The sequence below is a fragment of the Paracoccus sp. R12_2 genome (genome assembly GCF_017744015.1).
Taxonomy (GTDB): Bacteria; Pseudomonadota; Alphaproteobacteria; order Rhodobacterales; family Rhodobacteraceae; genus Paracoccus.
The window spans coordinates 1-55,327 of the sequence record NZ_JAGHRA010000011.1 but is presented as its reverse complement, the minus strand read 5'-3'; the positions used below and the strand labels follow the sequence as shown (position 1 = coordinate 55,327).

Below are 55,327 nucleotides of genomic sequence, written 5' to 3'. Positions count from 1 at the left end.
TTCACGCGGATTGAAGGGTTTGACCACGTAATCGTCGGCCCCGATCCGCAGCGCCTGCAGCTTGTCCAGATCCTCGGCCAATGCGGTGACCATGATCACCGGCGTCTCTCCACGTCGGCGGATCGCGGCCAGCACCTCGAAGCCGTCCTGCCTGGGCAGCTTGATGTCGAGCACCACCAGATCTGGTCGCAGGCTCTGGTGATGCATCAGACCCGTGGTTCCGTCGCGGGCCGAGATCACGCGAAAACCCTCGCGGGCAAAGTAGCTTTCAAGAATTTCTGCAATCTCGGGCTCGTCCTCGACGATCAGGATCAGGGCTTCGGTCATGCGGGAACCTCTTTCAACGCGGGTTGGGCCTTCAGGCGAGTCGGGCGGCTGACGGCGACATAAAGCAAAGGGACGAAGAATACGCCCAACACCGTGGCCGAAACCATGCCCCCGAAGACGCCTGTACCGATCGCGTTCTGGATTTCGGACGCGGCCCCCTTGGCCAGCAGAAGCGGGAGGACTCCGAGGATGAAAGCAAGCGAAGTCATGACGATCGGACGCAGGCGCAGACGCGCGGCCTGCAAGATCGCGCGGTTGAGCCCCATGCCGCCCTCACGCAGGTGACGGGCATATTCGATCATGAGGATCGCGTTCTTGGCCGACAACCCGATAATAGTGATAAGCCCCACCTTGAAGAACACGTCATTATCCGCACCGCGCAGCAGCACCGCCGTCACGGCACCGAGGACACCGAGAGGCACCACCAGCATCACCGCGAAGGGCATCGACCAGCTTTCGTAGAGCGCCGCGAGCACCAGGAACACGATCAGCATCGAGGCGGCGAATAGCATGGGTGCCTGGCTGGCCGATTGCCTTTCCTGCAGCGACTGCCCGGTCCATTCCACGGCGAAACCCTGCGGCAGCGCCTTGGCCAGCCGCTCCATCTCGGCCATGGCGGCGCCGCTGGACACGCCGCTTGCCGCCTCGCCCGAGATGCGCGCCGCCGGGTAACCGTTATAACGGTCGAGCTGCGAGGGTGTGTCTTGCCAGACCGGGGTCACCACTTCGGACAGCGGGACCATGCCGCCCTCGGCATTGCGCACCTCGAGCCGCAGCACGTCCTCGGCATGCATCCGGGCCTCGGCTTCGGCCTGCACGATGACCTGCCGCATCTGTCCCTGGTAGGGAAAGTCGTTCACATAGGTCGAGCCGATGGCGGTGCCGATCGTGTCAGTGATCGCATCGAAGCCGAGCCCGAGCGCCTGCGCCTTTTCCCGGTCGATCTTTAGCGCGATTGCCATGCCGTTCGGCAGGCCCTCGCTCATGACGCCCGAAAGCAGCGGGCTGTCGGCAGCAAGAGCAACGAGCCTGTCCTCGGCCGCCTTCAAGGCCACGGGACCGGCATTGGCATGGTCTTCCAGCCGCAGGGAGAAGCCCGAGGTCGTGCCGAGCGACTCGATAGCGGGTGGTTTCATGATCATGGCCATACCCTCAGGTATGTCAGCCATCGCGGCTTCGGCGGCGGCAATTTCCTCGTCCACGCTGGTCGTGCGCTTATCCCAGTCCTTCAGGCTGGTGAAGGCCTGCGCGGCGTTCGGTCCCGAGCCGGAGAAGCCGAAGCCGAGGATCACTGTGTTCTCGGCGATGTCGGGACGGGTCGCGGTATGCGCCTCGTAGGCGGCGATAACATCGCGCGTGCGTTCGGCCGTGGCGCCCGAGGGAAGCTCGAACATTGCCATGAAGCTGCCCTGATCCTCTTCGGGAACGAAGGAGGTGGGGAGTCGGGTATAGGCGACACCCAGCACCGCGACCAGCGCAAGATAAAGCACGACCATCCGCCCACCGCGGCGCAGGGTCCAGCCGACCCAACCGGTATATCTCCGTGTCAGCGCGTCGAACCCGCGGTTGAACCAGCCGAAGATCCCGCGGGCCGCGCCATGGTCCGTCACCGGGCGCAGGAGCGTCGCGCAGAGTGCGGGTGTTAGCGTCAGCGCAAGCACCGAGGACAGCAGGATCGACACCGCCATGGACAGCGTGAACTGTTTGTAGATCGCCCCGACAGACCCGCTCGCCAGCCCCATCGGGATGAAGACGGCGACGAGGACGAGCGTCGTGCCGACGATCGCTCCGGTGATTTCGCGCATCGCCTGTTGCGTCGCGGCTTTCGCAGACAGGCCCTGACGTGCCATGATCCGCTCGACGGCCTCGACCACGACGATGGCGTCGTCGACGATGATGCCGATGGCCAGCACCATGCCGAACATGGTCAGCACGTTGATCGAAAAGCCCGCCGCCCACATCACCGCAAAAGTGCCAAGGAGAGCGATCGGTGCCACGATGGTCGGGATCAGCGTGTAGCGCAGCTTCTGCAGAAAGAGCAGCATCACCAGGAACACCAGCACCATGGCCTCGATCAGGGTATGGACCACCTTCGAGATCGACACCTTCACGAAGGGTGCGGTATTGTAGGACACCGATACCTCCATGTCGTCCGGCATGGCAAGGCGCAGCTCCTCCAGCCGTTTTTCGATGGCGGCAGAGGTGCGGACGGCGTTGGCGCCCGGCGTCATCTGGACGGCCGCTGCGGCCGCCGCCTTGCCGTTGCTGCTCACGCTGAAGGCGGTGGTCTGCGCCCCCATTTTCACCCTTGCGACATCGCCCAGGACAAGGCGCGCGCCGTCGGCGGTGGCGCGCAGGGGGATCGCGGCGAAGGCTTCGGGCGATGTAAGCTGCCCTTCAATGACCAGCGGAGTGGAGACCTTGATGCCCGGCACGGTCGGACCGTCGCCCACCCGGCCCGGAGCGGCCTGCGCATTCTCGCGCGAGATGGCCGCCGTCACGTCGCTCATGCCGAGCCCGTAGGCCGCAAGCTTCGCCGGATCGACCCAGATCCGCAGCGCACGGTCGGACCCGAAGGACTGCACCCGACCGACACCGGGCACGCGCTTGAGTTCTTCGCCAAGCGTCCGGTTCAGGTATTCGCCAAGGCTCAGCTCATCCGTGGCTCCGGTCTTCGACCTGAGCGTGATCACCATGAGAAAGCCCGATTCCGCCGCCTCCACGCTGACGCCGGCGCGGCGCACGGGTTCGGGAAGCAGGGCTTCGGCGTTCTTCAGCCGGTTCTGCACCTCGATCTGCGCCATCTCGGCATTGGTTCCGGGTTTGAACGTGACCGAGATGTTCGCGCCGCCCGTCGCATCCACGCTCGATTCGTAATAGAGTACATTCTTGACGCTGGAGAGCTCCTTCTCGATGGGCCGGACCACGCTGTTGGAGACGGTCGCGGCGTCAGCCCCTGAATAGCTTGTGAAGATGCTGACACTGGGCGGCGCGATGTCGGGAAAACGCGCGACAGGTAGCTGTGGGATCGCGACGATCCCGGCCAGCGCGATGAAGATCGCGATGACCCAGGCAAAGACCGGGCGCTGGATGAAGAACTGGGCCATTTTATCCGCTTTTCAGGACTGTGTTTCTGGTTTGGGGCTATCTTCCGGGTGCGCTTCGACCGGCATCATCACACCGTCCGGCACGCGGTCCTGGCCACGCACCGCCACGACCTCCCCTGGCTTCAGCCCGGTGGTGACGATGACGCGCGTGGCGACCCGTTCGCCCAGACGGACATCGCGGCGCATGGCGTCACCATCGGTCGAAACGACGACAAGCTGCGCGCCGCCGTCGCCGGTGCGCAGCACGGCCTCCTCCGGGACCAGAAGGGCCCCTTCGACGACCCCGCGCGGCAGGCGCGCACGCACGAACATGCCCGGCAGCAAGGCAAGGTCCGGATTCGCCGCCTCGATACGAACGCCGACATAGCCCGTGCCCTGATCGACGATGACGTCGGAGGATTTCAGCGTGCCGGTCACCGGCCATGCGGCGCCCTGGTGCTTGTAGATCGTGGCCGTGCCCAGCCCTTCCTCGGCGGCCATCAGCACCGCATCGAGATCGGTTTCCGGCAGGCGCAGGTCAATATTGACGGTCTCGAGATCCTGCACGACGGCAAGAGCCGTGTCGCCGCCAACCGTGACTAGGTCGCCGATTTCGGCCAGCCCCGCCGCGACGTAGCCGCCGATCGGCGCATGCAGGGTCGCAAAGTTGAGATCGAGACGCCTGCGCTCCACCACGGCGCGCACTTCGGCAACGCCGGATTTCGCCAGTCGCATGTCGTTGTGGACAGTGTCGTTGCTCTGCTGGCTGACGGCATTCCGCGTGAGCAGGGAATCCGAACGTTCGACGGCTGCCCGGGCATGGGCTTCGGCGATCTCTGCCCGAGCCAGCGCAGCCTCGGCTACGTCAAGGTCGGCTTGCAGCTGCGCCGGGTCGATGCGGAACAGGACGTCCCCCGCCGAGATCCGGGCGCCCTCCTCGACGTGCCTTTCCAGGATCAGTCCACCGACCTGCGGGCGGATTTCGACTCGTCGATGGGCTGAAACGCGGCCAGCATACTCGGACTCGAGCACGATCCGCTCTGGCTGGATCTTGCGCACGGTCAATCGGACCGCTGGTTCCATTGCCTGCTCTTCCGCCGACGCAACATAGAGGCGGTTCTCGAATTGGCCGATGGCCAACGTCCCGGCCATCAGGCCGATGCAGGAGAGGGTCAAGATCTTGCGACGTATCATGGTGCGTCCAGTTGTTTTCACACCGCTGGCAAATGGCATCGAGCCATGGAAGTACCGCCGAGATTTCGTGGAGATTACGTGGATGTAGGATGTTACGCGGTGCGGGAAGGAGCTTCGCCAGTTTCCGGAGGTTATGGGCGGTGGCAGCGAGAAGGAATCCGTTGTTCGCGGTCCCGTAGGTGGTGTCCGCGATCAGGCGTTCGGGATGCAGATCGAACCTGGTCTTCACCCGATCCTGCATGGTCTTGGGCGATGCGACCTCGTTCGCCGAGGGAATCGACTTCGGCGTCGCAGTTGCGGTGTTTCGGGCGGGTCATCAGTTCAGGCTCGGCAGTGGACTAGTCAGAGGGGGACGCGAGCTGCGCGCGGGTAAGCGCCTTCCGGCCCTGATCCACGACCTCTGCCTCGCTGCCGGATGCGTCGATCACGGTCCAGCTGATTTCGCCCGCGCCTCGCGCGATCTGCCGGTCCAGAACCGTCACATCTGCATCCGACGCGTCGCCCCGCCTGTTCAGGATGCGCGAGGCCAGCAGATCGTGCGTCGCAGATAGCCAAATTCCGCTGAAGGGCACGTTGGCCCTTCGCGCTACGTCCTCTGCAGCGGCGCGCATCATGACGTCTGCGAAGGTCGCATCGAGTATCGCCGAATGCCCCGCGTCCAGCGCAACCGTGGCGCGGTCCAGCATGCCCGCATAGACGGCAGCGCGTTGATCGGCGGTATAGGTTCGGGCGTCCAGGTGGGCCTCCGTACTCTGGCACGCCTTGCGCTCGAGGTCCGAGGACAGCATGACGGCTCCGGGCATCACCCCGATCGCGGGCGCAAGCGCTCTGGCCACCACGGTCTTGCCCGAGCCGGAGTATCCGCCGACGGCAACGAGCCGGGCTGGCACCGCCTTCAAGGCGTCGCATGAGAGATCCAGATAGGCACGAACTTCCTGCGCGGGCGCGGCCCGGTGTTGCTGAACCTTATCTGATTGAAGCAGGACCATTGCCCGAATCGCCGCGCGCAGCGAGATGAACAGTGGAAGCGCCGCAAGTCCCGCATCCTCGGTGCCGCGGAAGTCTCGAAGCCAAGCGTCAAGTGTTCGGCAGGCCTGCGGACGCAGGTCCCGGTGTATGAGGTCCATGATCATGAATGACAGGTCGTAAAGAATATCGCAGGTGCCCAAGGTCTCGTCGAACTCCAGCGCGTCGAAGGGGACCGGTCGCTGATCGATCAGGACCATATTCCGCAGGTGCAGGTCGCCATGCCCGCGCCGCACATGACCTGTGTGACCGCGTTGTCGCAGAAGATCCTGCTGTTCGAGAAAGGCTGCATTTGCCGCGACCGTCCACTCTGCCAGCCTCTCTGTTCCCGGGGCAGCCTCGAACTCGCTGAATACCCGGCGCAACTCGGCGAGGATGTCTCGGATCAGGACAGCGCCGTCGTGCTTGCTGACCGGCGCAGTTCGGTGCAGGCAAGCAATTGCCGAACCGATCGCGGTCGCGAGCCTTTCGTCCAGCGCCCCCCGTTCGGCGATCCTCTCCAACTCGTCTTCCGCGGGAAAGCGGTGCATGCGCAGGACCCAATCCACAGGTTCGCCCAAGCCGTCGAGGGATAATGCGGTCCCCGCAAAAGATGTGATCGGAAGGACGTCCCGATAGATTTCGGGCGCGGTCGCACTGTTCAGGGCAAGCTCGCGCAGAAGCATCGCGTGACGCCGCTCGGGTGTGGACAGGTCCATATAGTCGTAGCGCACCTCGCGCTTCAGCTTCAGAGCCTCGTCTCCACAGAGGAACACGTAGGCGCCGTGGGTTTCCACGACCTCGACAGGGGCGGCGGCGGTGAATGCCGCCCCGGACTTCAGAAAAGCGACAACGTTGGCTTGCGTCATATCAGCACCTCATTTCCCTTGGGGCAGAATGACCGTTTCGCGCCGGCGGACATTGGCCTGTGGCAACGGCGGCGCTTAGCGCGGCGCGAGCGCGAGCGCGACGGCCGTTCCGGCCAGTTCTCCCTCTGCAGCGCCGCTGATGCCGGCGGCGTTGGCCTCGTCCGTATCGATATGCATCTCCGTGACCGTTCCGGGCGCGACACGGATCAGCACGCGGTCGAAGACCAAGTCGCGGCCGCTTGCGCCGGTGACGCGGACATGAACGAAGCTGCCATCCGCGAGGCCGATCGCCTCGGCGTCCGCCGGGTTGGTGTGTATGTGGCGCGCGGCGACGATCAGGCCGTCACTGTCAAGTTGCCCTGCAGGGCCGATCAGGCGCACGGTGGGCGTGCCGTCGAGCCGGCCGCTGTCACGCACCGGCGCGTCGAGGCCAAGGGTGAAGCTGTCGGTGCGCGATACCTCGATCTGGGTGCGCGGGCGTAGGGGGCCGAGGATCGCAACTCTCTCCAGCCGCCCTTTCGGACCCTCCAGCAAAATGCGCTCTTGCGCGACCCAGTTGCCGGGCTGTCGCAGCGGCGCGGCCGGTGTCAGGCGGTAGCCCGCGCCGAACAGGGCTTCGACCGCCGCGGCCGACAGGTGGACATGGCGCCCCGACACGGCCACCGGGATGCCGCGCGGAACCGGCGCGGTCCGGACCAGAAGCTGGCGCACCTCGCGCGCGATCATCAGTTGCTCGGCCGTCTCGGTCACGATCACCGCGACGCGGCTGCCCTGTGCCTGGATCTGCGGCGCGGCGCGGCCGGTCAGGTCCGGTGAACGATTCAGGTCCTCGTCCAGAATCAGGCCCAGAAAGCTGAAGCCGTCGCAGATGCGGCGGCGCATCGACGCCGAGTTTTCGCCGATCCCCCCGGTGAAGACGACCGCATCCAGTCCGCCCATGGCGGCCGCGTACGCGCCCAGATACTTGCGGGCCCGGTAGGCGTAGATGTTGATAGCCAATTGCGCGTCGGCATCGCCTGCCGCCGCCCGATCCTCGACATCGCGCATGTCCGGGCTGCCGGTCAACGCCTTGAGGCCACTGCTTTCGTAGAGCGCGGCCTCGATCTGCGGAATGTCCAGCCCCAACTCGCGTTGCAGGAAACCAAAGGCGCCGGGATCGACATCGCCCGAGCGCGTGCCCATTACCAGCCCCTCGAGCGGGGTCATCCCCATCGAACTGTCGATGCTGCGCCCGTATTGCACCGCGCAGGCGCTGGCACCATTGCCAAGGTGGATGCTGACGATCCTTAGCTCTGAGACCCGCTGCCCCAGCGCCTCGGCCGCGCGTGCGGCGACGTATCGGTGCGAGGTGCCGTGAAAGCCGAAGCGCCGCAGCCCGGCCTCGCGCCACGCCTTCGGCACGGCGTAGGTCGTGGCGCGCGCCGGGTTTGTCAGGTGGAAGCTGGTGTCGAAGACCGCGACCTGCGGCAGGTCGGGCCACAGCTGCCGCGCCATCCGCACCGCTTGCAACATTGCCGGATTGTGCAGCGGCGCCAGTGACGTCAGCGCGTCGATGCGGTCGATCACCTTGTCATCGATCCGCACCGGGCCGGTAAACCCGGTCCCGCCATGCGCCAGTCGATGGCCGACGGCGTCGATCACTTGGACTCCGTGACGATCCAGAAGCGCCGGGACGGCGGCGATGGCGGCGGCGAGATCAGGCTGCGGGGCGCGGCTCGACTTGCCGCCGATCTTCAGATCAGAGCCTTCAGGACCGAAGCGGTCGAAGCTGGCCTTGAAGACTTGCTGCTCGCCGTCGAAGACGCCCAGTTTCAGGCTGGAACTGCCGGCATTGAAGACAAGGACCCTCATCCGGTAACCCCTTTGGGCTTGTGTTTCCAGAACGTGGCGGCGCGCTTGTCGAATTCCAGCATCGCCAGAAGCAGGATGACTGCAGCCGCGCAGAACGCAAGTTGCCAAGAGGAAAGTGCAGCCGTGCCGAACACCGCATGAGGCGGCGCAATCTCGAACTGCCCGAAGATTCCGATGGTGAAGAGAATCGACACCAGCATCACGCGCCTGCGAACGAAGCGCGACATGAACGGCGCCGAGGCCGCATGCGGTCCGGGCGCGCGAGTCCGGCTTGGCGACCGATGGCGGCGACGGTGCCGGCGTGATCGCCGGTGATCATCTTGATTGCAATGCCCGTGCGGCGACAGTCGGCCATGGCAATATGCGTGGCGACGATATCTTTCGGCGCAAGGGTGCGCGTCTTGTCCCATCAGATGACGGACACCGTGCCAAACCTCTCGATTGATCGTCCGGCGCGATGCACTGTCCGACCATTCGGAAAAATCCGCGGCAGACATAATGTGTTGCATGGCGTGCCCTTCGCTCTTCGGCATGAGTTACATGAAAACACGACCAATCGGTTCGCTGACTGATCCAGGTCAATCACATGAAACAATACTTCGCTATTCTTCGCCAAACCCCACGAATGGCTTAGGGCCGTGCCGCAGGACCAGTATCATACCGTCAAGGAAGTGGCCGAGCGCCTGAAGGTCGCCGAGGCGACCGTGCGACACCGGATCAAGGGGGGCAGTTCCGTGCGATCGACATCGGCAAGGGCTGGCGCATCGACGATTGCGATCTGGGACAAGGTGCAGGCGGTGAACGTCAAGGGCGTGTTCCTTGGCACCAAGCATGCCATCCGGCACCTTCGCGCAGATGGCAAGGGCGTGATCATCAATCTGTCGTCCATTGCCGGGCTGATCGGCGTCGGCGGCATCGCGCCCTATCATGCCTCCAAGGGTGCTGTGCGGCTGATGTCGAAGAACGACGCCATCACCTATGCGCCCGAGAAGATCCGCGTGAACTCGATCCAGCCGGCCTATATCTGGACGCCGATGGTGGAGAACCATCTGCGCGCCACCGCCCCCGATCTGGAGGCGGCAAAGGCCGCGGCAGGGGCCGCGCATCCCAACGGCACCATAGGTGAGCCGGACGACATCGCCTGGGCGGTGGTCTGGCTGGCATCGGACGAGGCGAAGTTCGTGACCGGGGCGGAAGTCGTCATCGACGGCGGCTACACGGCGTGATGACATGACCCTGATCCACGCCCACGCGACACCCACCGCAGATTGCCTTGCGGCGCTGGACGCTACGCCGGATGGCATGACCTCGTCCGAGGCGGCCGACCGTCTTGCAAGACATGGTCCCAACCGCCTGGCCGAGGTGCGGGGGCAGGGGTCGGTCCTGCGGTTCCTGCTGCAGTTCCACAACGTGCTGATCTATGTCCTCCTTGGCGCGGCGGCGGTGACGGCGGCTTTGCAGCACTGGGTCGATACTGGGGTGATCCTGGCGGTGGTGCTGGCCAACGCGGTGATCGGCTTTGTCCAGGAGGGCAGGGCCGAGACGGCGATGGCCGCGATCCGCAACATGCTGGCCCCAAAGGCCGCGGCCCTGCGCGACGGGCAGCGGGTCACGCTGGACGGGGCTGACCTCGTGCCCGGGGACATCGTTCTGCTGGAGGCCGGCGACAAGGTGCCCGCCGATCTGCGCGTGCTGGAGGCGCGGGGGCTGGCAGTGCAGGAGGCGATCCTGACGGGAGAGGCGGTGCCGGTGGAAAAGGGGACAAGCCCTGTCGCCGCTGATGCCGCACTCGGCGACCGCCGGTCGATGCTGTGGTCGGGCACGCTGGTCACGCAGGGCACGGCGCGCGGGCTGGTGGTGGCGACGGGTGCCGCAACCGAGATCGGGCGCATCGGCGGGCTTCTGGCCGGGGTCGAACAACTGACGACCCCCCTCGTCGCGCAGATGGACCACTTCGCGCGCTGGCTGTCGTTCCTGATCCTCCTTTGCGCCGCACTGCTTTTGGCCTACGGCTACTTCGTCGGCCACATGCCCTTCGCCGACCTGCTCATGGCAGTCGTCGGCGTGGCGGTCTCGGCGATCCCCGAGGGCCTGCCCGTCGTGATGACCATCACACTGGCGATTGGCGCGCAGGCCATGGCGCGCCGCAATGCCGTTATCCGCCGCCTTCCAGCAATCGAGGCGATCGGCTCGGTGTCAGTGATCTGCACGGACAAGACCGGCACCTTGACCCGCAACGAGATGATGGTGGCGGCGGCCGAAACGCTGACTGGCACCTTTACCATCGCGGGCGAAGGCTACGCGCCCGGCGGAGCGATCAGCCCGCCAGGTGACCTTGGGCGACTGGCACTCGCCGCGGCGCTCTGCAACGATGCGCGTCTGCATCGCGAGCACGAAGTCTGGGCGGTTGAAGGCGACCCGATGGAGGGCGCGCTTCTGGCCTTTGCGGGCAAGGCGGGGGCTGATCGGAGCGCCCGGCGCTTGGACGCCATTCCATTCGACAGCCGCCACCGCTTTATGGCGGTGCTGACCGAGGGTTCGTCCGGCAGGCTGGTTCATGTGAAGGGCGCGCCCGAGCGGGTGCTTCGGATGTGCGCGGGGTTGGATCTCGACCATTGGCAAGAACGGGCCGAGGCGTTGGCGAGGCAGGGCTTGCGAGTTCTGGCATTGGCCGAATGTGCCGAGGCAGGCGACCAGATCGACCCGAAGGCGCTGCAGGGCGGGCTGACCTTACTGGGTCTTGTCGGCCTGATCGACCCACCCCGCCCCGAAGCAATCTCGGCCGTCGCCGAATGCCGCGCAGCGGGCATCCGCGTCAAGATGATCACGGGTGACCATGCCGGAACCGCCGCCGCCATCGCGCGCCAGATCGGGCTTGAAATCCCCGACCGCGTGCTGACCGGCCATGACCTCGACATGATGAACGATGCGCAGCTGGCGTTGGAGGTGGTCGAAACCAGCGTCTTTGCCCGCACCAGCCCCGAACACAAGCTGCGGCTTGTGACCGCGCTACAGTCGCACGGCCTGTCTGTCGCGATGACCGGCGACGGGGTCAACGACGCCCCCGCCCTGAAGCGCGCGGATGCCGGGATCGCCATGGGAATGAAGGGGTCCGAGGCCGCCAAGGAGGCCGCCGATCTGGTGCTGGCGGACGACAACTTCGCATCCATCGCTGCCGCCGTGCGTGAAGGTCGGACGGTCTATGACAACCTCAAAAAGGTGATCAGCTGGACCCTGCCCACCAACGCCGGCGAATCCATGGTGATCGTGCTTGCACTGCTCCTAGGTCTCGCCCTGCCGATCACTGCCGTGCAAATACTCTGGCTCAACCTGATCACCGCCATCACACTGGGGCTAGCGCTGGCCTTCGAGCCGACCGAGACGGGCACCATGGCCCGTTCGCCGCGCGACCGCCATGCGCCGATCCTCTCGGCCGGCCTGGTCTGGCATGTGATCCTCGTGGCCATCCTTTTCCTGGCTGCAGTCTTCGGCGTCTTCACCTATGCCATCGACAAGGGCTATCCGCTGGCCCTGGCCCAGACCATGGCGATGAACACGCTGGTGGTGCTGGAGATCTTCCATCTTTTCTTCATCCGCAACATCCACAGTACCTCGCTGACCTGGGCCGCCGCACGCGGGACAAAGGTAGTTTGGATCGTGGTCATTCTGATCACGGCCGCACAATTCGCCGTCACCTATCTTCAGCCCTTCCAGGGTGTTCTGGGCACCATGCAAGTCCCGCTGTTCGACGGCCTTCTGATCGTAGGCATCGGCGCGGTCTTTTTCGCGCTGATCGAAATCGAAAAACAGATAAGACTGGGGTTCAAGACATGACGCGACCAACGAAACGAAAGCCGCCTCCCATTCCTTCTCTTGCCGCAGCGCCATCGCAATTGCCTGCAGTGGTGCCACCCGCGCACCTGCCGCCGCAGGACCAATCGCATGACAGTCTCGACCGGGCGCTGCGCGGCGCCCTGGCGAAGCTGAGCGGCGGGGTGTCACCCCATGCCTTCATCGAGGCCTGGAGCGACTGGGCGCAACACATGGCGCGCTCGCCCGGCCGCCAGATGGAACTGACTGAGCATGCTCGGCAGAACCTCATGAAGGTCCTGGCGCTGGCGACCACCCCGAATGGCCCGCCGCCCTTCGCGCCAAAGCCCTACGACAAGCGCTTTGCCCATCCGGGCTGGCAGGCCTTTCCGTTCAAGATGTGGCAGCAAGGGTTCCTTGCCGTGCAGGACTGGTGGGATCATGCCACCGAACCGATGCGCGGCCTGCGTATCGAAGATGCGGACCGCACCAGGTTTCTGGCTCGCCAGACGCTTGACATGCTGTCGCCCTCGAACCAGCCGCTGCTCAATCCCGAGATCATCCAAGAGACGGTGAAGACCGGTGGCCGAAACCTGACTGAAGGTGCCGCGCATTTCCGGGAGGATGTGACCAAGACTCTGACAAACCGGCACGACTCTCCCCCCGCAGGCTACCGAGTTGGTGAGGATCTGGCCTGTACTCCGGGCCAGGTGGTCTTTCGCAACGACCTGATTGAACTGATCCAGTACGCTCCGCAGACACCGCAGGTTCACGCCCGTCCGATCCTGATCGTCCCCGCCTGGATCATGAAGTATTACATCCTCGACCTCTCGCCCGAAAATTCGATGGTGCGCTATCTGGTCCAGCAAAGCTTCACCGTCTTCATGATCTCGTGGATCAATCCGAAGGCCGAGCGGCGGAACCTGTCGCTGGAGGATTACCGCAAGTGTGGCGTCTTGGCCGCGTTGAACGCTGTGGCGGCGATCGTTCCCGACACGCCAGTGCAGGCCGTAGGCTACTGCCTTGGCGGCACGATCCTTGCGATTGCGGCGGCGACCATGGCGCGTGACCGCGATCGCCGGCTGGCCTCGGTCACGTTGATGGCCGCCCAAGTGGACTTCGCCGAGGCGGGCGAGCTTCTGCTGTTCCTTGACGAAAGCCAGATCGCGTTCCTGGAAGACCTGATGTGGCAACAGGGATACCTGGACCGCCCGCAGATGGCCCGTGCCTTTGCGGCCATCCGCGCCGAAGACCTGATCTGGACCCGCGCCGTCCATCGCTACTTCCTCGGGCATGAGGATGTGCCCACCGACATCGGTGCGTGGCTCTCTGACACGACCCGGATGCCCGCCCGCATGCATTCGCAATACCTGCGCGGGCTGTTTCTTGAAAACCGGCTGACGGCGGGGCGTTTCGCGGTGGAGGGCCGGGTGATCGCGCTGAAGGATCTTTCCGTGCCCCTGTTCGTCGTGGGCACCGAAACGGACCACATCGCGCCATGGCGATCAGTCTACAAGACCCAGCTGTTCACTGACTGCGACCTGACCTTCGTGCTGACCAAGGGCGGACACAACACCGGCATCCTCAGCCAGCCCGGTCACAAGGGCCGGCACTACCGAATCTCGCATCGCCCGGCTGGCGCGCTCTATGTCGGACCCGACGGCTGGCTGGCTCAGACGGAACCCGTGCCGGGATCGTGGTGGCCGGACTGGACGAAATGGCTCGCGACCTATGGCGGTGGACTTGTGGCACCTCCAGGCATAGGGGCGTCGCAGCGCGGTCTTCCTGCGCTCGATCCAGCCCCCGGCGACTATGTCCGGCAGTCCTGAGTCGCGAATTCCCGTGTCGGGATCGTGCGATGCCCGCTGCCGAACATTTCCCTTGCGGGCGTAGGTGGTAACCCCGCCCGCGGCTCTCCGTTCTCGATCAAGCCCTCACGTCCTAAATTATCTGATGTCAGACAACGAGAGGTGAAGCGTGTCGGTCGTCAGAGCGCGGACGAACGAAAACCGCAGACCGTGGCCGAGGTGCTGTGACTGGCCGGCGATATCGAACCCGACCGGCTGCGAACCACGGATGTGGCGCGCGCCATTGGCCTCAGCCAGCCCGCGATCATTCGGCACTTCCCCACCAAGGGTGCGCCCTGGCTGGCGGTTGCCGTAGAAATCGCGGATCGTTTGCGGGATGACTGGACCGCAGCCGAGTCCGTGGCCAGCAACCCGCATGTGCGCCTGAAGCCGCTGATCGGTGCCCGGCCGTCAGCCACATCCGAGACGCACGTCCTGTCGTCGATCCTGTTCTCGCGCAAGTTGCAGGTGGACAATCAAGCGCTTCGCGACGTGTTTCGCGGGCTTCTGGCCTCGTTTCAGGGCCGCGTCGTTGCCGCGATAAGGGATCTTCAGGCGACTGGCGACCTGCAGCGCGACGTCGGCCCGGAAGATGTCGCCATCCTGCTGATGTCTCTTGCGCAGGGCATCGCCATCCGCTGGACGCTCGGCGCGCGGGGCGCTTCGCTCCTGCACGAGGGGTTGCGACTGTTTGAGGTGCAGTCGGCGCTATCGACAGCTCAGGAGGACGGTTTCGATAACGAAGCAATATATACTGCTGCGCGTCGCGGGGGGTGTTGCGAGAGCCTTCGGCCTTTTGACGGTTGTTTCGGGCGAGGCGACGCTTCCTGGCGGGCTTCAGATAGGGGCGAACGTCTCGTTCGTTCTGTGGTTCAACACGCTGGCCGGGCTTGTCTATGTCGTCGCGGACCTTGGCCTGTGGCAGGGGCGGCAATGGTCCTGGCCCCTGTCGCTGGCGATCTTCGCGGCAACGCTGTTGGTCTTTGCGGCGTTTGGTCTGCATGTCGCCCAAGGCGGCGCGTTCGAGGCGCGCACCGTGTTCGCCATGACCCTTCGCAGCACGTTATGGGGCGGCATCGCGCTGGTCGCCCGACAACTGCTGACCGATCAGGCGTTTTCCGGGCGGTAGACGCAATCGGCAAGGGTGCTGCCGTTAAGATCGGCCACGAAGGCCGCCTCGGCATGGGCCAGCCGCGCCTTCAACCGGCATTGCGGGGTCAGGGTGCAGGTGTTGGTGCCGGAGGCAAAGCATTCCACCAGCGCCTGATCGGCTTCCAGCACCGTTACCACATCGCCCAGCCGGATGTCCTCGGGGGCGCGGGCCAGCATCGCACCGCCCCCGCCGCCACGCCGGGTTTCCAGAAGACCTGCCGCGGCAAGCGCGGAAACCACTTTGGCCAGATGGTTGCGCGAGACGCTGAACTCGGCGGCAAGGTCGGCGGCCGTGAAGGCACGATCCGGCGTGCCCGCCATGCGCATCAGCACGCGAAGCCCGTAATCTGTGAAGGACGTGAGGCGCATTGTCGCGCTCCTGATTTGGTATTTGCAATGCGTATTACTGTGGTCTAATCGGTAAATAAAATGCCAATTCATCTTGTTCCGACGATACACCACAGAGGGGATGTGCCATGCACGACGATGCCACCGCCGCAGTGTCGCCGGAAACCGGTGCCATGATCGACCACATCCTGACCAACTATCACCAGATGCACCGGGCTGGCCTGGCCTCGCTCGTGCCCTGGCCACGCTTGCGCACGAGATGGAAGACCACATGACCAAGGAAAAGCTGATCCTGTTCCCGGCCATGCGTGCGGGCGGCGGCGCGGGCATCGAACACCCCATTGCGGTCATGTGCGCCGACCATGACGATCACGCCGAGACCATCGCGCTGATCCGCAAGCTGACAGGTGATCTGACACCGCCAGAGCATGCCTGTGGTTCGTGGCGGTCGATTTATGGCGGCACGGCGACGCTGCTCGACGAACTGGCCGCGCACATCGCGCTGGAGAAAGACGTGCTTTTACCCCGGTTCGAGCCGGCAAGATGACCAAGTGCGGGACATATGCCTCGCCGCCTTGCATGGCGACAGAGGTCGATCCCGCGTATTTCGACCCGCTTGGCGTTGATCCCGGGCAGGTGCGCGATGTGGCGCGCGGGCGCCGGGCGGAACGGAAACGGCTGGCCGGGCTGAGGGAGGGCCTGCGCCAGGCCGGGCGGGCGCAGATATCAGACAGGGTCGCGGGGCATCCGAAGAGGGAGCTGACAGGGCGCGGGGCAAGGCACGGATGCGTCCTGTCCGGCTACTGGCCGATCAAGGGAGAGCCCCACCTGCGCCCGGCCTTGGCCGATCTGCAAAGCGCGGGCGTGACCATCGCCCTGCCGGTGGTCGAAACGCGCGCCGCGCCGCTGGTGTTTCGCCGCTTGACACCGGAGACCAGACTGGTGCGCGGCGACTGGAACATCCCCGTTCCCCCGCCCCATGCCAATATGCTGGTGCCCGATTTCGCGCTCGCGCCCTGCCTGGGGTGGATCGACGACTGTTATCGGTTGGGCTGGGGTAGGGGCTATTTCGATCGGACGCTGGCCGCGCCGACACCACGCCCCATCACCATTGGCATCGCGCTGAACGCCGCCCGCCAGCCGACGATCTTTCCGCAACCCCATGACATCCCGCTCGACCCCTACTGACCGAGGAAGGCGTCGCGGCAACAAGGCCGGACTCAAGGACACATCGATGACCACCACCACCGAACGAATGCGCGCCTGGACCGGACCCGCGATCTTGACCTTCGGGTTCCGCCCGTTCTTTTTCGGCGCGACGGTCTGCGCCGCGCTGGCGATGGCGCTTTGGGTGCCGATGCTGTCGGGGCACGTGGTGCTGCCCACCGCATTCGACCCCGTGTCATGGCACGCGCATGAATTCCTTTTCGGCTATCTGGGCGCCGTTGTCGCGGGTTTCCTGCTGACCGCGGTGCCGAACTGGACGGGGCGCTTGCCGATCGTCGGCTGGCGACTGGGGATGCTTGTGGGCCTGTGGCTGATGGGCCGCGTGGCGGTTGCGGTCTCGGGCAGCGTGCCTGCGCTGCCGGTTGCCATGGTAGATCTGGCGTTTCCGGTGGTCTTTGCGATGCTGATCGCGCGCGAGATCGTGGCGGGCAAGAACTGGCGCAACCTGATCGTGCTGGCGATGCTGGGGGTCTTCATCCTCGGCAACGCGCTGTTCCATTGGGAGGCCGCGAAGGGCGGTTACGCGGCCCAGGGCCACGGCCTGCGGCTGGGCCTTGGCGCGGGCATCATGATGATCGCCGTGATCGGCGGCCGTGTGGTGCCGTCCTTCACCCGCAACTGGCTGGTGAAACGGCGCAGCACCGTCTTGCCCGCGCCGCCGATGCAGTCCTTTGACAAAATGGCGCTGCTGATCCTTCTGATCTCGCTTGGCCTGTGGGTCGTCTTGCCTCTTGGGACGCTGACCGGGCTGGTCCTTGCGCTCGCAGCCGTGTTGCACGCCCTGCGATTGGCCCGTTGGGCGGGGCATCGGACCTTGGCCGAGCCGTTGGTGACGGTGTTGCACGCAGGCTATGCCTTCGTGCCGCTGGGTGCCCTGGCCCTTGCCGCGGAAATCCTGCTGCCGGGGTCCTTCGGGATGGCCGGTGCACAGCATTTCTGGATGGCAGGCGCCATCGGTCTGATGACGCTGGCCGTAATGACCCGCGCGACGCTGGGTCATACCGGGCAGGCGCTGACGGCAGGGGCGGGGACGGTCGCGATCTATCTGGCGCTGATCCTCTCCGTCTTTGCCCGGGTTGCGGGCGGCGTTTGGCCCGAATTCTCCGGCAGGCTGCACATGGCGGCGGGGCTGTTCTGGGTCGCGGCCTTCGGAGGCTTTGCCGTCGTCTACGGTGCGCTCTTGTTGCGCCCGCCCGTGGCCAAGCGGGTCTGAGGCGCGCGCAGATGGGATGGTTCGAGTTCGCCCTGGCTTATGTCGTGTTCTTCCTGTCGCATTCCTTGCCCGTGCGACCGCCGCTGCGGGCCTGGTTTCAGGCGCGGCTTGGAGCTTCCGGTTTCACACTGGCCTATTCCGTCCTGTCCCTTGCTGTCCTGGCCTGGTTGATCGGGGCGGCAGGCCGTGCGCCGCATGTGCCCCTGTGGGGCTGGGCTCCATGGCAGGTCCATGTCCCACTGACGGTCATGGGGCCGGTCTGCCTGATCCTTGCGCTGTCCATCGGGCGGCCCAACCCATTCTCCTTCGGGGGTGCACGCAACGACCAGTTCGACCCGGCACGGCCCGGCATCGTCCGGTGGTCACGTCATCCGCTGCTTGCCGCCCTGGCGCTTTGGGCGGCGGCCCATGTCGTGCCGAACGGTGATCTGGCGCATGTGATCCTGTTCGGAACTTTCGCCGCTTTCGCAGTCCTTGGCGGCCGTCTGATCGACCGGCGCAAGCGCCGCGAGATGGGGTCAGAATGGCAGCGCCTGCGCGCGGCTGAAAAGCGCGCGCCGCTTCTGTTCTTGCGCGCGTCAAGAGGCACCCTGGCGCGGCTGGTGGCCGGCACTGTCCTTTACGCCGCGCTGATCTGGGTGCATCCCGTTCTCTTCGGCGTCAGCCCGCTGCCGTGACCGTCAGTTCTTCGATCCAGGTCTTCGCCGCGACGGCACGGGGCAGGCGAAGCGGAGCGATGGCCAGCATCGCCACCTGCATGATCGCCTCAGCCTCTATCCCGTCCGCCGTGTCATCTGTTCGTTCCTCAGCTTGAAAAGTCATCAATCAGCGGATTTGGTTTCGCAAAGCGCTCAAGGTCCGCCTGATCGCCGATGCTGATGTGGGTGCCGGTCACGGTAACGCCATAGGGCTGCAGGCCCTTGAAGGCGCGGCTGAGATTTTCGGGGGTCATGCCCAGCACGGAGGCCAGCCGCCGCTTTTCGAAATCCAGCTCGAACGCGGCCCCGCCGCCGGCGTGCCTTTGTTGCCTGAGCAGGTAGTTCGCGAGCCGCTCGAGCGAGGTTCTGAGTTTCAGATCCTTCTGCGCCTTAATGACCGAGCGATAGCACTGCGCCAGTTCCGTGACGATCGCACGAGCAAAGTTGCCGTCGGCGTCGAAGATCGCGCGCACGTCCTGACTGGGGATCAGCGCGATCCGGCTTTTCTCCAACGTGCGGGCCGACATCAGATAGGGCGCATCCTTGATGGTCGCGGCAAGAATGAAGGTCGAGATCGGGCGGACGGTCGCCATGCTGGTCTCTCGGCCATTCCAGGTCGAAAACAGATCGACCGAGCCCGAAACGACGATATGAAGAAAATCGCTCGGTTCTCCTTCAGTGATCAATTCGATCTGTGCTGGGAAATTCTGCACATAGGCGCCCCGCATCAAGGATGTGAAATTATCATCCGCCATCTGCGCAAAGAGATCGAGTTTTCGAATATCCCGGTGTTCGGAATCGGGCATGTCGTTCCCCTTGCTTTTGCGCACTTAACAAGTGTCATCAAATGAATTGATAAAAGTCAACCAAGAAGCTGACCTTCGCCGCAACAGTCTTTGATCTACCGCTGCTCGCCGGATGACATATTTACGTAAGCCATTTGTTTCGTTATATTTTCGCCATTTTGTGATCTAGATCAAGTCATCTTCGCCGTTCCGGCATCAGGTCTGGCACTGAACCCCAAGCAGGGGTGAAAGCGCTATTCTTGCCGGAGACCCAACATGCAGACCGTAGCAACAGCCTTGCGCGCCGATCAGACACGCGCCTTGAGCCTGAGCACGATCGCCTTCACCGCCTGTTTTGCGGTCTGGACGATCTTTTCCATCATCGGTGTCGCCATCAAGGCCGAGCTTGGTCTGAATGACACCCAGTTCGGCCTGCTGGTCGCCACGCCGATCCTGACAGGGTCCATCACCCGCCTGTTCCTTGGCGTCTGGACCGAGAAATACGGTGGGCGGCTGGTATTTTCCAGCCAGATGATCCTGACCGCGCTTGCGACCTGGGCGCTGACACTGGCGGACAGCTACATCATGTACCTGATCGCGGCGCTCGGCATTGGCCTCGCGGGTGGGTCGTTCATCATCGGCGTGGCCTATGTCAGCCGGTGGTATGACGCTGGCCACCAGGGTACGGCGCTCGGGATCTTCGGTGCGGGCAACGTCGGCGCGGCGGTCACCAAGTTCGTGGCCCCCTTCGTGATGGTCGCCTATGGCTGGCACGGTGTCGCCTATGTCTGGGCGGCGGGCCTCGCGATCATCGGCGTGCTGTTCTTCCTTCTGGCCAAGGACGACCCCGAACTGGTTGAACGCCGCAGGACGGGCGCCAAGGCCCCGTCGCTGGCGCAGCAGTTCGCGCCGCTGAAGAACCTGCAGGTCTGGCGGTTCTCACTCTACTATTTCTTCGTGTTCGGCGCCTTCGTAGCCCTCGCGCTGTGGATGCCGCATTACCTGATCGACGTCTATGGCATCGACGTGCGCTTCGCGGGCATGGCGGCTGCCTCGTTCAGCCTCTCGGCTTCGCTGTTCCGGGCCTATGGTGGCGTGCTGTCGGACAAGTTCGGCGCGCGTAGGGTCATGTACTGGACCTTCGGCTTTTCCCTGCTGTTCCTGTTCATGCTCAGCTACCCGCCGACGGACTACGTCATCCAGGGCAAGGACGGTGCCATCGCCTTCTCGACCCAGATGGGTCTGTGGCCCTTCATCGTGACGCTGTTCGGCTTGGGTTTCTTCATGAGCCTCGGCAAGGCGGCCGTCTTCAAGCACATTCCTGTCTACTACCCCAAACACGTGGGCGCTGTCGGCGGGCTTGTCGGCATGATCGGGGGCCTTGGCGGGTTCGTCCTGCCGATCGCCTTCGGCGCACTCCTCGATCTCACGGGAATCTATACGTCATGCTTTGCGCTGCTCTTCGGACTGGTCGCCATCGCTCTGACCTGGATGCACCTGTCGATCCGCGCGATGGAGCGTGCGGCGCATGGTGAAGCGCTCGACCAGTTGCCACAGCTACCCGAGATGCATGATATTCACCATCCCGAACGCACCGCCATGCCGCGCGTGCTGGAGGATTGGCGGCCAGAGGACCAACAATTCTGGGCGGAAAAGGGCCGCGCCGTCGCACGCCGCAATCTGTGGATCTCGATCCCGGCGCTTCTGCTGGCCTTCTCGGTCTGGATGGTGTGGTCGGTGGTCGTGGCGCGCCTGCCCGCCATCGGGTTCGACTTCACCCCGGGCCAGTTGTTCTGGCTGGCGGCCCTGCCGGGCCTGTCGGGTGCCACGCTGCGGATCTTTTACAGCTTCATGGTGCCGATCTTCGGCGGGCGGCTCTGGACGACGTTGTCGACCGCCTCGCTGCTCTTGCCCGCGATGGGCATCGGCTACGCAGTGCAGAACCCCGAGACGCCCTATCTGATCTTCCTGGTCCTGGCCCTTCTGTGCGGTTTCGGCGGCGGCAACTTCGCCTCCTCCATGGCCAATATCGGCTACTTCTTCCCGAAGGCCGAAAAGGGCAACGCGCTGGCGCTGAACGCGGGACTGGGCAACCTTGGCGTCTCGGTCATGCAGTTCCTGGTGCCCATCGTCATGACGGCGGGTGTGTTCGGAGCCATCGGCGGCGAGCCTGTGACCCTGTCCGACGGTGGGCAACTCTGGATGCAGAACGCCGGCTTCGTCTGGGTGCCCTTCATCCTTGCCGCGACCGTTGCGGCCTGGCTGGGCATGAACGACATCGCCGACGCCCGCGCCAGCTTCGCCGATCAGGCTGTCATCTTCAGCCGCAAGCAGAACTGGTTGATGTGCATCCTCTATACCGGCACCTTCGGCAGCTTCATCGGGTATTCGGCGGGCTTCCCGCTGCTGACCAAGCTGGCCTTCCCGGAGGTAAACGCCCTGAACTACGTGTTCCTTGGGCCGCTGGTCGGCGCGCTGAGCCGCGCGGCCACCGGCTGGATCTCGGACAAGTTCGGCGGCGGTCGCGTGACCTTCTGGACCTTCGCTGCGATGATCGTGGCCACCTTCGGCGTGATCACTTTCCTCGGGCTTGGATCGTTCATCGGCTTTTTCGTCTGCTTCATGGCGCTGTTCTTCCTGACCGGTGTCGGCAATGCCTCCACCTTCCAGATGATCCCGGTCATCATGGGCCGCGAAGTCCCGCGCCTGATGCCGCAGCTGGGTGTCGACGAGCGCAAGCGGCAGATCGCGATGGAATCCGGGGCCATCGTGGCCTTCACCTCGGCCATCGCAGCTTACGGCGCCTTCTTCATCCCCAAGGCCTACGGGACGTCCATCGCGATGACCGGGTCCGCCGTGGGGGCGCTGTGGGGCTTCCTGATCTTCTACGTGCTCTGCGTCGTCATCACCTGGGCGGTCTACACGCGCCCCGGCGGCCTGCTGCACGACATCGAGCATGGTCGCACACCGCAGGGCACCGCAGCCCAGCCAGCTGAATGATCCAGTTGAATTCCCGGGCGGCGTGGGTCGCCGCCCGCAGCCAGACACCCGAAAGGACAGCCCAATGAGCCATCTGCTCGACAAATTGAACTTCTTCCAGAGCAAGGAACTGGAGCAATTCTCGGACGGTTGGGGTCAGACCACCCGCGAGAACCGCGACTGGGAGGACACCTACAGAAACCGCTGGCGGCACGACAAGATCGTCCGTTCGACCCATGGGGTGAACTGCACCGGGTCCTGTTCGTGGAAGATCTATGTCAAGTCCGGCATCGTCACCTGGGAAACCCAGCAGACCGACTATCCGCGTACCCGCGCGGGCCTGCCCAACCACGAACCGCGCGGCTGCGCGCGGGGAGCGTCCTACAGCTGGTATCTCTATTCCGCGAACCGGGTGAAGAACCCGTTGATCCGGGGCGCCCTGATGCGGACCTGGCGCAAGATGCGCGAGACGATGACGCCCGTGGCCGCCTGGGCCGCGATTCAGAATGACCCGATCCTTCGCGCCAGCTACACCAAGACCCGCGGCAAGGGCGGGTTCGTGCGGGCAAGCTGGGACGAGGCGACCGAGATCGTCGCCGCCGCCAACGCCCATACGGCCAAGGTCTGGGGCCCCGACCGGGTGTTCGGCTTCTCGCCGATCCCGGCCATGTCGATGGTCAGCTACGCCGCAGGCTCGCGCTACCTGTCGCTTCTGGGCGGCACCTGCATGTCGTTCTACGACTGGTATTGCGACCTGCCGCCCGCCAGCCCGCAGACTTGGGGCGAGCAGACCGACGTGCCGGAATCGGCCGACTGGTACAACGCGGGCTTCCTGATGCTTTGGGGGTCGAACGTGCCGCAGACGCGCACGCCGGATGCCCATTTCTACACCGAGGTGCGCTATCGCGGCACCAAGTCCGCAGTGGTCAGCCCCGACTATTCCGAGGCCGCCAAGTTTGGCGATATCTGGCTGAACCCGCAGGCGGGCACCGACGCGGCGCTGGCGATGGCCATGGGCCACGTGATCCTGCGCGAGTTCCACCTGGACCGGCAGGCGGAGTATTTCGAGGACTACGCCCGGAAATACACCGACATGCCGATGCTGGTGCGGCTTGAGGACCGCGACGGACATCTGGTGCCGGGCCGCATGCTGCGCGCCGAGGATTTCGATGGAAAGCTGGACGAGGCCAACAATCCCGACTGGAAGACCGTCGCCTATGACGAGGCTTCTGGCCAGATCGTGGCGCCTAACGGGTCGATCGGTTTCCGCTGGGGCGAAGAGGGCAAGTGGAACCTTGAGCAACGCGCCAAGGGAACGGATGCCCAACTGCGCCTGAGTCAGATCATGGATGGCGACCACGACGAAATTGTGGGCGTCGATTTCCCCTATTTCGGCGGTGCCGCGACGGGCGATTTCGTCAAATGCGACCACCCCGAGGTGCTGATCCGGAACATTCCTGCCCGCCGCGTTGCCTTGGCCGACGGGTCGGAAGCGCTTGTCGCCACGGTGTTCGACCTGTTGTGCGCCAATTACGGTCTGGACCGGGGGCTTGGCGGCGACTGGGTGTCGAAGGATTTCAACGACGACAGCCCCTACACTCCGGCCTGGGCCGAGAAGATCACCGGCGTGGATCGCGAGAAGATCATCGCGGTGGCGCGGGAGTTCGCGGGCAACGCCGAAAAGACCCACGGGAAATCCATGGTCATCCTCGGGGCCGGTCTGAATCACTGGTACCACATGGACATGAACTATCGCGGCATCATCAACATGCTGGTGATGTGCGGCTGCATCGGGCAGGAGGGCGGCGGCTGGTCGCATTACGTGGGGCAGGAGAAGCTGCGCCCGCAGACCGGCTGGCAGCCCCTGGCCTTCGCGCTGGACTGGAACCGCCCGCCGCGGCACATGAATTCGACCTCGTGCTGGTATGCCCATACCGACCAGTGGCGCTACGAAACCCTGCGCGCGGGCGAGATCCTGTCGCCGACCGCGCCCGCGGGCGATTGGGATATTTCCCTGATCGACTACAACATCCGGGCCGAGCGCATGGGCTGGCTGCCCTCGGCACCGCAGTTGAAAACCAACCCGCTCGAAGTCTCCAAAGCCGCCAAGAAGGCCGGTAAGGAGATCAAGGACTACGTCGCCGAACAGCTGAAGTCTGGTGATCTGGAAATGTCGTGTCAGGATCCGGACGCCCCGGAAAACTGGCCGCGAAACCTGTTCGTCTGGCGCTCGAACCTGCTTGGGTCGTCGGGTAAGGGCCACGAATACTTCCTCAAGCACCTTCTGGGCACCGATCACGGTGTGATGGGCAAGGATCTGGGCGAGGAAGGCGGTGTCATGCCGAAAGAGGCGGTCTGGCATGAAGAAGCCCCCAAGGGGAAGCTCGACCTGCTGGTGACCATTGATTTCCGGATGTCCACCACCTGCGTCTATTCCGACATCGTGCTGCCCACGGCCAGCTGGTACGAGAAGGACGACCTGAACACCTCGGACATGCACCCCTTCATCCACCCGCTGCAGGCGGCGGTGGACCCGGCCTACGAAAGCAAGTCGGACTGGGAGATCTTCAAGTCGATCGCGCGGAAGTTCTCCGAGGTTGCGCCCGAGGTGCTGGGGGTCGAGACCGACATCGTCCAGCTTCCGCTGCTGCACGACACCCCCGCCGAGTTGGCGCAGGCCCATGTGAAGGACTGGAAGAGGGGCGAATGCGACCTGATCCCGGGCAAGACCGCGCCGAATTACATCGCGGTCGAGCGGGACTATCCCAACCTCTACATGAAGTTCACCTCGGTCGGTCCGCTGCTGGAGAAACTCGGCAACGGCGGCAAGGGGATCACCTGGGACACCAAGGTCGAGGTCGGTCATCTGCGCGACCTGAACGGTGTGGTTCAAGACGAGGGTGTTTCCAAGGGTCACGCGAAGCTGGAAACCGCCATCGACGCGGCGGAAATGATCCTGATGCTGGCGCCCGAGACCAACGGCGAGGTGGCCGTGAAGGCGTGGGAGGAACTGGAAAAACCCACCGGCCGCCACCACGCCCATCTGGCCGAGGGCGCTCATCACACCAAGATCCGCTTCCGCGATATCGCGGCGCAACCGCGCAAGATCATCTCTAGCCCCACCTGGTCGGGGATCGAGAGCGAGGAAGTCTGCTACAACGCCGGCTACACCAATGTCCACGAGTTGATCCCATGGCGCACCCTGACGGGCCGCCAGCAGCTGTATCAGGATCATCTTTGGATGCGGGCATTCGGCGAGGGCTTCGTCAGCTATCGCCCGCCGGTGGACCTGAAGACCATCACCGCGGCCGTCAACAATGACGCGGCCGAGGGTAGCCCGCACGTAGTGCTGAACTTCATCACGCCGCATCAGAAATGGGGCATCCACAGCACCTATACCGACAACCTCTTGATGCTGACGCTGAACAGGGGCGGACCGGTCGTGTGGATGTCCGAGGTGGACGCGGCAAAGGCGGGTCTTGTCGATAACGACTGGGTCGAGGCCTACAACACCAACGGCGCGCTGACCGCGCGGGTGGTGGTGTCCCAGCGGATCAAGCAGGGCACGCTGTTCATGTATCACGCGCAGGAAAAGATCGTGAACACGCCCGGTTCCGAAAAGACCGGCAATCGCGGCGGCATCCACAATTCGGTGACCCGCGCCACTCTGAAACCCACGCACATGATCGGCGGCTATGCGCAGTTGTCCTACGGCTTCAACTACTACGGCACCGTGGGCAGTAACCGCGACGAGTTCGTCATCGTGCGGAAGATGAAGAAGATCGACTGGCTGGATCAGCCCGCAACCGTCAAACTGGAGGCCGCGGAATGAGAGTTCGCGCACAAATCGGCAAGGTTCTGAACCTCGACAAATGCATCGGGTGTCACACCTGCTCGGTCACCTGCAAGAACGTGTGGACGACGCGCGAAGGTGTCGAATACGCTTGGTTCAACAACGTCGAGACCAAGCCCGGTACCGGTTATCCGACGGACTGGGAAAACCAGAAGCGCTGGAACGGTGGCTGGGCACGGTCGGCCAGCGGCAAGCTGCAACCCAAGCAGGGGTCGAAATGGCGCATTCTGGCGAACATCTTCGCCAATCCGTCGATGCCCGAGATCGACGATTACTACGAGCCGTTCGATTTCGACTATGACCACCTGAAATCGGCGCCCGACATGACCGCGTTCCCGACCGCGCGCCCCCGATCCAAGATCACCGGCGAGCGGATGGAGAAGATCGAGAAGGGTCCGAACTGGGAGGAAATCCTAGGCGGCGAATTCTCCAAGCGGTCTCAGGACTACAACTTCGACCAGGTGCAGAAGGACATCTATGGAGAGTATGAAAATACCTTCATGATGTACCTGCCGCGGCTCTGCGAGCATTGCCTCAACCCCACCTGTTCCGCCTCCTGCCCATCAGGCGCGATATACAAGCGCGAAGAAGACGGCATCGTCCTGATCGACCAGGAGAAGTGTCGCGGCTGGCGGATGTGCATCTCGGGCTGTCCCTACAAGAAGGTGTATTACAACTGGGAATCCGGCAAATCCGAGAAATGCACCTTTTGCTATCCGCGCATCGAATCCGGCCAGCCGACGGTCTGCTCGGAAACCTGCGTGGGGCGTATCCGCTATCTGGGCGTGATCCTTTATGACGCCGACAAGATCGAGGCGGCGGCCAGTGCCGAGCGCGAGACCGATCTCTACCGCGCGCAACTGGATGTCTTTCTTGATCCGAATGACCCCGAGGTGATCGCCGCCGCCCGCCGCGACGGTGTGCCCGAGGATTGGATCGAAGCAGCCAAGATTAGCCCGGTGTGGAAGATGGCAATGGACTGGAAGGTCGCGTTTCCGCTGCATCCCGAATACCGAACGCTGCCGATGGTGTGGTACATCCCGCCGCTGTCGCCGATCCAGAACGCGGCGCAAGCGGGCCAGATCGCCATGAGCGACCAGATGCCCGACGTGCGCAGCTTGCGTATCCCGGTCAAGTACCTCGCCAACATGCTGACGGCGGGCGACGAGGATCCCATCGTTCACGCCCTCGAACGCATGTCCGCGATGCGGCTCTACATGCGGGCGCTCAGTGTCGATGGCGTGCGCGACGAAGGCATCGCCGCCCGTGTCGGCATGTCGGGCCGGGTGATCGAGGACATGTACAAGATCATGGCCATCGCCGATTACGAGGACCGCTTCGCGATCCCCACGGCGCACCGCGAACAGAACGAGCATGGCGCCGACATCCGCGGCGGCTGCGGGTTCACAGACGGCAACGGTTGTTCCACCGGCGAGACGGGCAAGACCAGCCTGTTCGGCGGCAAGAAGAAGTCCTTTGCCCTTCCGTTGGAGTCGTTTTGATGGACCGTACACTCAAGGCGCTGTCGCTGACACTCAGCTATCCTAGCGCAGAACTGCAAGACGCCATGCCCGAGATCGGGGCCGTTCTGGGTGCCGATCGCCGCATCGCGCCCGACACGCGTGCGGCGTTGCAGGCGCTTGCCGATGAGTTGGGGCAGGGCGATCTGTTCGATATTCAGGAAAACTACGTCATGCTCTTCGACCGCTCGCGCACCCTGTCGCTGAACCTGTTCGAACATGTCCACGGCGAAAGCCGGGACCGGGGCGGCGCGATGGTCAGCCTGATCGAGACCTACAGGGGCGGCGGGTTCGAGCCCGCCACCTCGGAACTGCCGGACCACCTGCCGGTGCTGCTGGAATTCCTGTCGACGCGTCCTTCGCCCGAGGCGAAGGAAACCTTGGCGGACGCGGCCCATATCCTCGACGCGCTTGCCACCCGTCTGGTGCGGCGCGGCAGCGGGTATGACGCCGCGTTCGCCGCCCTTTCCCAGCTTGCCGGGGCGAACGCCGACACGGACGCGGTGGCAGGCATGCTGGCGCAGCCGGACGACGACCCCACCGACCTGGAGGCGCTGGACGCCGTCTGGGAGGAAACGGAAGTAACCTTTGGACCCGATCCGAATGCCGGATGTCCGCAGGTGCGCGACATGCTCGCCCTGATGGACAAGCCGGCCCCCACATCCCTGAACAGGAGCGCATGATATGTTCGGCGACTTCGACATCAATTTCGTCATCTTCGGCGTCATGCCGTATGTCGCGCTGACGATCTTCCTCGTGGGGTCGATCGCGCGCTACGAACGTGATCCGTTCACCTGGAAAAGCTCGTCCAGCCAGCTTCTGAGACGCAAGCAACTGATCTGGGGGTCAATCCTGTTTCACGTCGGCATCCTGACGGTGTTCTTCGGCCACCTTGTCGGGCTGTTCACCCCGGTCTGGGTTCTGGATGCCCTTGCTGTTCCTTATGGCCTCAAGCAGTGGATGGCGGTGCTGATCGGCGGGCCGGCGGGGATTGCCGCCCTGATCGGCTCGACCATGCTGATCCATCGCCGTCTGGTCGATCCGCGCATCCGCTTGACATCGACCTTTCCCGACATCCTGATCATGGTCCTGATCTGGCTGCAGCTGGCCATCGGCCTGCTGACCATCACCCAGACGCTTCAGCACATGGACGGGTCGGAAATGGTCCGCTTCATGACCTGGTCGCAGAGTGTGGTCAGCTGGAACATCAACGCCTGGGTTACCGTGGTCGACGTGCACTGGCTCTACAAGCTGCACATCTTCCTGGGTCTGATCATAACGGCGCTCTTTCCGTTCACGCGGCTGGTGCACATCTGGTCGGGCTTTGCCGCTCCGTTCCGCTACCTGCTGACGCGGCCGGGTTACCAGATCGTACGATCGCGACGGCATCGCCCGCTCGAAGAACGCCGCCGCGCCTATGACAAGGTACAAGCCAAGCGCGGTCCCACCGCCACGACGCCAGCGGAGTGAGCCAGATGAACGTGGCCCTGTTTCCCGATGTCGTCGTGAACGGCGAAACCATCCCCTCGGCGGCCATCGCCGCCGAGGCCCAGAACCACACCGGCCCCAAGGACAAGCCGGGCATCGCCTGGCGCAAGGCGGCGCAAGCGCTGGCCATCCGCGCGCTTCTGCTGCGGGAGGCAAGGCGACGTGGGCTGGTGCCTGACCCGCTCGAACTGGCGCCGAACCGCTTCGAGACCGAAGACGAAGCCCTGATCCGCGCCCTTCTGGATGAAGCGCTGGCAATGGAGCCAGTTGCCGAGGACGCGGTGCGAGCGGAATGGGAAAAGGACCCCGATCGCTACCGCTCCGCGCCGCTATGGGATGTTTCGCACATCCTGTGCGCCTGCGACCCGCGTGACGATGCCGAACGCGCCATGGCGAAGGCGCGGGCCATCGCCCTGCTGGCGCGGCTGGACGGGGATGCCAAGGGATTTGCCGCCGCTGCCCGCGAAAGCGATTGCGGATCGAAGGCGTCCGGTGGGCATCTTGGCCAGCTTGGCCCGGGCGACACCGTGCCCGAGTTTGAAGCGGCGTTGCGCAGCCTGACCGAGGGCGGCATCAGCCCCGCACCCGTTCTTACTCGGCACGGCTGGCACATCATCCGCCTGAACGCCACCGCGCCGGGTCAGACCCTGCCCTATGAGACCGTCCGCCCCAAGATCGCGCAGGCGCTGGAAAAAGCTGCCTGGGCAAGGGCATCACGGGATTTCGTCGAAACCCTGGCGCAAGGCGCACAGATCACCGGCGCAAGCCTTGCGCCGATCTGAACCACGCAGAAGGACGTGTCATGCAACCGTCAGAGCCACAGCTGCGTGGGAGCGATCGACCCGCTGAGGGCCGTTCGGCACAAGGCCATCCTTCCGCTGCCGGACCCCATGGAGACGACCGATGCTGAATGATCTTCTGGCGCGCAACGAGGCGTGGTCGCGACAACGCCACGCCCAGGAACCCGACTATTTCACCCGGCTTGCCGCCCTTCAGGCGCCCGAGTTTTTCTGGATCGGCTGCTCGGACAGTCGGGTTCCGGCCAACGTTGTCGCGGGGCTTGATCCGGGCGAAGTCTTCGTCCATCGCAACGTCGCCAATGTCGTCCATTCCACCGACCTGAACCTGCTGTCGGCGCTGGAATTCGCGGTAGACGCACTGCATGTGCGCGAGATCATCGTTTGCGGCCACTATGGCTGCGGCGGGGTCAAGGCCGCGACCGAGGATCTGCCGCACGGTCTGGCCGATCACTGGCTGGAACCGATCCGGCGCCTGGCCCGCGCCTACGCGGTCGATCTGGGGCGCGAACCCGACCTGGAAGCACAACGCGACCGGCTGGCGGAATGGAACGTGGTCGAGGGCGTGCGGCGCGTCTGTGAAACGCCGATCCTGCAACGGGCCTGGGCTCGCGGCGCCGTCGTTCGCGTGCATGGCCTGATTTATGGCCTCAAGGACGGACGCTTGCGCGATCTGGATTGCAGCATCGGGCCTGGGCACTTCCAGGGCGCCCAATCCACATTGGAGGCAGCACAATGACCATCCATCAGGCCATCGCGTCACCGGGCTGCGGCAATGATAGCCAGGACATGGACCATGCACTGATCGGAGTCATCGAGGCCCTTGCCAGGATTGCGGCGCACACTGAACCTGTCGGCCGGCCCGAGGCCGTGTCGCTAGACCGCGCCCTTGGCCGCATTCCGGCCCGGCCGGTTCGGTCCCGGTCAATGGCACCGGCTTTCGACAATACGGCGATGGATGGCTATGCGATCGCGACATCGGCCCTGACCGGCGCCGGACCCTGGGTGCTGCCGGTCGTGGCCCGCCTGCCTGCCGGGCAGGCGGTGACGACACCGGTTGCAGGCGCCGTGGCCGCCCGGATCTTCAAGGGCACCCCAACCCGCCGGCACATCGTGACCAAAATCGCAATCCGCTGCAGGCCCGGGCGCTGCAAACTCGGGCCTGCGACGATGGCGGGGTTCGATGCGCAAGGCTGCGAGATCGTCCGTTTCGAGGATGTCACCCATTCGGCCCGTGTCGGCCTGCTTTCCCTCGCGGACGGGCTGATGTTCCTGCCCTCCGATGCCGATAGCCAGCCAGCCGGTGCGCTGGTCGAATTTCAACCTTTCTGCCAATCCTGAAGGAGTCCGGATATGAAACTTGCCTACACGATGGCGCCGGGACGCGGCGATACGGATCTGGTGCTTGAACGGCTGGCAGCCGACCTCGCGGCCCGGGGCCTCAGATGTTGCGGCACCGTCCAGATCAACAGCGAGCGCGTCGATGCCGGCCCCTGCGACATGGATGTGCGGGTGTTGCCCGGTGGCGCGGTCTTGCGCATCAGCCAGGATCTTGGCCCGCAGGCGCGGGGGTGCCGCCTCGACCCGGCCGCGCTGGAAACGGCGGTCGGGTTGGTCAAGGCTGACCTCTTATCCGGGGCGCATCTTCTGATCGTCAACAAGTTCGGCAAGCACGAGGCCGAGGGGCGGGGGTTCCGCAACGTGATCGCCGAGGCGGTCGCAATGGATATTCCTGTTCTGGTTGGCCTCAATACGCTTAACCGACCGGCCTTCGAGAGTTTCACGCAAGGGTTGGCAGTGCAATTGCCGTCTGATCACGCGGCGCTGATGGCTTGGGTTGAGGATGTGACAAAGACGGCGGAGGAACTGGTCTGAGATCAGCTGGCGCGCGCGACCTCGCGCCCGTCCTCGCGCCACTCCGGAAGACCCCCTTCGAGACGCCGCGCGTTGAGCCCGTGGCGGCGCAGGGTAGCAACGGCCTGATGGGCATAGACGCAGTAGGGGCCGCGGCAATAGGCGACGATCTCGGCGTCCGGCGCGAGCGTGGGGAGGATCTGCTCCAGCTGCGCCAGGGCCGCGTTCAGCGCGCCGGGAATGTGGCCCGCGGCGTATTCGTCTGCCGGTCTCACGTCGAGCACGGTAACCGAGCCTTCCGCGAGCCGAGCGGCAAGGTCTGCGCGACTTACGGGCTCGGGGGCGTCCTCGCCGCCCGAGAGCCCCCGCAAAATGCGTTCGACCTGCGCGAGGTTCCGCTCTGCCACGATGCGCAGAAGGTCCATCAGCTGAAGCGTCTTGGCGTCGGTCAGCCGGTAGATCACCGCCTTGCCATCGCGGCGGCTGGTGACGAGGCCCGCGCGGCGCAGCTGCTGCAGATGCTGCGAGCAGTTTGCGACGGTCAGGCCAGTCTTTTCCGCCAGCGCCTCCACGCCACGCTCTCCTTGCGCGAGTTGTTCGAGGAGCGACAGTCGGGCCGGCGCTGACAGGGCGCGTGCGACGAGCGCGTATTCTTCGAGCAGAGCCAGCTTCGGGCTGATTGACACGGGACGTCTCCAGACTGTAAATCATTCAAGCGATAGTTTGAATGATAGCGATTCCATCGCGCCCCACAAGTCCGAAGTCCAGATCCCATGTCCGAGACCATCCTTGCCTCAGCACCGACCATCCGCCTTGCCGCCTTTCTGGGCGTTCTTGTGGCCATGGGGCTGTGGGAAGTGGCGGCGCCCCGGCGTCGGCGCGAGATCCCGCGCGTCATCCGCTGGACGAACAACCTCGCGCTCGTGGTGCTCGACACCGCGATCCTGCGGCTGACATTCCCGATCATCGCCGTCGGGCTCGCGGTCCTGGCAGAGGAGCGTAGCTGGGGCCTCTTCAACAACATCGACGTGCCTTTCTGGCTTGCCATCGTCGTCTCCATGCTCGCCCTCGACCTAGCGATCTACCTTCAGCACGTGATGTTCCATGCGGTGCCGGGACTCTGGCGGCTGCACCGGATGCACCACGCCGATCTCGACTTCGACGCGACCACGGGACTGCGTTTCCATCCCGTGGAGATCCTCATTTCCATGGGGACCAAGCTGGCGGTGGTCGCGGCCCTTGGCCCGCCCGCCATCGCGGTGCTGTTGTTCGAGGTAATCCTGAACGCGACCGCGCTGTTCAACCACGCCAATATCGACCTGCCGCGCCCGGTGGAGCGCGTGCTGCGCCTCATCATGGTGACGCCGGACATGCACCGCGTCCACCATTCCACCGACCCGCGCGAGACCAACTCGAACTACGGCTTCAACCTGCCATGGTGGGACCGGCTGCTCGGCACCTACATCGCGCAGCCCGCCAAGGGTCACGAGCGGATGGAGATCGGGATCGAACAGTTCCGCACGCGTCGCGACCTGTGGCTTGACCGGATGCTGGTCCAGCCTTTGCGCGGACCCGCCAGCGGCCACGCACCCGACCGACGCATCACGACGAAGAAGCCCGCCGAATGACCTCCGGCGACTTCACGCGCGGTATCCGTGAGAACCGGGTTCAGGTCGCCCATCAGCTTATCCAGGTGATGCTGGTCGGCTTCGCCATCGGCATGACGCGCACGGTGGTCCCGGCGCTGGCCGAAAGCGAGTTCGGGCTGGAACGCGGATCGTTCCTGCTACTTGCCTCCTTCGTCGTGGCTTTCGGCGCAGTCAAGGCGGTGATGAACTTCGTCGCCGGGCGATGGTCCGAGCGGATCGGCCGCAAGCGGGTGCTGTTCTGGGGCTGGGTCGTGGCGCTGCCGATCCCGGTGATGATCTGGTACGCGCCCGACTGGAACTGGATCGTGGCCGCGACCGTGCTGCTGGGGGTCAACCAGGGTCTTTGCTGGTCGATGACGCAGACGGCCAAGCTCGACATCACGAAAGCCGAGGAACGGGGCCTCACCATGGGGCTGAACGAGTTCTCGGGCTATGTCGGCGTCGCCATCGCGGGGATCCTGACCGCCTATGCCGCTGAATGGCTGGGCGCACGGACGGGCTTGCTGGTCTTTGGCATGGCCGTGGTCCTGCTGGCGCTAGTCCTGACGGTTGTCTGGGTCAAGGACACGCTTCCCTGGGCGAAGGTCGAAACTGCCGCGCACAAGGCTGCGCCGCCGAAATCCCTGCCGCGCTATCCGCAGGGCGTGTCCGAATACCCCTCGGCGTCCGAGGTCTTCGCGCTGATGAGCTGGCGCGACCGCCGCCTTTTCGCGATCTCCCAGGCGGGGCTGGTCGAGAAGTTCGTCGATGCGCTGGTCTGGGCGCTGTTTCCGGTCTTCCTTGTGACCCAAGGCGCGACCCTGACCGAGGTCGGCTGGATCATCGGCACCTATGGCTTCGTCTGGGGCGGCTCGCAGCTGTTAACAGGACGGCTGTCGGACCATGTCGGCCGGTTCTGGCCGAACGTGCTGGGCATGTGGATCTGCGGTGCGGGCGTGGCGATGGTCGTCATGGGCACGGGCGCGCTCTGGTGGTCGGTCTCGGCCGGGGTGGCGGGCTTCGGCATGGCGCTGATCTACCCGAACCTCTCGGCGGCCGTCGCGGACATCACCCCGCCGGCCTGGCGCGGCTCGGCCATCGGCATCTACCGCTTCTGGCGTGACCTCGGCTACGCCATCGGCGCGCTCGGTCTCGGGCTGGCGGCCAGCCTGACCGGCGCCGCGGAAGCGGCCTTCTGGTTCGTCGCGATCTCCATGTTCGTCTCCGGCGGCCTGCTGTTCTGGCTGTCCGAGGAGACGCACCCGCGACTCAACCCCGCCAGCCCACGGGAGCTTGCAGATGCCTGACACGCTTGCCCGCCCTCTGGGCTTCCTTTCGATCTTGTTGGGCGTCGCCTCCATCGCGCTTCTTGCGATCTCTGTCTGGGGCTTCCGGGCAGGCGGCCGGCCCTGGCCGCGGGCCTATGACCTTGCCGGCTGGGGCGCGTGGGCGGCCGGTGCCGGCGTCATCGTCGCGCTGGCCGGGCTGGTGGTCTGGCTCCGCCGCAGGAAGGGCGGCTCTGGGGCGGTCCTGCTGGGGCTGATCCTGTCTCTGCCCGTCGCGGGCCTTGGCGCGGCCTTCGAGATCGCCGCACGCACCACGCTGTCGATCAACGACATCTCGACTGACACCGAAGATCCGCCCGTCTTCTGGTTCACGGCGACGCCCAGCGATTACCCGGCGCAGAACGCCGGACCGCAGCGCGCCGCTTATCCGGACGTGCGCCTGCTGGACCTGCCGGTCTCCGCAGTCGAGGCTTTCGCCGCGGCGCTCGGCCTCGTGGAAGAGCGCGGCTGGGAGGTGCTGTCGGCCGATCCCGAGGAGAGCCAGATCGAGGCGATCGCCACGAGCCGTCTGTTCGGCTTCGAGGACGAGGTGGCGATCCGCGTCACCGAAACCGACACCGGTGCCCGCATCGACATGCGCTCGCGCTCGCGCCTCGGCCAGATCGACCGTGGCGCCAATGCCCGGCGCATCGAAGCCTTCCTGTCAGATCTCGAAATGCGCGCCCGGACCTGAGGACCCAAGATGAAACACCTGATCCTTCTGAACGACCCACCCTATGGAACCGAGCGCAGCTTCAATGGCCTGCGCATGGCCCACGCGCTGGTCAAGAATGACCCCGACGCGGAGATCACCGTCTTCCTGATGGCCGACGCGGTGCTCTGGGCCAAGGCGGGGCAGAAGACGCCCGATGGCTACTACAATTTCGAGCGCATGCCCCGCCGTGTCCTGTCCGCCAAGGGGTATGTCCAGATGTGCGGCACCTGCATGGACGCGCGGCCTTGAGGAGGGCGGAGGGCGCGATCCGCTCGACCATGGACGAACTCGCGCAAGGAACGCTCGCCGCCGACAAGCTGCTTGTGTTCTGAGGCCGACCAAGAAACCAGAAATCCGAAACGGAGGAACCCCCGAATGAACCTGAAACACCTTCTCGCGGCGGCAGCTGTCGCGCTCGGGCTGCATGCAGCGCCCGCACTGGCGCAGGACGCCGCCGTTGAGGCCATGCAGGAATACATGATGTTCTCGGAGTACGAGTCCGGCATCATACTGCCTCAGCAGATCGACCGGACCGTCTTCGAGACCGCGCTCTTCGTCGACACCCGCGATGCGGGCCAGTTCGAGGAAGGAACGATTCCGGGCGCGGTCAACATCGAGTGGCGCGAAGTGCTCGACCGGATCGACGAGATCCCCGAGGACCGGATGACCATCCTGTTCTGCAACACCGGCAGCCTCTCGGCGCAGGCCGCCTTCGCGCTGCGCGTGGCGGGGCGGTCGAACGTCGTCGTCATGCAGACGGGCTTCACCGGCTGGCAGCAGGACGCGGCCTACCAGCCCTGATCCGGGGCAGGGCGACCACGAAAGGGAGGCAGGCCCATGCGCGACATCTATCTGGATTGCAACGCCAGCATTCCGGTCGCACCCGAGGTCGCCGCGATCATGCGCCGTGCCCTGGAAACGGGGCAATCCTTCCAGCAGTCACCGGGCCCGGGTGCCCGGCTGTAGGATGGCGCAGGATGCGAGGACCCAGATCGCGGACCTCCTCGGCCGCGCGCCACAGGAGATCGTGTTCACGAGCGGCGGCAGCGAGGCGAACAACCACGCGCTGAAGGGTGTGTCCTTCGCCAGCGGCAAGGAACGGCCGCATTTCATCACGTCGAGCGCCGAGCATTCGGCAATCGTGGCGCCGCTTCGTTTCGTCCAGCGCCTCGGCGCGCGGGTGACCCGGCGGCTGATGGCATGGGGATGGTCGATTCCGACGACCTGCGGCATGCGATCACGACCGACACCGTGCTTGTCACCATCATGTACGCCAACAAGGAGACAGGAAAGATCCAAGGGCCGCACGCGGCGGCACGGAGGATGGGTCTGCTACCACACGGGCATCTGGAGGTTCGATCTGGAGGGCCACGAGATCGGCGTGGTCGGCTGCGCTGTCGGCGTTTCCCTCGCCGTGCTCGTTGCCGAGGAGGTGATCGCCTCTGGATGCGGACACCTGATCAGCGTCGGCTTGTCGGGACAGATCACGCCGCAGGGCGCCCCGTCGTATTTCATTCTGATCGACCGGGCGTGGCGCGACGAGGGAACGCGCTATCAATGACTTCCGCCCTCGGACTGCTGCGCCGCGCTCAAACATCCTCTCTCCCAGCTGCAGCGTGCGTTCGAGGGCGGCCCCTGCGTGCTGATAAGGGCGACCTTGACGACCGACGCACCTTTCCGCAAGATGGAGACCGCCATCGCTGCGGCACCGGCAGGCGGCATCCTCTCGGTCGAGATGGAAGCGGCCTGGTTCTAAGCTTTCGCTCGGGCGCGGGACCGGTCCGTCATCTGCCTCGTCCACGCGACCAATCAGGTGGGCGCCACTGAGCGCGACTTCGCAAAGGGCGAGGCGAACGGGAAAACCGATGCCCTCGACGTGGTTTCGCGACCCGCCGCCAGCCCCGCTTGACGCATTCAGGCCACCAGCGTCAGGCCGATCCCGCCGAGGGCAGCGACGATCACGACACCCCAGGGCGGCACTTTCCAAGCCATCAACAGGACAAGGCAAGCGAGCGCCAGGGTGAAATCGCGCATGTCGCCGATCGCGCTGGTAAAGACCGGCGAATAGAGCGCTGCGCCGAGGATGCCGACGACGGCGGCATTCGCCCCTTGCATCAGTGACTGTGCGCGCGCAATCGACCTGAAACGGTCCCAGTAGGGCAGGACGCCGATCAAGATCAGGAACCCCGGCAGAAAGACGGCCACAAGGGCGATGAGCGCGCCGATGACGCCGTTCGGTTCGGGGCCGAGCACCGCACCGAGATAGGCGGCGAAGGTGAAGAGCGGACCCGGCACCGCCTGCGCCGCGCCATAACCGGCGAGGAAGGCGTCCGGCGTCACCCAACCGGGCTGCACCACCTCCGCCTCCAGAAGCGGCAGCACCACATGGCCGCCGCCGAAGACCAGCGCACCGGCACGGTAGAAGCTGTCGAATACCGCCAGCGTCTGCCCTTGCCCCGCCAGCAGAGGCAGAATTGCAAGGAACCCAACGAAGACGAAGAGCGCACTGGCCGCGATACCGCGTGTCACCGGCATGGTGATGTGCCCACCGATAGGCGCGCCCGTGCCTCGGCCGAGGACAAATCCAAGCGCCGCGCCAACGATGATTGCGCCGACCATGCCAATGGCCCCCGGCAGGAAGGCCAGCATCGCGACGGCGACGACAGCTATCGCCGCGCGTTCCTTGTCGGGGCAGAGGTTCTTTGCCATCCCCCAGACCGCCTGCGCGACGATGGCCACCGCGACGATCTTGAGCCCATGCAGGACACCTGTGCCCACCGGTCCCGCGATGCTGGCCGCTGTCATGGCAAAGACCAGCAGAACCAGCGCCGAGGGCAGCGTGAACGCGGTAAAGGCCGCCAGCGCCCCCAGCCAGCCCGCGCGCATCATGCCAAGGGCAAAGCCCACCTGGCTGGAGGCCGGACCAGGCAGGAACTGACAAAGCGCCACAAGGTCGGCGTAGGCATGGTCCGATAGCCATTCTCGCCGGCTGACCAATTCCTCGCGGAAATAGCCCAGATGCGCAATCGGCCCGCCAAAGGAGGTGAGGCCAAGCCTCAGGAAGGTCGCGAACACCTCGCCCGCTGTCCCGCGGGCCGATCCCTGCGCCGTCGTCTGGTCCTGATCCTGCAAATCTCTGTCCCGTTTCTAGAAATCCTACGCCTTGTCGGCGGATCTTGTGTCAATTGCGCGACGGCAGAAGGATCACCGCACTGCCGATCAGACACAGCGCAAGGCCCGCCATGTCCCATCGATCGGGCCGTTGTCCCTCCACCAGCCACATCCAGACCATCGAACTGGCGATATAGACGCCGCCATAGGCGGCATAGGCGCGACCCGCGATGGCGCTGTCGGCGCGCGTCAGGACCCAGGCGAACAGCGCGAGGCTGGCGAGCCCCGGGATCAGCCAGAGCGCCGACTTGTCCAGCCGCGCCCAGGCCCAGAAAGCGAAGCACCCTGCGATTTCCGCAAACGCCGCGATCAGATACCAGATGAAGGTCATGCATGTTTCTCCGAGCGCCGACGCGACAATTCGCGATAGAGCGCCTCGCGGGTGACGCCCAGTTCGGCGGCCACCTCCTGCAAGCGGCCCTTCTCCGGCAGGTTGTGGCCTTCGCCGAGCCAGGCATCCAGACGATCCGCGACCCGCGGCAGGGACCGGATCTCGGCCCGGAGCCGCGCCGCCTGAACCGCGCGCGCGAGGTTTCTCGCCCAGAGCTCTGCAAGGTCTGGGTCGGACCTCAGTCGCGCCACGAACACGTGGCGCGGCAGAAGCGCCGCCACGCACGACTCCGCCGCCACCGCATCGCAATGATAGGTGTCCGACCAGGCGGACGCCTCGGCGAGGGTCTGCCCGGGCCCGGCGCGCTGCAGGATCATCTTCAGCCCGTGGTCCGTATGGCGGACCAGATCGGCCCGTCCGGCCCGGAGCAGGATCATCGACACCACCGGGTCGCCGGCGCGGAACAGCAGGTCTCCAGCGGCGAATTCGCGCGCGGCCGCATCGGTAAAAAGAGGCTCGAACAGGTCGGACATGATCACGATCATATGCATCGCCGCCGCCAGATGCGAGAGAGGAAAGAAAACCACTGGAGTTTCTAGATGATCCGTCTCGCGCTCGCGTGTCTTGTTCTGGCCATGCCCCTCGGTGCGAGTGCCCAGCATCAGGGCCATTCCCCCTATGCCGGGATGGAAGCCCGCGAGATCAAGAGCCTGTCTGCCGAGGACATCGAGGATCTGCGCGCAGGTCGCGGCTGGGGCCTTGCGCTTGCGGCGGAACTCAACGGCGTGCCGGGTCCGGCGCATCTTCTGGAGCTGCGGGAGGAGATCGGCCTGTCGCCCGAGCAGGTGACCGCCATCGAGGCGATCTTTGCCGCCATGCAGGCTGAGGCGCAGGCGGCCGGAGAACGCCTCATCGCGGCCGAGGCCGCCATCGAGGCGGGGTTTCGCGCGGGCCGCCTGACGCCGGAGGCGCTACGTGACCTTATCGACACCGCTGCCACCGCGCGTGCACAACTGCGCTTCATCCATCTCTCGCGCCACCTCGAAACGCCGCCTCTGCTGACGGCCGACCAGATCGCGCGCTACAATGACCTGCGTGGCTACGGCGCGGCTGACCCCTGCGCGACCATGCCCGAAGGTCATGATCCGGCGATGTGGCGCCGCCACAACAATTGCGAATGAGGAACGCCCCATGCAGATCCTTTTGACCCGCACGCGCGCCGCACTCGGCGTTCTCGTCGCGCTGACGCTCGCCACCCCGGCGCTTGCCGAGTTGCGCAGCCTGCCCGTGGCCGATGGAGTCTGGGCCATGGTGGGCGACAAGGGCCAGCGCAGTCCGGAGAACCTTGGGAACAACGCCACCTTCGGCCTGATCGAAACCGACGCGGGCGCGGTCCTGATCGACGCGGGCGGCAGCTACCGAGGGGCCGAACAGCTGCACGCCGCGATCCGGAACCTGACCGATCGGCCCGTGACGCTGGTCATCAACACCGGCGGGCAGGATCACCGCTGGATCGGCAACGGCTACTGGACCGAGCAGGGCGCCCGGATCGTTGCTGCCGAGGCGGCCGTCGAGGATTAGAAGGCGCGCGCCTCGATGCAGATGACCATGCTCAGCCAACTGATCGGCGAGGGTTTGGCCGGCACCGAGCCAGTCTACGCGTCCGAGACATTCGCGGATCGCCTTCAGCTCATGGTCGGCGGCCGGAGCATCGAGATCGTCCAGCCCGCCCCGGCCCATACGCCGGGAGACGCCTTTGTCTGGCTGCCCGAGGAGAGGGTCGTCTTCGCCGGCGACATCGTCTTCACCGAACGGCTTCTGGGCGTGCTGGACTTCTCAAGCTCCGCAGGCTGGCTCGAGGCCTTCGACGCGATGGCCGCGCGCGCGCCCCTGCACGTCGTCCCCGGCCACGGAGATCCCACGACGCTGGAGCGCGCGCGGGCGGATACATATGACTACCTCGTCAACCTGCGCGACCGGATGCGCGCGCACATCGACACGGGCGGCGACATCATCGGCTCGGTCGAGGTAGACCAGGCCGCTTTTTCCCATCTGGAACAGTTCGACACGCTGGCCGGGCGGAACGCGCAGGCCGTGTTCCAACAGATGGAGTGGGAGTGAGGATGTGAGCGTTTGCCACGGCCTCTGCAGTGGTTCACACACATTGTCGGAGGTAGAGAAGATTTGACGTCAGGCCCATCCCCTCCCGTTCGGGCGATTTGAGCGGTCCAGCGGTGACGGTGACGCATACGCGGACCCTGCGGCCGGCGTCGTTCTTCGCGGTCGCCGTCACACGCATCAGGACCTCGCCGTTCGCAGGTCTCGGCACGGGGAGGTCGGTCCTTGTATTCAAGGCTTTCGACCCCGCCATGGCCGGTCAGCAGGACGCCTGCCATCCGCGTTGGAAGTTCTGTCATGTGCGTCTCCGGATCACCTTCGGATCCTATCCGGCCCGGCCGAGTTGTTGACCCTCGACTTTCGGTCCGGTTGCGCGGACGGTCGGGAAGGCGTGATAGGCATATACAAAAAGCCATCTATCCGCCGGATACGCCTCTGGTAGAACGCGGGGAGTGTGTTTCACCAGTAGGAGGTTCCAATGTTGGACAGTCAGCGAAAAGCCCTGCGCGCCTCGGTCTCCGGAGAGGATCTGCGCCTCATTCTTCGTGCGATCGAAGCCTATAGCCACAATGCCGACTACCGCGAGGTGATCGCCCGCCTGCAATACCAGGCCTCGGCGCTCGGCGTCTCGCCAAAGCGCGCAACCGTCGCGGCGCACTGACACCGACGTCAAGGGGGATAAGGGCACAGTCGGCCCTGAACTGCCATTCGAAGGTGGAGCGCAGCTCTACCGAACCGGAAGTTCGAGCGTCGCGCAGCATTTCCACCGGCCGGATGGTCACTGTGCGGTCGAAGCTGTCTTTCCCGGCAGCAAATCGAATGGCAGCCTTAAGATCGCCGCTAACGTTCGTCTGTTTTCCTGAACACAACCGGCTTCATGCGTCGGTCCTGACCCCGTCAAGAAGGATGTCGTTTAGGTTCTCACCGTGCAGCACGGAGATGTCTCCGGTGGATTCGAGCACGACGGCGCGAACATCGCTGATGTGCAGGACATTTGCTTCGCGAAGTTTGGCGATGACGTCACTTCGGGATGTCCGCGTGCGTTTGAGCGCGGCTTCCTGAAATTCACCCTCTCGCATGAGCAAGGTCGGCGTGTTGCCGATCAATCCCTCGAAGTCGTCCCGCCGTGCGCGGGTGCGCGAGACAGCATACTGGATCCCGAGAAGAGCCGAAATGGCGATGAGAGCTTGCGCGAATCCGCTCCAGCTCGTTGCTTGCACGCATCCCGCCAGAAGCGAACCGATGGCGATGGTGGTGACGAAATCGAATGACGTCATCTTCGAGAAAGCCCGCAAACCGATGATACGCACACAGATCACCACCCACGCCAGGCCGACGAGGGCAAGTAGCGTGCCGCGGAGAACAACGTCGAGAGCAGAAATATCCGTGAACATCAGGTCGCTTTCAGCTGCTTGGCAGGTGGGCAAAAGAGGCGTGCAATGGTGAGGACAAGTACACAAGAAACGGCTGCGAGGCTGCGTTCGTAGATGCCGTCGAGATCCGTGGGTGGAGCGAGGAACAGGGGCGCGGTGCTGCCCCAGACGATGCCGGTGCCAATCAGCAGAGTGCGGCAAAACGCGCTGACCGGTGCTGCGCCACGCGAAAAGATGAGGCAGGCTACCATCATCGCGAATCCAGGGCATAGACCAAATCGGTGTGGATCAACCGGCCTTCACTGCCATTGCCGCCGTATTCGTTGCGGGGCCGGATGGGGAAAACCACCAAGCCAGAGATAACGAGTGCGATGATCCCAAGGCTGCAATCCCACGCGCCGAGGTGGATAGGAGCAGCGAATACGGCACGAGCAATCAATGCTGCAGATAAGGCGTAACGACCTGTGTCGACGATGATCTCGTAGCGCCCGGCGCCGAGATCAGTGATGGTGCCGGCGATCCAGTCCTGATTGGGAACGAAGAATTCTGCGATCAGGTCGACAGCAGCAAGCGCTATGCAACCGAAGACCGCGATTAGAAGGAGAGTATGCATCAGGATCGCTTGCTCGGCGACTTCGGCGGACAAATGTCCAGCGGTCTTTGCGGTCGGTGGCATCTAAGCTCCTCGGGGCTGAAGATCCAACATTCCCCAAGGCTGATTGGTTCATTTACTATCGATATGCTCTGTTCGTCACGTCTTGCCACTGATCTTCTGCTAGGCCTGATATCGGTCATTTCCGCAACCTGCGACTTATTCGTCCCGCTGAAGATGGTGGCTGCTCGGCTGGCAGCGCTTTCAGGGTCATTTTCCCGCGATGCGCAGCAAAGCTGGGATAGACTGTCAGGTAAGCCGGCCATGGGTCGCTAGAAGCAACTGAACCAAACCTGCCGGTCGTCCCGGTCTCGAGCATGACGGGGGGATCAGCGTCGAGCGCGGCAGCCCACTCTCCATCTTCTGTGCGATCGGGCTCATGTCCGACGGATGGATGCATTGATCTCGGCCGCAAGCTGCCGGCTCTTGGTGCCCGCCCACTCGAGTGCATCGGCGCCGAACAGCAGGCGTCGCGCAGGGCTGGCGGACCCGGCCTCGGCGACAATCAGACTGGCTAGCGCTGCTGGATCGTTGTCCTGCGCACCATTTGCCCCGGCAATGAATTCTCGGAAGCCGGCGACCGCGTCGGCGTAATCTTCGATCTCAAGCTCGCCCTGCCGAGCGGTGGACGGGTCGCCGGGTTTCCTGGCGGGTCCAGTAGGTGCGGCGCCTGATCCTCTCGCGCTCGAGCAGGTTGAAGAAGCTCTGGGCGTGGGCAATGCCGTTGCACAGCTGGTGAGCTTCGACGAACGCTATCTCCACCCCGCCGCCGGACCAATCCGGCATTCAAAGATCGCCGCGATCCAGGACGCGTCCCGATCCTTGTAGATGGCGTGCCGGGGGTGCGCCTCGGCGAGGCCGTGCAGCAGGCGATCCTGTACGTCAAGCGCACTCAGGGTGGTTTCGGTCGGGCCGGTATGGCCGGCGACGAGACAGCAACCGCCTGCGGTCAGCGATTTCGCAACCACGGCCACGGTCCTGTCGAGCCCTGCGGGATCAAGGTAATACAGAACCTTGGAGAGAACGATCAGGTCCCATCGCCCCGCAGGCCATTCCGCGGGTATCGCTGCGACCTCGAAGCGGGCATTCGGGATCCCGCGCGCCCGCGCCCGTGCCACCGCCGTCGGTGCGAAATCGAGGGCGAGCAGGCTGTCGCACCGCCGGGCGATCGCGGCGCTCATCACGCCGATGAAGCATCCGATCTCTAGCCCGCGCGTGTATCTGCATCTTGGCAGCAGTGCGAGGCAACGGCGATATTTCTCGGCCTCATAGGCACTGGTCTCGTAGTTCCAAGGATCTTGCTCGGCCTTGTAGAGCGTATCGAAAGAGGTTGCATCCCGGGTCATGACGGAATGAAGATTTCGTCGCTGACGATGAAATGGCGAGCCAAGGCCCGTGGCATTCGGAAAACCTCTGGGTCGTCGCGGATCAGGTCGGTTATCTGCGAGGCATGGGCGAAGACCGCACGGGACTTGGTCCCGCGATGTTCGAGGCTGCGGAACCGTCGCGCCCCCTGCCATCCGCACCCAGCCACGGGACGCTGGACACGTCCCCAGACCGGGCAGGCGAACATGCGGACGCCACAGCGGCGACGCGTCAGCCACTGCGCCAGACGCCAGACGCGCTGGTGACCTGGGTGCGGGTCGCCGTTCCAGGTGGTCCAGATCGCCGTGACGTCGGGAAACACCGGCGCCAAGGCGGTCTCGACTTCCGCGAAGCACGCCTCGTCATCCGGCGCGGCCATGTCCGGGTAGCCAAGCCAGTGGACCACGCCGCTCCCTTCCGTGAGGATCGCGACTGCCTGCCACACCTCGCGGCGGCGAAGCGCCCGAGGACGGGCGGGAGGATGGCATTCGGAGTTGGGATGCGATCGCGCGCCATCGGTCACGACGGCGACATGGATCCGGCGGCCAATTGCAGAAGCGGCCGCGATCGCCCCACCCATCGCGAGGCTTTCCTCGTCCGGATGGGGGGCAAGCACCAGCACGTCGCCCGATCCCGCAAGTTCGGAAATGCCGACGACCGGCGCATCGCGGGTCTGACGCACGAGAGATGTGAAGACGATCATCAGTCGCTCCAGATTGCGCCGATCGGTTTCCGGGATTCGCAAAGGGTCCGGCCGACCCGCCGCAGCTTGCCGTCAAGGTCAGCCTGCCTCAGGAAGAAACCGAGATCCCGGCGCAGGAGATCGATCGGATTCCCGGTCACGAACGACCGGGCGCCAAGCGCGCGATCGGCCAGGGCCATCGCTTCGAGGCACGCGGTCTCTACCGTCTCGCGCGCCGCAAGGGACAGCGCGGCCTCTTCCTCGCCAGCACCGGGTGCTTCGACCCTGCACGCGGCATCCGTGACGAACAGGGGCGCGCCGTGCGCGAGGCCCGCCAGCCGACCGACCGGCAGACTGGCCGCACCGATGCGCCGCAGCAGACCCACATGGTCGGCCGGATCGGCCTCTGCGTACAAACGTCGCAAGATGCCCGAGGTAGCCAGCAAGACCATGTCCGCCGACAGGTCGCGATGGCTGGCATCGGCCTCCGCCGCACCGGCGGCGATGGTGGCGAACACGGCCTGTTCGTCGTCTCGGATGTCCCCGGGGCGCGGCGATCCCCCTCATGCCGAGGCCGCCCGTTCCGGCCTGGCCCGTTCGCTTGCCAGCGCGGCGGCGAGGCGCGGCAGTTCCCGCGGGATGTCCGAAAGGCGCATGCGCATGCGCGGCATCCCGGCAAGGTGCAGGCGCGCAGCGGACAGGGCCTCAGGGGATATGCCGGGCCGGGCGGAGAGTGTGCGCAACTCAGACCGCAGCCGGGCCCGGGCGACGGTCGCCTCGGCGGATTCCGGCAGCTAATCGACGAGGGGGTCGGGCGCGTGGATCCGGAATCGCAGCGCCTCGGCCATGCCCCCGGGCGCGCGGCCCTCGAGCCGGCCTGACGTCTGCACGCGCGGCCCGTGGAGTGACGAACCTGCCAACCTTGCAGGTCCGCGCGCTCAGCAAAGGCGCGATCCTCGCCGGATGGCAGGGCGGGGAAGCCACCAACGTCGTCGTAAAGCGGCATGCGAAAGGCGCGGCTCGCCCCGGGCTCGGACAGGTGGGACGGGTCCGGATCGTGCGGAACCGGATCGATGGCGCCTTTCAGGGCAATTGTCAGCGCCATGTATTCGCCCTCAAGCGCCCCGCGATGACAGGCGGCAGGCGCGCGAATTCGGCCGGATCGGGAAGGACGGTGCCGCAGATCAGGTCGGCCCGGTTCAGTTCATCCAGGTTTGCCTCGACCCAGTCGGGAAAGATCCGGCTGTCTGCATCCGTCGTCATGACCACGCCGTGGGGGGCTAGATACGGCGCACAGGCGGCGACAAGGTCCCGCCGCACGGCGCCGGCTCCGCCGCCCGGTGCATCAGGACAGTGAAGGACGAGGCCGCTGGTCCCGCACGCTTCGAACCAGGCAAGCGTGCGTTCAAGCGTCCGGTCCGATCAGTCGTTGACCCCGACCCACGATACCGCCTCGGTGGCGCAGGCTTTCCGCGGCGGCTTCGAGACAGTCCGCGATGCGGTCTGCCTCGTTGCGCGCCGGGACCGTGATCGCCACCGGCCAGGGGTCGCCCGGACCGAAGCGGCGCGAACCTGTCACGCCCCGCGGTCCCAGAACCGCATGCTGGCGCAGGCGGTCAGGAAGTCCTTGGCTCCTTCATCCGCCGAGAGGACGAAGACGCCTGCGTCGGGGTCATCGGGGACGGCCTTCGGCCAGAATTTAGACTGTGCCGCCTCCGACAGCGCGATGAACTTTAGATGTGCATGGGCGTCGGCAAGCCAGCTGCGGGCGGCGTGCATCCGTCCCAGCCTGGCGGCACCCTCGTCGGAAGCGATGACCGCCACGGCGTCGTACAGAACCGACGGCGCCCCTTCAAGCTTCTGGTCCGCTTCAATCCGCTGCCCCCGGTTGGATGTGACGCCGCCGACCTTCTCGGCCACGATCTCGACCGTTGCGCCGGCGTCCTCGGCCGCCTGCTTCAATGCGTCGAAGACCTTTGCGTCGATGCCGTCGGTCACCAGCACGCCCAGCTTGCGCCCTGCGAAGATGTCAGGCGCGTTTGCGAGAATGCTGAGCGCCGGCGACAGGTCGGTGTCGATCACCGGCCGCGCCGGTTCGGCCGCCTCTGGCACCTCCGTCAGACCGAGCCCGTCGGCCACCTTCTCGGCAAGGCCGGTTTCGATGTTGACGAGATGCGACACCATCCGTTCGCGGATCGAAACCGCCTCGACCTTGGAGAGTTCGAAGATCAGCGCCTTGGCGATGTGATCCTTCTCGATATCGGTCTGGCTGCGATAAAACATTCGCGCCTGGCTGTAGTGATCGGCAAACGTCTCCGAGCGCACGCGCAGCTTTTCCCCCTGCTCCTCGGCCGGGTAGGAGAGGAAGCCGCGTTCGGGATCCTCGCGCGGACCCTCGCCGTGGCTGTTCGGCTCGTAATTCGCGCGGCCCCGGGGATTGTGCATCGCCATGTGACCGTCCTGCTGGAGATGGGCGAAGGGACAGCGCGGTGCGTTGATCGGGATGTGGTTGAAGTTGGGGCTGCCAAGCCGCTTCAACTGGGTGTCGAGGTAGCTGAAGTTCCGCCCCTGCAGCAATGGATCGTTGGAATGGTCGATGCCGGGCACGATATTGCCGGTCTGGAAGGCGACCTGCTCGGTCTCGGCGAAGAAGTTGTCCACCATTCGGTCAAGCGTCAGCGTGCCCACGATGCGCACTGGAACCTGTTCCTCGGGGATAAGCTTGGTCGCGTCCAGCACGTCGAAGTCGAAGCTGTCTGCGAAGTCTTCGTCGAAGATCTGCACACCGAGATCCCATTTCGGATAATCGCCCTTCTGGATCGCATCCCAGAGATCGCGCCGGTGAAAGTCGGGATCGGCGCCGTTGATCTTTACGGCCTCGTCCCACAGCACGGACTGCATCCCCTGCCGCGGCTTCCAGTGAAACTTTACGAAGGTGGACTTGCCTGCGTCGTTGACAAGGCGGAACGTGTGGACCCCGAAACCTTCCATGAACCGGAAACTGCGCGGGATTGTGCGGTCCGACATGATCCACATCACCATGTGCATCGCCTCAGGCATCAGCGACATGAAATCCCAGAAATTGTCGTGAGCGGTCTGGGCCTGGGGGAAGGCCCGGTCGGGTTCCTGCTTTGCGGCGTGGATCAGGTCGGGGAACTTGATCGCATCCTGGATGAAGAATACGGGGATGTTGTTGCCGACGAGATCCCAGTTGCCTTCCTTGGTGTAGAATTTCACGGCGAAGCCGCGCACGTCGCGGGCAAGGTCGGCCGAGCCCTTGTTGCCCGCGACGGTCGAGAAGCGGACGAACACCTCGGTCTTCTCTCCGACCTCGGTCAGCACCCGCGCGCGGGTGACGTCGTCCAGCGACTCCGTCAGTTCAAACGTGCCATGTGCCCCATAGCCGCGGGCGTGCACGACGCGCTCGGGGATGCGTTCGTGATCGAAGTGGAACAGCTTCTCGCGGAAGATCTGGTCCTCGATCAGGTGCGGGCCGCGAGGGCCGACTTTGAGGCTGTTCTGGCCATCCGCAATCGGCATCCCGACCTGGGTGGTCATGGTCTCGTGCCCGTCCTGGGCGGTCTGGTGGGTCTCACCACCGTCGTTCGGCAGGGTCTTGGAGGTCTTACGAGTCATCTCAGAGCCTTTCCTTGGTCAGAGGGATTGGGTTTCGAGCATCCGCTCGTCTTCCGGCGCCGCCGCGCACGCCGTCTTCGCGCGCCAAAGCGCTACGACCCGCGACAGGCGGAATTCGGACCGGGCGGCGGCAAGGGGCGTTCCGGGGTCCGAAGCGCGCCACTGACGGACGCGCAAAGCGATGGCGTCGGAATCGGTGGTGGCGATGCATTGCGACGGGTCCGAGGCGACTTCGTCATTCGCGCCCAGTCCACGTTGCAGAAGGGCCGGGCAACCCAGCGCGTTGGCCTCGGCTATGACAAGACCAAAGGTCTCGGCGAACTGGTCCTGCGGATAGAACAGGCAATGCGCATGTCGCATCTGCTGGTGAAGGTCGGCTTGGGACAACTTTCCGTAGGACAGGACACCATCCGGCACCCGGCCGGTCGGCCACGCCAGATATCCGGGATCGGCGACGGCCAGTCGCAAGGTCGGGATTCGTGACCGAAGCACCTCGAACCGTCGAAGGACCTGGGTCAGCCCCTTGTGAGGCGAACTTGCGTAGAGAAGCAGGTCCGGGTCGCGCGCGGTATCGTAGGGGGCCAGATCATCGGCGATCGGGTTGGGTATGTGCGAGATGGAGACCGCATCCCACCCCGCGAAACCGCGCAGCCAGCGGGACTGTGCCGCAGAGACACAGATCACCTCGATACCAGCGGCGCGCAGGCCGGCGGCGTGCACGGGGTTGTGGCGTCCCGGAAACACACGCTGCCAGACGATGACCCGGGCGCCGGGATGCTGTCGGGCGATCTTCGCGGCGATCTTCCAGGAGTTGACGACCACGATCACGTCCGGCCGCTCTTCCAGCGGACAGCTGACATCCCACCCCGAATAGCGCTCGCCGTTCACTTGGACCGGGCCCGTCGCCCGGGCGGCCTGGTGGACGGTCACGGGCCGATCCGCCGCCAGACCCTCGCAGATGCGCACAAGCGTCGCCTCGGTCCCGCCGAGCCCGGCAAGATCGCCCGGCCCTCCGCTGTAGGCGCGCGGGGCCATGGCATCAAGGAAGGCGACGCCGGCCATCACGCGAACTTCTCCGGCGCGCGCCCGCTCAGCCGACTTGCCGCCGCGGGGTCACAGAGCCCTGAATTGGTGCATGCTGCGACGTGCACCCCCGTGAGATCGACCGGAATCGGTGTCACCTCGCGGGTGCGGAACCAGTGGCCCACCGCATCCCAGACACGCTGCCGATCCGCCTGACGTCGCGCGCTGTCGCAATCGGTCGCCGATTGCTGGGTCAACCGGTCCGCGGATTCGATCTTGGTGAGCAGGATTTCCGGAATCACCCAAAGCACCTCGCCGGCCATGATCAACCGGTTGCGGAACTCCCTGTCCTCCTCGATGCAATCCGAGAACCCGCCGAGACGCTGGAAGACCGAGTGATGGAACAAACCGGAATTGATATGTGTCCAGTCGCCGGGAACGCCCGCCGCCATCTGCAGGTTCGGGAAGAAGTCGTGAACGAGGCTGAGCGTGCGATGGATCTCGGCGCGTTCGCCGTTCGGCAGGATCAGCTCGTGGTGGGTCAGCACCACACCGATCTGTATCGTCGTGTTAGGCTCGCGGCCCGCAAGACGCCAGTTGAGGCAGGGGTGAGCGCCGATGGCCTCATTGCCCATCACGCGCGCCTGCAGCATCACCTTGTCGCGATGCGGAATATCGTCGGAATCGTGGAAGGTTATAGCGTCAGACGCCGATAACGCGATGCCCAGGTTCTTTGCACGCGCGGTGCCGAAGTTTTCCGCCAGGGTGACGCCGACGAACCGCTGGCTGCCCGCATACCGTTTCAGGACTTCGGCGGTCTCGTCGGACGAACCGTCGTCGTTGACCATCACCGTGACACCTGGAAGGGATTGCCCAAGCGCGGCGTCGATCACTTGGGCCAGGACACTGGCCCGGTTGTAGGTGGGGATGACGATGGTGACGCTCGGGATCATGTCCGGGCCTCCTTTTCCGAGCTAAGGCAGCTGCGGTATGTGGCGAGGCTGGTGCAGGCGAGACGGGCGAACGGATGCGGCAGCAGCACAACCGCACCCGCCGGACCCAACAAAGGCAAGCTGGATGAGTTCCAGAGCAGCACAAGACCAACAGCGGAAAGAGCGGGAAACTGCCAAACGACGTGTTCGGAAGCCTCTCCGGTATCCTTTGCTGTGCGCCTGAAGGTTCCCGAGCGACCCAAGAGGGCGTCGATGCTTGCCATTGCCGAGGGCACGATCATCGCGATCCGCATGGCGAGCGCGCCGAGGATCACCGGCAGCGCGGGCCTGCCGCGGACAATCGTACTCAGCACCATTGGCAGGCAGACCGAAAGCACAACCAGCAGCAACCCGAAGCCCGAGAGCGCGCACAGCCGTGCCGCTTGACCGCTGTCGTCACCCAACAGCAGGGCGTAGTTGCCCCCGATAAGGCCCGCCGCAAGCGGCAGCGCCATGTTGGCCCACGCCGTCAGCTGAGCGAAAACCTGGATCGCCGTGCGCGCAGACATCCCCTTGAGTCCCCTCCGGAGCATGTCCGCGTTTCCCGCCGTCCAGCGATAACGCTGAAGCGCGAGTCCGGTGAAATCGATCGGCAGGATGCCCCTGCCGATGATGCGGTCGACGAACCGGCCCTGAAACCGGTGCCGCAGCAGTCGCAGCGCCAGTTCTGCATCCTCGGTGATCGTGCGCGCGCTCCAGGCAAGCGCCGTCAAGCCGAGGAACACGCCTCGGCCGTCCACCCTGACCATTGCAGAATTCTCCTGAGTGCATCGGCACGGGACATCGTGCGATCCGACAATTCAACACCGCAGACAGAGCCGTGTTCCAACAACATTTGTTAGGGTGTGTCTGCGGCGTGGTGGGGGCGGGCATCCGGCGCGCACCGGGACGCGGATCTTATTGGGCGCGCGGAAGCGCGACTGCGCATTCTCGTAGGGATTGCAGAAGATTGTGGGCTTCGCTCGGCCCGTCTCTGATGGCAAGGGCGGCCTAGCCGACGACGGCGCTACGCCACCACGGCCTGTTCATCCCGAGGCCGACCGTCTGACTTGGGGGGCAATGGCGAGACGAACCATGTCAATATCTGAGGTAAAATTGAACTCTGCCGCGGTGTTGCGTGTCGCAGTGACCTTCCCGATCTGAGGCGGCTCACACGATTTCACCACGATCTGCCGCTGGTTGGCCGACCCGTCCGCACGTCTCCTTGATCATTTTTCGCCGATCAGGTCGTCATGCCGGGCGATCTCGCTCTGCTGAGACTGCCAATCCTTCAGGTTTCATTCCGGGCGATCTTTCCCATCGCTTCCTGCGCAGGAGTTCATCTTGATTGTCCGATTGACAACAATCAGCCGCCAGGCATCATCCTCCGCACCGATCTTGAGAGCCTCGTCGACCGAAATCGCCCGACCGGTCTCTGGCTCGAGACTGGCGCGGACATAACGGCCCGTTTCGCGGACCTTGACGCTGGATCCCCAGCCCAGTTGTTCCAGGTTCCGGCCAATTCTGTCCACCAGCGGGTGAATGTCGGGGCTGTCCAATTGTCGCGGTGCGCCGTCCAGCAACTCCGAGAGAGAGATCCGCATCGCGCGCAATCCGTCGCGCAGGATGTCGACGGCGATGAACCCCGCTGCGGCGGCGTCGGCCCACCACCAGCCCATCCCGATTCCCGCGACCCCGGCAATTCCCGCCAATCCCGTCTTCCAATCCGCGGCATTCATTTGGGCGTCCGTATGCAGCACCTTATCCATGGTCTGACGCGCAAGAGGCAATTTCTTGCGACCCAGGATGACAGGGGGGACTACCGAATAGGCAAGCGCGACGATCATCAACCATCCCAGCCAGAGATCATGGCCGAATATCTGCGTGTTGCCGATGGTGGGGTGTTCGCGAAGCAACAGGGCCGTGGCTGAGCTGTAGATCAGGAAGGCGCCCATCGTGCTGAGCGCCGCTGCGGACAGGAAGAAGCCCAGCGAGCCCACGCGATGAAGACCATAGGGGTAATGGCGGGTTGGCGCCTTCGTCTCGAGTTTGCGCGTGATGAGAAAGAGGGCAGGGGGTATCAGGCTGAGCGTATCTTCGATCCACGCCGTTTTCATGGCCTGGCTTGACCCCATGACCAGATACATGACGATGACGATGCTTATCAGGAACCCAAGGCTCCACCATTCCAGTCGCTCGGCCTTGGCGAGCTTTCTTTGGATTTCGGCAGGCAGTTCATTCATGGGCAGACCTCGCCAGCGCACGGTTCACGCGGATGAGGAACGCATTCTCACCCTGCTTGACCGCCAGCACGCGCTGCTTGGTCTCGCCGCTCAGCCTCAGGTCTCCTATGGGATCGGTCAATGCGACCGAGGATTTGAACGGCGTGTCCTCAGGGATATTGCCCGCGACAATCTGCACGGAACCTTCCTCGAGCATCGCAAAAAGCCTGTGCGGGTCGTTTTCGATGATCCGGAGGTCAGCATCGAACGCTGCGGCAATCCGTTCGACCGCTGTTCGATCCGTCGTCTCCAATGGGGTCAGCGCGCCGACCTTCAGCGTGCCGCCCTCGACCGATTGCGCGGTATGATCGGGATCTGTGGGAAACCTGCATGCTGCGAGGATCAGTACCGCGATCATCAGGCCCGCCCGCGTTCTGTTCATCTCGACCTCTTTGCAATCCTCACCTTGCTGCGAGGACTTAACCGCTAGGTCGTCATGATAGTTTCACGAGTTTGCAGGCGACAGCCGTCCTGATGACCGGCCGATCCCTCGCTACAGACTGCGCTGCATGTCCTGTTCAATCCTGCGACGCTCACGACGGCTTCGGATCTGCCGGGCGTAGAGAGAGCGCGCGCGCAATCTGCCAGGACCATCCTCGCCTTGGTCAATGTCAAAGCTGCGTTGGGCCGCGACAATGCTGGACGTGGCTGCCGTGACGGCGACGACGGTGATGTCGATGCGTGACAAGGAGACCTCAGCAGGCGAATCTGTGGAACCTGCGCCCGCACGATCCAGCAGTGTCGCGATTTCTCCGATATCGACCAGGTCGCCAGTCTTCAGGGGCGTCTGCAGAGTGGACTTGTCCGACGGGTCCTGGCCACGCTGGTCCTGTTTGCCACGCTCTGCGACCGAAACCGTGTCTTCCCGATGATCGGCACTCAACTTCAGCAGGATGTCGAGGATATAGATCGGTTCGAAACCGAGATTGCTGACCATGATCCGTCCTGACATGTCACGCTTGCCGCCAAGAGTAATCAGGATCTCGGATCGGCGCTGTCGCCGCAAACCCGAGACGAGGATATGCAGATAGATCACCCAGACAAGCGCTGTCGTCAGGCCCACGACAACCTGCAGAGCAGAGCTATGCGTCTCGATCCATGCCAGCATGGACGCTGGTTATGCAAAATCATCGATCAGGGCAATGTGATTTGCCGGTCGGACAAACGCGATCAACCTCAACGTGCCGGATCTGCGATCCTAGGGAAGCTGCATTTACTGCCCGCATAGCAACTCTCATTCTCGGTGCTAACTACTGATCCAGTCAGAAAAGTCCCGGCGAATGAGGGGACGATCAGGACTGTGATCGGTGTCCACAATCCCCGCCGCGATGATCGGGGAAGTTTCGCAGGACCGCTCTGCAGATAGTTCATTTTTGTTTGTCGCGGGCAATTCCTAGGGAACGCTGGATGCGAGATGGAGGTTCGGTTTCGTCAGTCAATTGGAGAGTTGCTCATGATTGGGCAAATCGCGAGTCTGAAGTCTTCTGATCACGTCAACGGGACAAAGGTCTACGGCGCCGACGGCGCACGTATCGGAACCATCGATCACCTGATGACCCACAAGGTGTCTTGGCAAGGTGCTTACGCAGTGAACCCGGGCGAAGAGCATCGCCCGAACCCCTGGAGCAAGAGCCGAAGGTTAAGTAGATGCACGACCACACCTCAATGACGCTTCATTTCTACCGTAGCGGCACGCACGGGATTCGTCTGGTTTCGGACGACATTCAAGGCTTGGAATTGGAAAGCGAAGACACGCGCGTTCTGGCCGAGCAATTGGGGCGGATTCTTCTGAAGCACGCGATCCGCAGGCTGACGCCACCACCCGAAGAGTAGCAGGGAACGATGAAAGGAGAGGTTCACATGACCTACTACCCCAAACCGCCTTTTCCCAAACAGCAGCAATCACTGCCCGGAAGTTTCCAGAAGATGGAACCGCGCCCTGATCACGGCGAGCAGAGTTGGAAGGGCAGCGGGCGTCTAAGGGGCAAGAAGGCGATCATCACCGGCGGCGACAGTGGTATCGGTCGCGCCGTGGCGATTGCCTATGCCCGCGAAGGTGCGGATGTGGCGTTGATCTACCTTGAAGAGACCGAAGATGCAGCCTCAACTGCGGCATTGGTGCGTGAGGCCGGTCGAGAATGTCTCGAGATTG

General features: G+C 64.5%; 59 protein-coding genes and 1 pseudogene (1 of these 60 cut by a window edge). 31 read left to right on the top strand and 29 right to left on the bottom strand.

What is annotated here, in order from left to right; translation table 11 throughout:
- From J7359_RS13555 to J7359_RS13530, 6 genes and pseudogenes are all read right to left on the bottom strand, one after another.
- A protein-coding gene (locus tag J7359_RS13555; protein ID WP_209057345.1) for a response regulator crosses the window boundary here: on the bottom strand, positions 1-327 show its 5' portion. 372 nt of this gene lie to the left of the window's left edge; only the first 327 of its 699 coding nucleotides appear in the window; the start codon lies at positions 325-327; its stop codon lies off the left edge, out of view.
- The gene (locus tag J7359_RS13550; RefSeq protein ID WP_209057344.1) at positions 324-3,434 is read right to left on the bottom strand and encodes a multidrug efflux RND transporter permease subunit; all 3,111 of its coding nucleotides are present in this window, start codon (positions 3,432-3,434) and stop codon (positions 324-326) included. Before J7359_RS13550 ends, J7359_RS13555 begins: the two co-directional genes overlap by 4 nt.
- Before the next feature lie 12 nt (positions 3,435-3,446).
- On the bottom strand, positions 3,447-4,607 hold the full coding sequence (locus J7359_RS13545) for an efflux RND transporter periplasmic adaptor subunit (RefSeq protein WP_209057343.1): 1,161 nt from the start codon (positions 4,605-4,607) through the stop codon (positions 3,447-3,449).
- 464 nt (positions 4,608-5,071) lie between these two features.
- Positions 5,072-5,596: pseudogene (locus J7359_RS20240) on the bottom strand (AAA family ATPase); the annotation flags it as partial.
- Positions 5,597-6,556: 960 nt separating this feature from the next.
- Complete coding sequence (locus J7359_RS13535) at positions 6,557-8,332, bottom strand: acetate/propionate family kinase (RefSeq protein WP_209057340.1); 1,776 nt, start codon at positions 8,330-8,332, stop codon at positions 6,557-6,559.
- Positions 8,329-8,559, bottom strand: coding sequence for a hypothetical protein (locus J7359_RS13530; RefSeq protein WP_209057338.1), 231 nt, complete (start codon positions 8,557-8,559; stop codon positions 8,329-8,331). Before J7359_RS13530 ends, J7359_RS13535 begins: the two co-directional genes overlap by 4 nt.
- A gap of 411 nt (positions 8,560-8,970) precedes the next feature.
- Between J7359_RS13530 and J7359_RS13525 the strand changes: the two genes are divergently transcribed.
- The 3 genes from J7359_RS13525 (at position 8,971) to J7359_RS13515 (ending at position 13,971) form a co-directional block, all read left to right on the top strand.
- Positions 8,971-9,558: an SDR family oxidoreductase gene (locus J7359_RS13525; protein ID WP_209057336.1), complete on the top strand. Its 588-nt coding sequence runs from the start codon at positions 8,971-8,973 to the stop codon at positions 9,556-9,558.
- A 4-nt stretch (positions 9,559-9,562) separates the two neighbouring features.
- The gene (locus J7359_RS13520) at positions 9,563-12,166 is read left to right on the top strand and encodes an HAD-IC family P-type ATPase (protein ID WP_209057334.1); all 2,604 of its coding nucleotides are present in this window, start codon (positions 9,563-9,565) and stop codon (positions 12,164-12,166) included.
- Between the two features lie 71 nt (positions 12,167-12,237).
- Complete coding sequence (locus J7359_RS13515) at positions 12,238-13,971, top strand: alpha/beta fold hydrolase (RefSeq protein WP_348524387.1); 1,734 nt, start codon at positions 12,238-12,240, stop codon at positions 13,969-13,971.
- 117 nt (positions 13,972-14,088) lie between these two features.
- On the opposite strand, the gene J7359_RS13510 is transcribed toward J7359_RS13515, so the two are convergent.
- Both J7359_RS13510 and J7359_RS13505 read right to left on the bottom strand, forming a co-directional pair.
- Positions 14,089-14,367, bottom strand: coding sequence for a hypothetical protein (locus tag J7359_RS13510; RefSeq protein WP_209057332.1), 279 nt, complete (start codon positions 14,365-14,367; stop codon positions 14,089-14,091).
- A gap of 33 nt (positions 14,368-14,400) precedes the next feature.
- Positions 14,401-14,664: a hypothetical protein gene (locus tag J7359_RS13505; RefSeq protein WP_209057331.1), complete on the bottom strand. Its 264-nt coding sequence runs from the start codon at positions 14,662-14,664 to the stop codon at positions 14,401-14,403.
- Positions 14,665-14,785: 121 nt separating this feature from the next.
- Here J7359_RS13505 and J7359_RS13500 point away from each other — a divergent pair, with 121 nt between their 5' ends.
- Entirely contained in the window at positions 14,786-15,118 is a 333-nt protein-coding gene (locus J7359_RS13500; protein ID WP_247740387.1) for a hypothetical protein, read from the top strand.
- Here J7359_RS13500 and J7359_RS13495 read toward each other — a convergent pair.
- Positions 15,097-15,510: an Rrf2 family transcriptional regulator gene (locus J7359_RS13495; RefSeq protein ID WP_209057330.1), complete on the bottom strand. Its 414-nt coding sequence runs from the start codon at positions 15,508-15,510 to the stop codon at positions 15,097-15,099. The two genes, J7359_RS13500 and J7359_RS13495, sit on opposite strands and share 22 nt — an antisense overlap.
- A 107-nt stretch (positions 15,511-15,617) precedes the next feature.
- On the opposite strand from J7359_RS13495, the gene J7359_RS19950 reads away from it, so the two are divergent.
- The 5 genes from J7359_RS19950 to J7359_RS13475 are packed head-to-tail and all read left to right on the top strand — an operon-like array spanning position 15,618 to position 18,606.
- Complete coding sequence (locus tag J7359_RS19950; protein ID WP_247740408.1) at positions 15,618-15,764, top strand: hypothetical protein; 147 nt, start codon at positions 15,618-15,620, stop codon at positions 15,762-15,764.
- Positions 15,749-16,036 carry a hemerythrin domain-containing protein gene (locus tag J7359_RS13490; RefSeq protein WP_348524386.1) on the top strand — a complete coding sequence of 96 codons (288 nt, stop codon included), beginning with the start codon at positions 15,749-15,751 and terminating at the stop codon, positions 16,034-16,036. Before J7359_RS19950 ends, J7359_RS13490 begins: the two co-directional genes overlap by 16 nt.
- A gap of 32 nt (positions 16,037-16,068) precedes the next feature.
- Entirely contained in the window at positions 16,069-16,677 is a 609-nt protein-coding gene (locus J7359_RS13485) for a 5-formyltetrahydrofolate cyclo-ligase (protein WP_247740386.1), read from the top strand.
- 46 nt (positions 16,678-16,723) lie between these two features.
- Entirely contained in the window at positions 16,724-17,929 is a 1,206-nt protein-coding gene (locus J7359_RS13480) for an NnrS family protein (protein WP_209057328.1), read from the top strand.
- Positions 17,930-17,940: 11 nt separating this feature from the next.
- Positions 17,941-18,606: an NnrU family protein gene (locus tag J7359_RS13475; protein ID WP_209057326.1), complete on the top strand. Its 666-nt coding sequence runs from the start codon at positions 17,941-17,943 to the stop codon at positions 18,604-18,606.
- On the opposite strand, the gene J7359_RS13470 is transcribed toward J7359_RS13475, so the two are convergent.
- On the bottom strand, positions 18,590-18,751 hold the full coding sequence (locus J7359_RS13470; protein WP_209057467.1) for a hypothetical protein: 162 nt from the start codon (positions 18,749-18,751) through the stop codon (positions 18,590-18,592). The two genes, J7359_RS13475 and J7359_RS13470, sit on opposite strands and share 17 nt — an antisense overlap.
- Entirely contained in the window at positions 18,735-19,433 is a 699-nt protein-coding gene (locus tag J7359_RS13465) for a cyclic nucleotide-binding domain-containing protein (RefSeq protein WP_209057325.1), read from the bottom strand. The genes J7359_RS13470 and J7359_RS13465 overlap by 17 nt, the downstream gene beginning before the upstream one ends.
- A 255-nt stretch (positions 19,434-19,688) precedes the next feature.
- Between J7359_RS13465 and J7359_RS13460 the strand changes: the two genes are divergently transcribed.
- The 9 genes from J7359_RS13460 (at position 19,689) to J7359_RS13420 (ending at position 31,924) form a co-directional block, all read left to right on the top strand.
- A complete protein-coding gene (locus tag J7359_RS13460) occupies positions 19,689-22,412 on the top strand; it encodes an MFS transporter (RefSeq protein WP_209057324.1) in 2,724 nt (907 codons plus the stop codon).
- 64 nt (positions 22,413-22,476) lie between these two features.
- The gene (locus tag J7359_RS13455) at positions 22,477-26,223 is read left to right on the top strand and encodes a nitrate reductase subunit alpha (protein ID WP_209057323.1); all 3,747 of its coding nucleotides are present in this window, start codon (positions 22,477-22,479) and stop codon (positions 26,221-26,223) included.
- Positions 26,220-27,746 (top strand): nitrate reductase subunit beta, encoded by a 1,527-nt coding sequence (gene narH / locus J7359_RS13450; protein ID WP_209057322.1) that lies wholly within the window; start codon positions 26,220-26,222, stop codon positions 27,744-27,746. The genes J7359_RS13455 and narH overlap by 4 nt, the downstream gene beginning before the upstream one ends.
- A complete protein-coding gene (gene narJ, locus J7359_RS13445; RefSeq protein WP_209057321.1) occupies positions 27,746-28,447 on the top strand; it encodes a nitrate reductase molybdenum cofactor assembly chaperone in 702 nt (233 codons plus the stop codon). Before narH ends, narJ begins: the two co-directional genes overlap by 1 nt.
- A gap of 1 nt (position 28,448) precedes the next feature.
- Entirely contained in the window at positions 28,449-29,234 is a 786-nt protein-coding gene (gene narI / locus J7359_RS13440; protein WP_209057319.1) for a respiratory nitrate reductase subunit gamma, read from the top strand.
- 5 nt (positions 29,235-29,239) lie between these two features.
- A complete protein-coding gene (locus J7359_RS13435; RefSeq protein WP_209057317.1) occupies positions 29,240-30,034 on the top strand; it encodes a peptidylprolyl isomerase in 795 nt (264 codons plus the stop codon).
- A 121-nt stretch (positions 30,035-30,155) separates the two neighbouring features.
- Positions 30,156-30,788, top strand: coding sequence for a carbonic anhydrase (locus J7359_RS13430; protein WP_209057315.1), 633 nt, complete (start codon positions 30,156-30,158; stop codon positions 30,786-30,788).
- Positions 30,785-31,390, top strand: coding sequence for a hypothetical protein (locus tag J7359_RS13425; protein ID WP_209057313.1), 606 nt, complete (start codon positions 30,785-30,787; stop codon positions 31,388-31,390). Before J7359_RS13430 ends, J7359_RS13425 begins: the two co-directional genes overlap by 4 nt.
- Before the next feature lie 12 nt (positions 31,391-31,402).
- A complete protein-coding gene (locus J7359_RS13420) occupies positions 31,403-31,924 on the top strand; it encodes a DUF2478 domain-containing protein (protein WP_209057311.1) in 522 nt (173 codons plus the stop codon).
- Between the two features lie 2 nt (positions 31,925-31,926).
- Here J7359_RS13420 and J7359_RS13415 read toward each other — a convergent pair whose 3' ends face one another.
- A complete protein-coding gene (locus J7359_RS13415; protein WP_209057309.1) occupies positions 31,927-32,589 on the bottom strand; it encodes a metalloregulator ArsR/SmtB family transcription factor in 663 nt (220 codons plus the stop codon).
- A gap of 87 nt (positions 32,590-32,676) precedes the next feature.
- On the opposite strand from J7359_RS13415, the gene J7359_RS13410 reads away from it, so the two are divergent.
- The 7 genes from J7359_RS13410 to J7359_RS13385 all read left to right on the top strand — a co-directional run bounded on the left by J7359_RS13410 (position 32,677) and on the right by J7359_RS13385 (position 37,132).
- Positions 32,677-33,531, top strand: a complete 855-nt coding sequence (locus tag J7359_RS13410) for a sterol desaturase family protein (protein WP_209057307.1) — start codon at positions 32,677-32,679, stop codon at positions 33,529-33,531.
- Positions 33,528-34,838 (top strand): MFS transporter, encoded by a 1,311-nt coding sequence (locus tag J7359_RS13405; protein WP_209057305.1) that lies wholly within the window; start codon positions 33,528-33,530, stop codon positions 34,836-34,838. Before J7359_RS13410 ends, J7359_RS13405 begins: the two co-directional genes overlap by 4 nt.
- Positions 34,831-35,550: a DUF1499 domain-containing protein gene (locus J7359_RS13400; RefSeq protein WP_209057303.1), complete on the top strand. Its 720-nt coding sequence runs from the start codon at positions 34,831-34,833 to the stop codon at positions 35,548-35,550. The genes J7359_RS13405 and J7359_RS13400 overlap by 8 nt, the downstream gene beginning before the upstream one ends.
- A gap of 9 nt (positions 35,551-35,559) precedes the next feature.
- Positions 35,560-35,820, top strand: a complete 261-nt coding sequence (locus J7359_RS13395; protein ID WP_209057301.1) for a DsrE family protein — start codon at positions 35,560-35,562, stop codon at positions 35,818-35,820.
- Positions 35,821-35,946: 126 nt separating this feature from the next.
- Positions 35,947-36,372, top strand: a complete 426-nt coding sequence (locus J7359_RS13390; protein ID WP_209057300.1) for a rhodanese-like domain-containing protein — start codon at positions 35,947-35,949, stop codon at positions 36,370-36,372.
- A 36-nt stretch (positions 36,373-36,408) separates the two neighbouring features.
- Positions 36,409-36,537 (top strand): hypothetical protein, encoded by a 129-nt coding sequence (locus J7359_RS20170; RefSeq protein ID WP_280637514.1) that lies wholly within the window; start codon positions 36,409-36,411, stop codon positions 36,535-36,537.
- A 1-nt stretch (position 36,538) separates the two neighbouring features.
- Entirely contained in the window at positions 36,539-37,132 is a 594-nt protein-coding gene (locus J7359_RS13385; protein WP_247740385.1) for an aminotransferase class V-fold PLP-dependent enzyme, read from the top strand.
- A gap of 353 nt (positions 37,133-37,485) precedes the next feature.
- On the opposite strand, the gene chrA is transcribed toward J7359_RS13385, so the two are convergent.
- The 3 genes from chrA to J7359_RS13370 all read right to left on the bottom strand — a co-directional run bounded on the left by chrA (position 37,486) and on the right by J7359_RS13370 (position 39,744).
- Positions 37,486-38,646: a chromate efflux transporter gene (gene chrA / locus J7359_RS13380; protein WP_348524391.1), complete on the bottom strand. Its 1,161-nt coding sequence runs from the start codon at positions 38,644-38,646 to the stop codon at positions 37,486-37,488.
- A gap of 106 nt (positions 38,647-38,752) precedes the next feature.
- Entirely contained in the window at positions 38,753-39,073 is a 321-nt protein-coding gene (locus tag J7359_RS13375; RefSeq protein ID WP_209057297.1) for a YnfA family protein, read from the bottom strand.
- Positions 39,070-39,744: a Crp/Fnr family transcriptional regulator gene (locus J7359_RS13370; RefSeq protein ID WP_209057296.1), complete on the bottom strand. Its 675-nt coding sequence runs from the start codon at positions 39,742-39,744 to the stop codon at positions 39,070-39,072. The genes J7359_RS13375 and J7359_RS13370 overlap by 4 nt, the downstream gene beginning before the upstream one ends.
- Before the next feature lie 15 nt (positions 39,745-39,759).
- Here J7359_RS13370 and J7359_RS13365 point away from each other — a divergent pair, with 15 nt between their 5' ends.
- The 4 genes from J7359_RS13365 (at position 39,760) to J7359_RS13350 (ending at position 41,852) form a co-directional block, all read left to right on the top strand.
- The gene (locus J7359_RS13365) at positions 39,760-40,254 is read left to right on the top strand and encodes a hypothetical protein (protein WP_209057294.1); all 495 of its coding nucleotides are present in this window, start codon (positions 39,760-39,762) and stop codon (positions 40,252-40,254) included.
- 10 nt (positions 40,255-40,264) lie between these two features.
- Entirely contained in the window at positions 40,265-40,654 is a 390-nt protein-coding gene (locus J7359_RS13360) for an MBL fold metallo-hydrolase (RefSeq protein ID WP_209057292.1), read from the top strand.
- Positions 40,655-40,669: 15 nt separating this feature from the next.
- Positions 40,670-41,194 carry an MBL fold metallo-hydrolase gene (locus J7359_RS13355; protein WP_209057290.1) on the top strand — a complete coding sequence of 175 codons (525 nt, stop codon included), beginning with the start codon at positions 40,670-40,672 and terminating at the stop codon, positions 41,192-41,194.
- 475 nt (positions 41,195-41,669) lie between these two features.
- A complete protein-coding gene (locus tag J7359_RS13350) occupies positions 41,670-41,852 on the top strand; it encodes a hypothetical protein (RefSeq protein ID WP_209057287.1) in 183 nt (60 codons plus the stop codon).
- Positions 41,853-42,066: 214 nt separating this feature from the next.
- Here J7359_RS13350 and J7359_RS13345 read toward each other — a convergent pair whose 3' ends face one another.
- The 14 genes from J7359_RS13345 to J7359_RS13280 form a co-directional block, all read right to left on the bottom strand.
- Positions 42,067-42,585, bottom strand: a complete 519-nt coding sequence (locus J7359_RS13345) for a YetF domain-containing protein (protein WP_209057285.1) — start codon at positions 42,583-42,585, stop codon at positions 42,067-42,069.
- Positions 42,585-42,818 (bottom strand): hypothetical protein, encoded by a 234-nt coding sequence (locus tag J7359_RS13340; protein WP_209057284.1) that lies wholly within the window; start codon positions 42,816-42,818, stop codon positions 42,585-42,587. Before J7359_RS13340 ends, J7359_RS13345 begins: the two co-directional genes overlap by 1 nt.
- The gene (locus tag J7359_RS13335; protein WP_209057282.1) at positions 42,815-43,240 is read right to left on the bottom strand and encodes a hypothetical protein; all 426 of its coding nucleotides are present in this window, start codon (positions 43,238-43,240) and stop codon (positions 42,815-42,817) included. Before J7359_RS13335 ends, J7359_RS13340 begins: the two co-directional genes overlap by 4 nt.
- Positions 43,241-43,968: 728 nt before the next feature.
- Entirely contained in the window at positions 43,969-44,562 is a 594-nt protein-coding gene (locus J7359_RS13330) for a class I SAM-dependent methyltransferase (RefSeq protein WP_209057280.1), read from the bottom strand.
- On the bottom strand, positions 44,559-45,284 hold the full coding sequence (locus tag J7359_RS13325; protein ID WP_209057278.1) for a PIG-L family deacetylase: 726 nt from the start codon (positions 45,282-45,284) through the stop codon (positions 44,559-44,561). The genes J7359_RS13330 and J7359_RS13325 overlap by 4 nt, the downstream gene beginning before the upstream one ends.
- Positions 45,284-45,781 carry a hypothetical protein gene (locus tag J7359_RS13320; RefSeq protein ID WP_209057277.1) on the bottom strand — a complete coding sequence of 166 codons (498 nt, stop codon included), beginning with the start codon at positions 45,779-45,781 and terminating at the stop codon, positions 45,284-45,286. The genes J7359_RS13325 and J7359_RS13320 overlap by 1 nt, the downstream gene beginning before the upstream one ends.
- Before the next feature lie 577 nt (positions 45,782-46,358).
- A complete protein-coding gene (locus tag J7359_RS13315; RefSeq protein ID WP_209057276.1) occupies positions 46,359-46,526 on the bottom strand; it encodes a hypothetical protein in 168 nt (55 codons plus the stop codon).
- Between the two features lie 312 nt (positions 46,527-46,838).
- Entirely contained in the window at positions 46,839-48,899 is a 2,061-nt protein-coding gene (locus tag J7359_RS13310; protein ID WP_209057275.1) for a catalase, read from the bottom strand.
- Between the two features lie 18 nt (positions 48,900-48,917).
- Positions 48,918-49,961 (bottom strand): glycosyltransferase, encoded by a 1,044-nt coding sequence (locus J7359_RS13305; protein ID WP_209057274.1) that lies wholly within the window; start codon positions 49,959-49,961, stop codon positions 48,918-48,920.
- Positions 49,961-50,875 (bottom strand): glycosyltransferase, encoded by a 915-nt coding sequence (locus J7359_RS13300; protein ID WP_209057273.1) that lies wholly within the window; start codon positions 50,873-50,875, stop codon positions 49,961-49,963. Before J7359_RS13300 ends, J7359_RS13305 begins: the two co-directional genes overlap by 1 nt.
- Positions 50,872-51,663 (bottom strand): glycosyltransferase family 2 protein, encoded by a 792-nt coding sequence (locus tag J7359_RS13295; RefSeq protein ID WP_209057272.1) that lies wholly within the window; start codon positions 51,661-51,663, stop codon positions 50,872-50,874. The genes J7359_RS13300 and J7359_RS13295 overlap by 4 nt, the downstream gene beginning before the upstream one ends.
- Before the next feature lie 528 nt (positions 51,664-52,191).
- Complete coding sequence (locus tag J7359_RS13290; protein WP_209057270.1) at positions 52,192-53,136, bottom strand: cation transporter; 945 nt, start codon at positions 53,134-53,136, stop codon at positions 52,192-52,194.
- Positions 53,129-53,557 carry an enoyl-CoA hydratase gene (locus J7359_RS13285; protein ID WP_209057269.1) on the bottom strand — a complete coding sequence of 143 codons (429 nt, stop codon included), beginning with the start codon at positions 53,555-53,557 and terminating at the stop codon, positions 53,129-53,131. The genes J7359_RS13290 and J7359_RS13285 overlap by 8 nt, the downstream gene beginning before the upstream one ends.
- A gap of 111 nt (positions 53,558-53,668) precedes the next feature.
- Positions 53,669-54,283 (bottom strand): hypothetical protein, encoded by a 615-nt coding sequence (locus tag J7359_RS13280; protein WP_209057268.1) that lies wholly within the window; start codon positions 54,281-54,283, stop codon positions 53,669-53,671.
- A gap of 539 nt (positions 54,284-54,822) precedes the next feature.
- On the opposite strand from J7359_RS13280, the gene J7359_RS13275 reads away from it, so the two are divergent.
- Both J7359_RS13275 and J7359_RS13270 read left to right on the top strand, forming a co-directional pair.
- Positions 54,823-55,008: a hypothetical protein gene (locus J7359_RS13275; RefSeq protein ID WP_209057267.1), complete on the top strand. Its 186-nt coding sequence runs from the start codon at positions 54,823-54,825 to the stop codon at positions 55,006-55,008.
- Between the two features lie 27 nt (positions 55,009-55,035).
- A partial coding sequence (locus J7359_RS13270) for an SDR family NAD(P)-dependent oxidoreductase (RefSeq protein ID WP_209057266.1) occupies positions 55,036-55,327 on the top strand: 292 nt, incomplete at its 3' end.

What these genes read in the sequence shown, in the direction of transcription:
- J7359_RS13395 (WP_209057301.1), top strand. Translation starts at nt 35,560, where the DNA reads ATGAAACACCTGATCCTTCTGAACGACCCACCCTATGGAACCGAGCGC.
- J7359_RS13520 (WP_209057334.1), top strand. Translation starts at nt 9,563, where the DNA reads ATGACCCTGATCCACGCCCACGCGACACCCACCGCAGATTGCCTTGCG.
- J7359_RS13365 (WP_209057294.1), top strand. Translation starts at nt 39,760, where the DNA reads ATGGAAGCCCGCGAGATCAAGAGCCTGTCTGCCGAGGACATCGAGGAT.
- J7359_RS13360 (WP_209057292.1), top strand. Translation starts at nt 40,265, where the DNA reads ATGCAGATCCTTTTGACCCGCACGCGCGCCGCACTCGGCGTTCTCGTC.
- J7359_RS19950 (WP_247740408.1), top strand. Translation starts at nt 15,618, where the DNA reads ATGCACGACGATGCCACCGCCGCAGTGTCGCCGGAAACCGGTGCCATG.
- J7359_RS13470 (WP_209057467.1), bottom strand. Translation starts at nt 18,751, where the DNA reads ATGACTTTTCAAGCTGAGGAACGAACAGATGACACGGCGGACGGGATA.
- J7359_RS13530 (WP_209057338.1), bottom strand. Translation starts at nt 8,559, where the DNA reads ATGTCGCGCTTCGTTCGCAGGCGCGTGATGCTGGTGTCGATTCTCTTC.
- J7359_RS13550 (WP_209057344.1), bottom strand. Translation starts at nt 3,434, where the DNA reads ATGGCCCAGTTCTTCATCCAGCGCCCGGTCTTTGCCTGGGTCATCGCG.
- J7359_RS13460 (WP_209057324.1), top strand. Translation starts at nt 19,689, where the DNA reads ATGCAGACCGTAGCAACAGCCTTGCGCGCCGATCAGACACGCGCCTTG.
- J7359_RS13535 (WP_209057340.1), bottom strand. Translation starts at nt 8,332, where the DNA reads ATGAGGGTCCTTGTCTTCAATGCCGGCAGTTCCAGCCTGAAACTGGGC.
- J7359_RS13425 (WP_209057313.1), top strand. Translation starts at nt 30,785, where the DNA reads ATGACCATCCATCAGGCCATCGCGTCACCGGGCTGCGGCAATGATAGC.
- J7359_RS13330 (WP_209057280.1), bottom strand. Translation starts at nt 44,562, where the DNA reads ATGACCCGGGATGCAACCTCTTTCGATACGCTCTACAAGGCCGAGCAA.
- J7359_RS13490 (WP_348524386.1), top strand. Translation starts at nt 15,749, where the DNA reads ATGGAAGACCACATGACCAAGGAAAAGCTGATCCTGTTCCCGGCCATG.
- J7359_RS13275 (WP_209057267.1), top strand. Translation starts at nt 54,823, where the DNA reads ATGCACGACCACACCTCAATGACGCTTCATTTCTACCGTAGCGGCACG.
- J7359_RS13310 (WP_209057275.1), bottom strand. Translation starts at nt 48,899, where the DNA reads ATGACTCGTAAGACCTCCAAGACCCTGCCGAACGACGGTGGTGAGACC.
- J7359_RS13305 (WP_209057274.1), bottom strand. Translation starts at nt 49,961, where the DNA reads ATGGCCGGCGTCGCCTTCCTTGATGCCATGGCCCCGCGCGCCTACAGC.
- J7359_RS13465 (WP_209057325.1), bottom strand. Translation starts at nt 19,433, where the DNA reads ATGCCCGATTCCGAACACCGGGATATTCGAAAACTCGATCTCTTTGCG.
- J7359_RS13410 (WP_209057307.1), top strand. Translation starts at nt 32,677, where the DNA reads ATGTCCGAGACCATCCTTGCCTCAGCACCGACCATCCGCCTTGCCGCC.
- J7359_RS13510 (WP_209057332.1), bottom strand. Translation starts at nt 14,367, where the DNA reads ATGCGGGTTGCTGGCCACGGACTCGGCTGCGGTCCAGTCATCCCGCAA.
- J7359_RS13290 (WP_209057270.1), bottom strand. Translation starts at nt 53,136, where the DNA reads ATGAATGAACTGCCTGCCGAAATCCAAAGAAAGCTCGCCAAGGCCGAG.
- narJ (WP_209057321.1), top strand. Translation starts at nt 27,746, where the DNA reads ATGGACCGTACACTCAAGGCGCTGTCGCTGACACTCAGCTATCCTAGC.
- J7359_RS13345 (WP_209057285.1), bottom strand. Translation starts at nt 42,585, where the DNA reads ATGTTCACGGATATTTCTGCTCTCGACGTTGTTCTCCGCGGCACGCTA.
- J7359_RS13485 (WP_247740386.1), top strand. Translation starts at nt 16,069, where the DNA reads ATGGCGACAGAGGTCGATCCCGCGTATTTCGACCCGCTTGGCGTTGAT.
- J7359_RS13355 (WP_209057290.1), top strand. Translation starts at nt 40,670, where the DNA reads ATGCAGATGACCATGCTCAGCCAACTGATCGGCGAGGGTTTGGCCGGC.
- J7359_RS13390 (WP_209057300.1), top strand. Translation starts at nt 35,947, where the DNA reads ATGAACCTGAAACACCTTCTCGCGGCGGCAGCTGTCGCGCTCGGGCTG.
- J7359_RS13420 (WP_209057311.1), top strand. Translation starts at nt 31,403, where the DNA reads ATGAAACTTGCCTACACGATGGCGCCGGGACGCGGCGATACGGATCTG.
- J7359_RS13405 (WP_209057305.1), top strand. Translation starts at nt 33,528, where the DNA reads ATGACCTCCGGCGACTTCACGCGCGGTATCCGTGAGAACCGGGTTCAG.
- J7359_RS13375 (WP_209057297.1), bottom strand. Translation starts at nt 39,073, where the DNA reads ATGACCTTCATCTGGTATCTGATCGCGGCGTTTGCGGAAATCGCAGGG.
- J7359_RS13280 (WP_209057268.1), bottom strand. Translation starts at nt 54,283, where the DNA reads ATGCTGGCATGGATCGAGACGCATAGCTCTGCTCTGCAGGTTGTCGTG.
- J7359_RS13475 (WP_209057326.1), top strand. Translation starts at nt 17,941, where the DNA reads ATGGGATGGTTCGAGTTCGCCCTGGCTTATGTCGTGTTCTTCCTGTCG.
- J7359_RS13435 (WP_209057317.1), top strand. Translation starts at nt 29,240, where the DNA reads ATGAACGTGGCCCTGTTTCCCGATGTCGTCGTGAACGGCGAAACCATC.
- J7359_RS13430 (WP_209057315.1), top strand. Translation starts at nt 30,156, where the DNA reads ATGCTGAATGATCTTCTGGCGCGCAACGAGGCGTGGTCGCGACAACGC.
- J7359_RS13545 (WP_209057343.1), bottom strand. Translation starts at nt 4,607, where the DNA reads ATGATACGTCGCAAGATCTTGACCCTCTCCTGCATCGGCCTGATGGCC.
- J7359_RS13335 (WP_209057282.1), bottom strand. Translation starts at nt 43,240, where the DNA reads ATGCCACCGACCGCAAAGACCGCTGGACATTTGTCCGCCGAAGTCGCC.
- J7359_RS13495 (WP_209057330.1), bottom strand. Translation starts at nt 15,510, where the DNA reads ATGCGCCTCACGTCCTTCACAGATTACGGGCTTCGCGTGCTGATGCGC.
- J7359_RS13325 (WP_209057278.1), bottom strand. Translation starts at nt 45,284, where the DNA reads ATGATCGTCTTCACATCTCTCGTGCGTCAGACCCGCGATGCGCCGGTC.
- narH (WP_209057322.1), top strand. Translation starts at nt 26,220, where the DNA reads ATGAGAGTTCGCGCACAAATCGGCAAGGTTCTGAACCTCGACAAATGC.
- J7359_RS13295 (WP_209057272.1), bottom strand. Translation starts at nt 51,663, where the DNA reads ATGGTCAGGGTGGACGGCCGAGGCGTGTTCCTCGGCTTGACGGCGCTT.
- J7359_RS13385 (WP_247740385.1), top strand. Translation starts at nt 36,539, where the DNA reads ATGGCGCAGGATGCGAGGACCCAGATCGCGGACCTCCTCGGCCGCGCG.
- J7359_RS13370 (WP_209057296.1), bottom strand. Translation starts at nt 39,744, where the DNA reads ATGGCCCTGATGCTGGGCACTCGCACCGAGGGGCATGGCCAGAACAAG.
- J7359_RS13455 (WP_209057323.1), top strand. Translation starts at nt 22,477, where the DNA reads ATGAGCCATCTGCTCGACAAATTGAACTTCTTCCAGAGCAAGGAACTG.
- J7359_RS20170 (WP_280637514.1), top strand. Translation starts at nt 36,409, where the DNA reads ATGCGCGACATCTATCTGGATTGCAACGCCAGCATTCCGGTCGCACCC.
- J7359_RS13350 (WP_209057287.1), top strand. Translation starts at nt 41,670, where the DNA reads ATGTTGGACAGTCAGCGAAAAGCCCTGCGCGCCTCGGTCTCCGGAGAG.
- narI (WP_209057319.1), top strand. Translation starts at nt 28,449, where the DNA reads ATGTTCGGCGACTTCGACATCAATTTCGTCATCTTCGGCGTCATGCCG.
- J7359_RS13340 (WP_209057284.1), bottom strand. Translation starts at nt 42,818, where the DNA reads ATGATGGTAGCCTGCCTCATCTTTTCGCGTGGCGCAGCACCGGTCAGC.
- J7359_RS13285 (WP_209057269.1), bottom strand. Translation starts at nt 53,557, where the DNA reads ATGAACAGAACGCGGGCGGGCCTGATGATCGCGGTACTGATCCTCGCA.
- J7359_RS13480 (WP_209057328.1), top strand. Translation starts at nt 16,724, where the DNA reads ATGACCACCACCACCGAACGAATGCGCGCCTGGACCGGACCCGCGATC.
- J7359_RS13400 (WP_209057303.1), top strand. Translation starts at nt 34,831, where the DNA reads ATGCCTGACACGCTTGCCCGCCCTCTGGGCTTCCTTTCGATCTTGTTG.
- J7359_RS13300 (WP_209057273.1), bottom strand. Translation starts at nt 50,875, where the DNA reads ATGATCCCGAGCGTCACCATCGTCATCCCCACCTACAACCGGGCCAGT.
- J7359_RS13315 (WP_209057276.1), bottom strand. Translation starts at nt 46,526, where the DNA reads ATGACGACGGATGCAGACAGCCGGATCTTTCCCGACTGGGTCGAGGCA.